A 57,671-nucleotide genomic window follows, 5' to 3' on the forward strand; every position below is an offset into this window, starting at 1 on the left:
ATGTAGGAGCGAGCCTGCTCGCGAAAAACCCGAGAACACCGCGGGGTGTCAGGCTGCCAGCGTTATCGTTGACGACCATCGCGAGCAGGCTCGCTCCTACAAGGAAATAGCACCATCCACCAGCGTTTGCGCCTCGGCCACCAGTTGCTTGAGGTGGTCGTCGCTGACAAAGCTTTCGGCGTAGATCTTGTAGATGTCTTCCGTGCCCGACGGACGCGCCGCGAACCAGCCGTTCTCGGTCATGACCTTGAGACCGCCAATGGCCTGGTCATTGCCCGGTGCGTGGCTGAGGATGCTCTGGATCGGCTCGCCGGCCAATTGGGTCGAGGTGACCTGTTGCGGCGACAGCTTGCTCAACAGCGCTTTCTGCTCCGGATTGGCCTTGGCATCGACCCGTACCGAGAACGGCTCACCCAGTTCGTCGGTCAAGGCACGATACGCCTGGCTCGGGTCGCGACCGGTCCGGGCCGTCATCTCGGCGGCCAGCAGGGCCGGAATCAAACCGTCCTTGTCGGTGCTCCAGACGCTGCCGTCCTTGCGCAGGAACGAGGCACCGGCGCTTTCTTCACCGCCGAAACCGAGGGATCCATCGAACAGGCCGTCGGCAAACCATTTGAAGCCAACCGGCACTTCGTACAGGCGGCGACCCAGGCGCTTGGCCACGCGGTCGATCAAGCCACTGCTGACCACGGTTTTACCCACGGCCGCATCGGCGCGCCATTGCGGACGGTTCTGGAACAGGTAGTCGATGGCAACGGCGAGGTAGTTGTTCGGCGCCAGCAAACCACCGGACGGCGTGACGATGCCATGGCGGTCGTGGTCCGGATCGCAGGCAAATGCCACGTCAAAGCGTTCTTTCAGGCCGATCAGGCCTTGCATGGCGTGGCTGGACGATGGGTCCATGCGGATCTGGCCGTCCCAGTCGACGGTCATGAAACGGAAGGTCGGGTCGACCTCTTTGTTCACCACTTCCAGGTCCAGACGGTAATGCTCGGCAATCGCCGACCAGTAGTGCACCCCCGCTCCACCCAGCGGATCGACGCCCAGGCGCAGCTTGGCATCGCGGATGGCGTCGAAGTCGATCACCTTGATCAGGTCGGCGACATAGGTGTTGAGGTAATCGTGACGATGGGTGGTGCTGGCCTTCAGTGCCTGCTCGTAGCTGATGCGCTTGACGCCAGCGAGCTTGTTGGCCAGCAGCTCGTTGGCCTTGGCTTCGATCCACTTGGTGATGTGGGTATCGGCCGGACCACCGTTGGTTGGGTTGTACTTGTAGCCACCGCTTTGTGGCGGGTTGTGGGACGGCGTGATGACAATGCCATCCGCCAGGCCGGTGGTGCGACCACGGTTGTAGCAGAGAATCGCATGGGAAATGGCCGGCGTCGGCGTGTACTCGTCACCTTCGGCGATCATCACGGTCACGCCGTTGGCCGCCAGCACTTCGAGGGCGCTGGCGCCGGCCGGTGTGGACAGCGCGTGGGTGTCGATGCCGACAAACAGCGGACCATCGATGCCTTGAGCTTCGCGATACAGGCAGATCGCCTGGCTGATCGCCAGCACGTGCCATTCGTTGAAACTCAAGTCGAACGAGCTGCCCCGATGCCCGGACGTGCCGAAGGCAACGCGCTGGGTCGAAATCGCGGCATCCGGCTGGCCGGTGTAATAGGCCGTTACCAGTCGCGGGATGTCGACCAACAATGCTGCCGGTGCCGGTTTACCCGCAAAAGGACTGAGTGTCATGCAAAACCTCTGGAATAGAGTGGTTCAGGAATTGGGGCGCAGTTTACTGGCAGTTGGACCGCAAGGCGATGGGATCGATCCAACACAGCGCAGGTTGTTATTTTTTGTCTCGCTCACTCGATTGATTCCAGGCGCAGCGCATCCCCCAGCAGTCCCAGTGCGGCCGCCAGGTTGTGATCGCCGCCGAACGTATGACTCAAGCGCAAATGCTGCCCGTGCAGACCGTGGAGGCTGAACAGTTCCCCCGGCGCGATGACCACTTGATGCACCAGCAGGCGCTGGAACACACGACGTACGTTGACCCGACGCAACGAGCGCACCCAGATCGTCGCACCGCCTTGCGGCTCGACGAAATGCAAGGCATCACCCAATCGCTCCTGCAACAACTGGGTCATTTGACTCTTGCGCTCCTTGAGTAGCCGTCGCAGCACCAGCAGATGCTGATCGATGCGACCGCTACTGTACAAACGGGCGATGGCTTTCTGGCGAATCGGCGAGAGACGGAACGAACGCAGCAGAAAGTGCCGTTGCAGCTCAACGCTCAAATGCCTTGAAAGCAGGTAACCATAGGGCGCTTCAGGCCCGATGACTTTCTCGAACGTGGAAAACACCATCAGCCGTTCAGGGTCCAGCAAGTCGCGAAAGCGCACGCCGCCAAGGTCGAATCCGAGTTCGCCATAACAGTCGTTTTCCAGCACCCAGCTGTCATGCGCGGACAAAAGCCGGGCAATGGCCTGCCTGTTTTCGTCAGGCGCCAGGCTGCCGCGGGGCATATTCAGGGCCGATGAAAGCATCACCAGCCTGACCGGTTCGGTATCCAGCAGCATGTTGAGCCGTTCCGGATCCAGGCAGCCATCGGCCTGCACGGGCAGTTCAATCACCCGCACGCAGGCGGCTTGAAACAAACGCAGGATCGTCCAGTCGCACGGCGATTCGACCACCACGGTGGCATCTTTCAAGCCCAGCACGGCGATCAGGATTTCCAGTACACCGCGAAGGTCTGCGCCGATGTAGACATCATCGGCGTGCCAGTAACGCATTGGAGACGTGGTGTAGCGCGCAGCCAGGGCGGTGCGCAATTCGAGCTCGCCGCAGGGTTGCGAAGGCGACTGCGGCTGGCGGGGATACTGGCGCAGCAACTCTCGCTCCAGCAGCAACAAAGGACTGTCCAGCGGCTGCAGCAACGCCGGTTCATCGGCGCTCAAGACCAGCATCCCCGGGCGCCTGGCATTGACGTAGACGGCTTCCAGCAGATCGCTGCCGCTGTCTTGCAGGTTGATCGAGGAAACTGGCAATGCGTAGTAACCGGACTTGGCCACCGAATAGACGCGCCCTTCTTTCTCCAGCAGCGAATAGGCGTACTGAATGGTCGAGATCGACACATTGAGACGCTCCGCCAGATGCCGCAGCGACGGCAGGCGGATGGGCGAATCCCCTTCAGATTCGTTGATCAGGCTGACCAGGTATCGATAAACCGCCTGATAGGCGAAATCCGTTTCTCGTGGACCTTTCATGGGCGAAGGCCAACCGCACTGGCTGAAAACCCGCCCACGTTCAGTGGCCCGCTGACCATTCATCCACCCACGTACTGTCGGCATCAGGATCGCCCAGCGTATTTTGCGACGCGGCCCTTTGAATGATTGCTTCTGCCACCCCGCCAGCGCCTGCGGGTGTCCACTCCATGCGGTAAAGCTGGCCAATCAGGCTGACGGGCAATCCGCTGACATCAATCATCCACTGCATGATCTGCTCGCCGACCGGGTGCCCCTGCATGGCCTTGTGCAGCTCGGGCATGGCCACCAGCATGCCCGGATGGCACTGACGCAGGAAATGCTCGAGCCCCGCACCTTTTTCGGTGAAAGGTGAAAAAAGCAGGCACACCAGCTGTGCTTCGCTCAGGCCCAGGTTCTTTTGCGCTTCGGCCGCTGCTCGGGCGCGCTGCTCGGTCAGTGTCGCCGGGTTACCGAAGACCTCGATGGCCTGCTCGCACAAACGCTCGGGCAAGCGCTTGCGGCGCATCATCACCAAGGCGCGTTGCAGGTATTGCGTAATGCCGAACTCGTAATTGCGGCCATGCACGTAGCACGCTTGCAACCCCCTGACGTGCGCCGAGATCGACGGGCTGACGAATTCGTTGTCGCTGATCTGCGCAGACAGTTCGTCAGGCTGGAACCGGAGAAACTCAGTCAGCAATGGCCAGCGTTCTTCCAGGTTGCTGACCAGCAGGTCGTGGATGTCGATGCAGGCCGTACGACGACAGGTCTCGAAGCGCTCTTGTGGACGCCACCGGGCCTGGCTGTAATCCGCGTAGAACGCGTGATAACAGTCGCTGCCCAGTTCATCGAGCAATGCGAACAGCCCCGCATAATCGACCTCACCCCTGGGCGAAGGCTTGAGCCCTGCCTTGGTGGCGGCACGCTTCAAACCGTCGATGAACTGCTTCTGTTGACGCGGCGTGTCACTGATGAGCAACGCGTCGACACCACCGTCCCAGCGGGCGATTTGCCCGTAGAACTCTCCCGTGGCCAGATAACCGTCATCCCACAGGTCCAACCCGCCACGCCACTCCCGACGATGGCCGATCAGCAGCAGGTTCAGGCGACTGGACTCGCGACCGGCGTCGGAGATCGGCGCCAGGTGGTTGAACGGCAAGACTTCCCGATCATCGACCATCAACACCTCGACCCGGGGATCGTCATAGACAAACAATGCGCTGTTGGTCCGGTGCATGTTTTCCACCGCCGCGCCGCTTGCCCCGTTCAACCGTAACGAGGCGATGCGCAACTGGAATGTCGCTGGCGACCGAGTGGCAATGGTCAACTGCGCAGCACGCAACAGCGCCAGGGTGTAGCAGTTGTCACGGCCCCCGGACTGGATCGCCAACACCTTGTAATCGCCAATGCGCTCCATGCCCCCCGCCGCTACCGTCAGACGCTGAATCAACAATTGCAAAGCAGTGCGTTCGGCACGGGAGAAAAAACCCAGCAATCGCTGCAGCACTTGTTGATAGACATGGTTCATCGCTTGGTCATGGATGCTGGTCATCTTTATTTACCTGATACTCGTAAGTTCAACATCGCGCAGACAGCAAATCCCGTTGCACTGTCTGCGCGAATGGAGTCATGGACTTTATTGCCAAATGCTAGCACTTGAATTTTCTGGTGATCATTTGAAACGTTCGTAGCGCCCCCTCGGTTTAACGACGCAGGCGAAGCTGTAGCGCCCGACTGGCAAGGGTTTGCTCGACTTGAATCGCAGTCCTAGGAAACTTCCGACAATGTCCCACAGACATTTAATACAAGAAATAAAGAAGGAAGTTGTCGCTGTCTTTTTGGCAACTACACAACAACACTCTAGTTTGGAGAGGTGCACCGACGGCGCACATTGAAAAGTTTCAGCCTGACACCCAGCCATGACTCATTCCTTGAGATGAAAGTAATCATTCAATTATCAGGGCTTAGTGGCTGATTAGAAGCTACAGATTACGAGCAAAAACCAGTTCAGTTGCTGGACCGGCCTGCGGATCGAAGGATTTCGGGGGGACTGAAACGAAAGAGTCCGCGTGGGCACGGACTCTTGGGTGGGCTATTGCGGCGGTTGTTATGCCGGATCGACCTGCAGCGCGACCCTTTCGCGACACGGGCATTCGTCCATGTAGCGGTGTGCTTCGACAAACTCGGCAAACGGGAAGACCCGAGTCTTGAGCGGCAGCAGAACGCGGTCGGCGGTCAGCTGATTGATGTCGCGCAAGGCACGTTGCAGTGCGACCTGGTCCTGGGTGATGCCCAGTTCCGGCTTGCCAGTGAAGTTGCCGATGCAGTGTACGAAGAACTGAATGTTCTTCTGGAACGCTGCGCAGGCCGGGAAAGGCGTCTGGTTGCCGCCTTGCAGGCCGTACAGCACCAGGCTGCCGCGAGGCGCCAACACATCGCCAAGCAACGACATCTGCGGACCGCCCAAACCATCGAATACCACATCCACGCCGCGGTTATCGGTGATCTTGTTGATTCGTATCAGCAGATCTTCTTCCTCGGTGACGATGACTTTCTCGGCACCCAGTGACAGCAGATACTCACGTTCCTCTGCTGACTTGGTCGCGGCGATCACTCGAACACCCAGGGCCTTGCCCAGTTGTACGAACGAAGGTCCGGCGCAATGACTGGCGTCGGTCACCAGGGCAAACTGCCCGGGTTTGACCCGTGCCAGATCCGCATAAGCGAAATAGGCAATCAACAACGGCGTGTAGTGCACGCTGGCTTCAATCGGGCTGAGCACATCCGGGTAGCGGGTCAGTGCCGAGCGCGGCAGAACGATCTGCTCGCCGTAGACCGGGTAATCGTTCGGGCTTTCGGCCGGGAAACTGGCAACCTTGTCACCGACGGCCAGGTCTTCCACGCCATCGCCGACGGCGGTGACGATACCGGCCATTTCATGACCAAGGCCTGAAGGCAGACGAGCGTGGGACGAGGCCAGGTTCTGGCGCCAAAGAATGTCATACCAGCTGATGCCGATCGCTTCGACGCGCACCTGCACTTCGCCCGGTGCAGGCAGAGCCGCCGCATGCTCTTCGCATTTGAGCACCTCGGCTGGACCAAACTTGTGAAAACGGATCGTGCGGGACATCGCAAACCTCGCCAATTGAACCTCTAATGCCTTGAACTCTAGCTGGGCTTTCAACCCAACACTATCTGTGGCTATTAATAGTCGACATGCCTGTCATTGATTCCGCGGCGGCGACAATATCGTGAAATGTCGTAGGAAACTGGAGCCGCCTTTGCAGGAAATCTGAATTACCCGGTGCAGAGTACCAGCCTTTCCCCGTAATATTCCTGCTGGCCATTGTTCTCATATGGCTGCCCACGTCAAGTTTGCTGACCCTGCCAGGACTCCAGATGAATCGTAATGACCTGCGTCGTGTCGACCTGAACCTGTTGATCGTTTTCGAAACATTGATGCACGAGCGAAGCGTGACCCGTGCTGCGGAAAAACTGTTCCTCGGCCAGCCAGCCATCAGTGCAGCGCTCTCGCGCCTGCGCGGCTTGTTCGATGACCCATTGTTTGTGCGTACCGGCCGCAGCATGGAGCCGTCCGCCAGGGCGGTAGAGATCTTCGCCCTGCTCTCGCCGGCACTGGATTCGATTTCCACCGCCGTCAGCCGTGCGGCCGAGTTCGATCCTGCCACAAGTACCGCCGTGTTCCGCATCGGCCTTTCGGACGACGTCGAGTTCGCCTTGCTGCCAATGCTGCTCAAGCGCCTGCGTGCCGAATCGCCGGGGATTGTGCTGGTGGTGCGCAGGGTCAACTACATCCTGATGCCGGGGTTGCTGGCATCCGGTGAGATATCCATCGGTGTCAGTTACACCACCGACCTGCCGGCCAACGCCAAGCGTAAAGTACTGCGCCGCAGCCAGCCGAAGCTGTTGCGCGCCGACACCGTGCCAGGGCCGTTGAGCCTGGATGATTACTGCGCTCGCCCCCATGCACTGGTGTCGTTCGCCGGCGACCTCAGCGGTTTTATAGATGAAGAACTGGAAAAGCTCGGGCGCAAACGTCATGTGGTGCTGGCCGTGCCGCAGTTCAACGGGTTGAGCACCCTGCTCTCGGGCACCGACATCGTGGCTACGGTGCCGGACTACACGGCCGATGCACTGACTGCCGCCGGCGGTGTGCGGGCCGAAGATCCGCCGTTGCCGGTGCGCAGTTTCGAGTTGCACATGGCCTGGCGCGGGTCGCAGGATAACGATCCGGGGGAGCGCTGGTTGCGGTCGCGGATTCAGATGTTCTTTGGAGACCCTGAGAGTCTTTGAAAGGGTTGCCAACGGCCAATTTTTGAATGACCTATGTATGTCGCTACCCTGCCCCTCGCAACACCGCAATATCTCGTTTGGGCGGTATTCCAAACAGACGGCTGTATTCGCGGCTGAACTGCGATGGACTTTCATGGCCGACCTTGAAAGCCGCGCTGGATACATCCTGATGCTCGTTGAGCATTAAACGCCTCGCCTCGTTTAGCCGTAGCCATTTCTGGTACTGCAACGGGCTCATCGCGGTGAGCTGGCGGAGATGGTGGTGGAAGGTCGGCGTGCTCATCTGCACCCGGGCGGCAAGGTCGTCAACGCGAAGGGCCGAGGTGTAATTCAACTCCAGCCAATCGATGGCTTTGACCCTCGTCGGCGCACCGGCATCGCGTTTGACTCGAGCGGCTATCGAGCGACCCTCGAGTTGAGCGCCGCGTTGCTGGGAGTGGCGGCTGTTCTTGCCTTCCTGGCTGCACGCGCAATCTCGCGGGAGCCTGTTACATCGGTAGACATCGCTTGAAAAAAACCACAAGACACGCCAAGGCGTTTCTTGTGGTTCCGGTGGGGCATTCGTTCGCAGGCTGGCGACTTTGACTTCCAATTAGCATCTGCGTAGCCAGAAGAACGATCATGCCTTCTCGATTTCTTTCAGGTGCGCATAGCTATCAACAAATCGCTTAAATTTGTGTTTGCCACACGTGTACGCTTCATACTTCGCAGGCAAAGTCTCACTCACGCAGGTTGACACCGGCTCAACAACCGCATCGAAATCCAAATCAATAAAGAACGGTATGGAATAACGTTCCAGGCCGCTAGTATTTATGACGCGATGCATTGTCGATGTGTAGCGATCATTGGTTAGGGTTTGAACTAAGTCACCAATATTGACGATGAACGTGCCTTCAACCGGTGGTGCGGTAACCCACTCCCCTGCACGATTCCTGACTTGCAAACCGCCAACTGCATCTTGGGACAGGACAGTCAAGAAACCGTAGTCCGTGTGAGCCCCAATACCAATCTCCTCTTGGGAAACCCTACCAATCTGGGGCGGGTAACGCAAAATTCGCTGAATAGTGATGGGCTTACGCTGAAGACGTTCAAAGTAATCTTGTGGCAAACCTAAACTCAGCGCGATCCCGCCGATGAGCGTTCTCGCGAGCGCCAATACAGCGCAATGATAAGCGTCGGCAACCGTCTCGAATTGTGGCAGTGCGGAAGGCATTTGATTAGGGCCAAAAAATGGAGAAACCTCATCGTAATGAGCTCCGTAATCAAAGCACTCTTTAAAGTCGCGGGTGTTAGCAGGGTCTACGTTTTCCGCATACATCGGTATATAGCCGCGTAGCGTCAGCCCGGAGTTTACGACATTAAGTTCGTTTTTCTCCTCATATGGAAGTTTAAAAAACTCCTTGGAAAGCGCGTACATATCATCTATCAACTGCTGCTCAACGCCATGATTTTTAATATAGAAAAAACCCACTTTTTCGCAGGCATCACCTATTTGGCTTGCCACCTGCAGTGGATTATTACCGCTGGTAAGTGGCGACACATCAATGATTGGAATTTCAGTAAAATCTGTTTGCTTGCTAGCCAAGCGAATATCAGATAACGCTGTCACGAAGGATCTCCTTCTAAAAATTAAATTTAGGCAGCGGATTCAGAAAGACGGCGAAGCCCTCTTCAACCTCACTGCGCAACACTATTCAGATTCAAAAGACAACAGGGCACGAGTTTCCCCATCCAACTTTATACCTAGCGTTGTCACCGACATATTTCACCCATTCGATGCAACCGCCCCCTTCACTCACTGTCAAGGACACCAAACCGCAAAATAGTTACAGGAAAGCGGAAGTCGTTACTGGCCCGCCGTTGTTGCAGCGGTTGTGCCGTCAAACATGGCTGCAAAGCGGGGCTTGTTGGCTGCGTAGTATTCTGCAACCACCTGGTCTGCCGAACTATCACGCGCAGTAGCCATCAATTTCTCAAGGTCAGCTTTAGGAATTTTGAAGTTGGCGAAGAATCGGGCAACATCGGGGTGCTCCGCGCTAAAGCCTTTGCGTGCAACCGCGTGGATTTGCTCAGCGCCACCGAAAATTTGCTTCGGATCATCCAGATAACGCAGTGACCACTTGGAGAACATCCAATGCGGGCTCCATGCGTTGATCAAAGACCACTTGTCACGCTTCAGATTACGGTCCAACTCGCTCAACATTCCGGATTCTGAAGAAGCGACCATCTTATAGCCATCGAGACGATATTCTTTGATGGCCTTTTCCGTAAGTTTGTACTGACCATTACCCACTTCGGAAGTCAGGATCTTGCCGCCGAGCTTTTCCCTTACCTCTGGTTTGTTAAGGTCTTCGACACTGGCGACTTCACTGGCAGGAATGGAAGTAGGCACCGCCATGCCAATCCGACCTTCATACAGCACACCCAAGTCTTCGAGCTTGTCGCGGTATTTGTCATAAAAGGACTTGTGAGTGCTCGGCAGCCAAACCATCGGAATCAGGTCGATATTACCGTTAGCCAGCGCCTGGAACTGAATACCGATATCGGCCAGCACCAATTTAACCGGTTGCTTCAGGTGGTCTCGCAGTGCCGTGTCTGCCAGCTTTACAGCGATTTCCGTATCCGACCAATTCACCCAACCGATACGGATAGGCGCGGGTTCCTCGGCTTGAGCAATCAGGCTGCAGGATGCCATAACCAAACCTGCAAGCCAGCCGATACAAGTTTTACTGGATAACGTAATCATGTGCATCTCCGCGTACTGTATTTCTCATATCGTTCTGTAATGGAATGATCAGCTCACTCACAATGCTTTTTCGAGCGCCGGCAATGCCTCAAACAAATCCGCAACCAGCATGTAATCTGCAACGTGTGCGATCGGCGCCTCAGCGTCCTGGTTGATCGCGACGATGACCTTTGAGCCACTCATACCCGCCAAGTGTTGAATGGCGCCGCTGATGCCAGCGGCGATATACAGATCCGGCGCCACGATCTTGCCCGTCTGCCCGACCTGCAGATCGTTGGGAGCAAAACCGGAATCCACTGCGGCGCGCGATGCACCTACGGCACCACCGAGCTTGTCTGCGACACGCTCGATCAACGCAAAATTTTCTTTGCTCTGCATTCCACGACCGCCGGAAACGACGACGCGAGCGCTCGACAGGTCTGGCCTTTCGCTAACGGTCAACTGGTCGCTTACAAAGCGAATGTTGCCTGCGCTTTGCCCTCCATTAACCGCCACGACATCGCAGGGATTCTGATGTGAGGAGGCTTGGGCAAAAGCCGAGGCACGGAGGGTGAGCAACTTGATCGGATCAAGTGACTGAACGGTGGCGATCGCATTGCCGGCATAAACAGGTCGTTGGAAAGTGTCTGCCGACTCAACCTTTGTGACATCCGAAAGCATGCCGACATCCAGGCTGGCCGCTACCCGCGGCAGCACATTACGGCCCATGCTGCTCGCATCGGCGAGTACGTGGGTATAACCGTTAGCTACCAGTGACGTAATCAGTGGTTGGATATGTTCAGCCAACGTCTTTTCGAACATCGCATCCTGCGCGAGCAGCACCCGATGCAGGCCCTTGGTAAGCGCGGCTTGTTCCGCAACGGCTGACGCCTCTGGCCCACCGATCACAAGCAAATCCGTTTCAGCACCCAGCTCCATGGCGGCGGTAATGGCACTCAAGGTACCGGCGGTAAGTTGACCGGCCGAATGCTCGGCGATAACCAACGTGCGCATCAAATCACCCCCGAAACGTTTCTCAGTTTTTCCACCAGTTCAGATACCGAACCGACTTTGATACCTGCTTTGCGCACCGGAGGTGGTGCCACCCCTAACAATCGAGCGTGCGCCTTCACGCTCGCGCCCAAGGTGTCAGCGGCAATCACCTCAAGCGGTTTCTTCTTGGCTTTCATGATGTTCGGCAACGAGGCATAACGTGGTTCGTTCAGGCGCAGATCGCAGGTGACAACCGCTGGCGCTGAAAGAGCCACAGTCTGACTACCGCCATCGACCTCGCGCTCGACGACCCATTGCTCATCGACATAGTTGATGGCTGACGCGTAGGTGGCCTGACCACTGCCTATCAACTGCGCAACCATTTGCCCAACCTGGTTGTTCTCCTGGTCGATCGCCTGTTTGCCAAAAAGGATCAGTTGCGGCTTCTCGTTATCGATCACTTTGCTCAGGTATTTGGCCACGTTGAGCGGCTCGAGCAGCGCGCCTGTTTCGACCAGGACTGCCCGATCCGCGCCGAGTGCCAACGCCGTGCGCAGTTGCTCCTGCGCAGCAGAGGTGCCTACGCAGACCACCAGCACCTCTGACGCCAAGCCCTTCTCCTTAAGGCGAATCGCCTCTTCCACTGCGATCTCGCAGAAAGGGTTCAAGGCCATCTTTACGCCATTGAGCTCAACGTCTGAACCATCAGCTTTCACCCGAACTTTTACATTCGGGTCGATGGCGCGCTTTACCGCAACGAGCACTTTCATAGTCCCCTCGCATTCATGGATCGGTGCCTGGGATGACCGGCCCGATCACCCCTGTTTCGAATGGATGTTAATCCTGGTTTTTCCACCGCGCAAGAAAAATGTACACCTGTGTCTCAATCATTGACACACATGAACATTCGACATACCGTTATGTCAAACCAAGCCCGATGTTCTGTTCCCGGAGCGCAACACCATGTCCAGCGATCCCCTGCTGCAGCCCTATAAGATCAAGCACCTGACTCTCAAAAACCGGATCATGACCACCTCCCATGAGCCCGCGTATCCTGTCGACGGCATGCCGAAGGATCTGTACCGGGCTTATCACGTTGAACGCGCGAAGGCCGGCGTGGCGCTGACCATGACCGCAGGCTCCGCCGCTGTTTCCCGCGATAGCCCGCCGGTGTTCAACAACGTGCTGGCGTATAAGGATGAGGTGGTCAAATGGATGAAGGATCTGACCGACGAATGCCACGAACACGGCGCGGCGGTGATGATTCAGTTGACCCACCTGGGAAGGCGCACGCGCTGGGACAAGGCTGACTGGCTGCCGGTCGTATCGCCTTCTCATCGCCGTGAAGCGTCTCACCGGGCCTTTCCGAAAAAGATGGAAGACTGGGACATCGATCGAATCATCAAGGACTACGTGGATGCCGCCGAACGCATGAAGGCAGCGGGCCTCGATGGTCTGGAGTTGCAGGCTTACGGTCACCTCATGGATCAGTTCTGGTCGCCATTGACCAACGACCTCGACGGCCCGTACGGCGGCTCGCTGGAAAACCGGCTGCGCTTCACCTTTGACGTCCTGCGCGGTATCCGCCAACGCTGCGGCGAAGACTTCCTGCTCGGGGTCCGCTACACCGGCGATGAAGACCTGCCCGGTGGCTTCGGTGCGAAGGACGGCATGCAGATTTCTCACATGCTCAAGGACAGCGGCCTGGTCGACTTCCTCAACGTCGTTCGCGGGCACATTGATACCGATGCCGGCCTGACCGATGTGATTCCGATCCAGGGCATGCGCAACTCTCCGCACCTGGATTTTGCCGGCGAGATCCGTGCGGCGACGGGTTTCCCGACGTTCCACGCAGCCAAGATTCCCGACGTCGCAACCGCCCGACACGCCATTGCCTCCGGCAAGGTAGACATGATCGGCATGACCCGCGCGCACATGACCGATCCGCACATCGTGCGCAAGATCATCGAAAAGCGCGAAGAAGAAATTCGCCCCTGCGTAGGGGCCAACTATTGCCTGGACCGTATTTATCAGGGCGGTGCCGCGTATTGCATCCACAACGCCGCAACCGGGCGTGAAACCACCATGCCCCACGAAATTCCCAAGGCGCCGACCAAGCGCAAGGTGGTGGTGATCGGGACCGGCCCCGCGGGTCTGGAGGCAGCGCGGGTCGCCGGTGAACGTGGCCACGACGTCACTGTGTTCGAAGTCGCCGACCAGCCCGGCGGGCAGATTCGATTGACTGCTCTGAGCGAGCGTCGCCGCGAGATGATCGGCATCATCGACTGGCGCATGGTGCAATGCGAACGCCTCGGAGTGAAGTTCCACTTCAACACCTGGGCCGAGGCCGAGACGGTGCTGGCTGAAGAGCCGGATGTGGTGATCGTTGCCACGGGTGGCTTGCCCCATACCGAGGTGCTCAAACAGGGCAACGATTTGGTGGTGTCGACCTGGGACATCATTTCCGGCGACGTCAAGCCCGGCCAGAACGTGCTGATCTTTGACGACGCGGGCGACCATGCGGCGCTACAAGCAGCGGAGGTCATCGCCAACAGCGGTGCAAAACTGGAGATCGTCACGCCTGACCGGTCGTTTTCGCCGGAGGTGATGGCGATGAACCTGGTGCCTTACATGCGTAGCCTCCAGGACCTGAACGTCACCTTTACCGTCACGTATCGGGTCGATTCCGTAGAGAAGCGCGACGGCCAACTGGTTGCCCATTTCGGCAGCGATTACGGTCAGGTGCACAAACAGCGCGTAGTCGATCAGGTGGTGATCAACCACGGCACCCTGCCCCTGGACGATCTGTACTTCGAGCTGCGCCCGCATTCGAGCAACAACGGCGCGGTCGAACAGCACAACCTGATCGCCGGGAAAACCCAGAACATCGTGACCAACCCTGACGGCCGTTTCCAGCTATTCAGGATCGGCGACGCGGTGTCGGCGCGCAATACCCACGCGGCCATCTACGATGCGCTGCGGCTGGTCAAGGACATCTGAAGTCATGCCCCTGATCCTGGATCAGGGGCAATTTTTCATATTCGACACGAGGCTCTTCCATGTCAGCACAGACCTTGAAATCAAGGGCTGCGGTCGCATTCGCGCCCAATGAACCGTTGCGGTTGGTCACCATCGATGTTGCGCCACCCAAGGCCGGTGAAGTCCGGGTTCGCATCATTGCGACCGGCGTTTGTCACACCGACGCCTTCACCCTTTCGGGCAGCGATCCCGAAGGTATTTTCCCCACGGTGCTGGGGCATGAAGGCGCAGGTGTGGTCGAGTCCATCGGCGAAGGCGTGACCTCGCTGCAAGTCGGCGACCACGTGATTCCGCTCTATACCGCGGAATGCCGGCAATGCAAATTCTGCCTCTCTGGGAAGACCAACCTCTGCCAGGCCGTCAGGGCGACCCAGGGCAAAGGCCTGATGCCCGACGGCACCTCTCGTTTTTCCTATGAAGGCAAGCCACTGTTCCACTACATGGGTTGCTCGACTTTTTCCGAATACACCGTGCTGCCTGAAATTTCCCTGGCGAAGATTCCAAAGGAGGCTCCGCTGGATCAGGTTTGCCTGCTCGGCTGCGGGGTGACTACAGGCATTGGCGCCGTACTCAACACCGCCAAGGTGGAGGCTGGCGCTAGCGTCGCGATTTTTGGGCTGGGCGGTATCGGTCTCGCCGCGATCATCGGCGCAAAAATGGCCAACGCCGGTCGCATCATCGCCATCGATATCAATCCAGCCAAGCGCGATGTTGCCTTGTCATTGGGCGCGACGGACTTCATCAACCCCAAGGACTATGACGAGCCTATCCAGGACGTCATCGTCGAACTCACCGACGGCGGCGTCGATTACTCGTTCGAGTGCGTCGGCAATGTGCAGTTGATGCGAGCGGCACTGGAGTGCTGTCACAAGGGTTGGGGCGAGTCGATCATCATCGGTGTTGCCGGCGCAGGCCAGGAAATCAGCACTCGCCCCTTCCAGCTCGTCACTGGTCGCGTATGGCGTGGCAGCGCTTTCGGCGGCGTAAAAGGCCGCACGGAGCTTCCCGGTTATGTGGAGAAGGCCGGCCGCGGGGAAATCCCGCTGGAAACCTTCATCACCCACAACATGCCCCTGGAAGCGATCAACGAGGCATTTGAGTTGATGCACACCGGGCAAAGCATTCGCACCGTCATTCATTTCTGATATCCGATGGGTCTCCGATCCGTCGACAGTCCAATCACCACCAACAGAAAGGAAACAAAGATGTCTGTTTTTACTCATGTAACCGTCGGCACCAAAGATCTGCAAAAAGCACGCGCATTCTATGATGTTGTTTTGAAGGAGATTGGCCTGAACCGCGTTGCCGATCTCGACGAGACCGGATCTATCTGGGGCATCGATAAGCCTTCGTTCTTCGTACTCAAACCGGCTAACGGAAATCCGGCCACCGTCGGCAACGGTGTCACCGTCAGTTTCGAAGCACCGAACCGCGCTGCAATCCATGCCTTCCATACAGCTGCATTGGCAAACGGTGGCGTTTGCGAAGGCCTGCCAGGCTCACGTGGCTGGGCTGAAAATGCTTATGCTGCCTACGCTCGGGATCTGGACGGTAACAAGCTGGCCGTTTACTGCTTCAAGGCAGAGTAAACGACACTTACCGGAGCCTCTGTGAAGGGGCTTCGGTTTATCAGGCTTCAAGCCCTCTGCGGGCAACGGCAGCACCGGCTTGCAACGCCCTGCCAATTTGTTCTTCGAAATGACCTTGCGTCATCGTTTGCAAAGCCGCAGCCGTCACTCCGCGGTAGGCAACCAAGGCATCGATCATCTGTTGAGCATCGTGGCTGGCCAATAGCTGGCTGCTATTTACCACGACATTTTTAGCGGCGAGCTGCGCAATATCAGTGGGTATGCCGGCAACCATCGCCTGATTGGCCAGCGCCGTCATCAATAACGCAGGAAAGGCCGGGCCGGTACCCGAGAGTGCCGAGAGGTAATCGATGAAATCCTCTTGCTGAACCTCAGCAGCGGTGCCCACACATTCGAAAAGATGCTGCACGAGATCCTTCGTCGCGGCCTCTACCTCTGCGAAGCAATACCAAGGTGTAAAAGACTGCCCGATTTCTACCGCCGCGTTGGGCATCGCCCGCACGACCGCCGAAGCCGAGGTCTGCGCAGCAATCGCCTGCGCTGTAATCCCGGCCATCAGTGAAATGACTGTTTTGCCCGTCGCGTTGATGTTCAGGCTGGCGAAATGCTCGGGGCGAACCGCGATGATGACTACGTCGCTGCGATCCACCAGGTCCTGGTTATCTGCCACCAGGCAAGCGCCTTGCTGTGCCAATGGATGGCTGCCCGAACGGTTGGAAATGATCAGATTGCCCGTCGGCACCAATGCCTTTGCCAGCACTGCCTTGGCGATCGCTGCGCCCAACCACCCCGTTCCTCCAATAATGCCTAGCTTCTCATTGAGCATCTGCAGACGTCTCCTCGAAGGTATCGGTCAAGGGCACGAAAACCCCGGGCTCTTTTTCGGCGTAGCCGAATTTCCCGTAAAAACGATCCAGCTCACGCTGCTTGGGTACTTTCCCGGTGAAGATGCTCACGTAATGAGGAATGCGTTGGAAGCGCACAGTGATCAACTCAGTCGTGTTCATGGTGATGTAGCCGATCTGGGTCAAATAAATCGTTCTGGCTCGCGCATCAGCGCCCTGGCTGTCATAGCCGAAGCGCTTGAACATGCTCGCCAGGGCATTCATGCGCTGCTCGTCTACGGTAGCGACCTCTTGAGCAACTTCAGCTGACTGAAGCGCCCAGCTGCGCACTGCGAACTCGAATTGCGAGTCGAACAGTTGCGGGTTGAGCCAGCACTCGAACACATTCAGGATCGCCTCGGAGATGCTTTCCGCATAGCTTTCGCTTTGCCGGATCAAGCCCCCCGTATTGGTCTCCCGCCAGCGTGAAAGCAAGGCGGCGAGCAACTGTTCACGATCCTCAAAAAACCAGTAGAAGCTGGTTCGTGACAAGCCCAGGCGCTTGGCCAGCGGCATGACCCGAACGGCATCGATGCCCGACTCCTTCAAGGCTTCATAGGCAGCTTCGAGCCAACCCTCCGGGGAGCCGCGCCAACCTGCATCCTGGGCCTTACCACGTGCCTTCCCTAACTGGGACATCGCGCTTACCTTCTACAAAAAATGCGTAACGCGAATGTACCCTGATGCCTCCCTGAATGTACACCTAAGTACATTTTATTGACTTCGCAATCTGAGGCATGCCTGCTTTTCCACACGTTTCACAGGAATGCGCGCTAGCCGCATTGGGATCATTGGAGATTCCCATCCAGAGACATGAAGCGCGGCGCACAAAGAAAACAAACTTCTGTTGGGCTGTCTTGGGCGCGATTCTATTCTCGAGTCAGTAATTTTTGATAACGCCTGGTTATCTTTGGCCCAGTAAAAAAGTTGCTGGACGCTGCGATCCATTGAAATTGAATAATGGCTGCGCCAAAAACTTACCAGGTAGGTTGCCCGATGAAATTCAATAATAAAGTGGTGGTCATTACCGGCGCTGCCGGCGGTGTCGGACAGGCGTTAGCGTTATTGTTCGCCCGAGAAGGTGCAAAGCTTGTTTTGTCTGATCTTGACGAAACCGGTTGCAAATCAATTTCCGCCAAAGTCCGTGACTTAGGCGCCGAAGTGCACTACGTGGCAGGCGACCTGCGCCGAAAAGAATATTGCGAAGCGATTGTCCAATCTGCCGTCGACACTTTTTCGGGGATCGATATCGTACTGAACAATGCGGGCATCATTCCCCGCGGCACGATTGAGGAAACCACTGACGACATGTGGTTCGACGCCATGGGCGTAAACCTGAATGCGGTGTTCTTCATCTGCCGTGCCGCGATACCGCACATGAAAAATCGCCCCGGCGCCGCGATCGTCAACACATCATCTGTCTGGGGCATTTATCCAGGCCCCGCCCACGTGGCGTATTGCACAAGCAAAGGGGCCGTCGCGGCTTTAACCAAGAATCTGGGCCGCGATTGCGCCCCTTTGGGCATTCGTGTCAACGCCGTGTGCCCGCACGAAATCAATACCCCGATGATACGCAGCGGCTTTGAGCGTCGCGGCCTGGATCCGGACAAGGCCGTGCAAGAGTTGAACAAGAGCGTGCCATTAGGCCGTATCGCCGAGCCTGAAGACATTGCGGATGTCATCGCATTTCTGGCGTCCGACGAGGCCAGGTACATCGCCGGTGAAACGGTCGAAGTCACAGGCGCCAAGCCGGTATCCGGCTAAGGAGAGGTAGCGATGCTTAAAGGTAAAAATGTAGTGGTGACCGGGGGCGGCAGAGGGATTGGCCGAGGCATCACCGAACAATTGCTTGAGGCGGGAGCTTCTGTGTTGATCGCTCAGCGCCAGGCACTGGATGCCGACTTGCAAAATCACCCTCAAGTCTATTTCGTCGAGGCTGATCTCGCTTCGATGGAGTCCCCCGGTTTGATCGCGCAAATAGCCCGGGAGCAGCTCGGCGGAGTCGATGTCCTGGTGAATAATGCAGGGTTCATGTTCGAGAAATCCATTGATGATATGACCGAACAGGACTGGGATCGCATGATGGCTGTCAATCTGCGGGCGCCAGCGTTCTTGTGCAAGGCGTTGGTGCCCCAGATGCGTCAGCGAGGCGGTGGCAGCATCATCAACATCGGGTCGATCGAAGGGATAGGCGCCAACCCTGAACATGCCGCGTACTGTGCCTCCAAGGCCGGTATCCATGGGCTGACCCGAGCCTTGGCAGTCGATCTCGGCCGGGACGGCATCCGCTGCAATGCCATTGCTCCAGGGTGGATCAATTCCGAGTTGAGTGATGCGTACCTCGCCGCTCAAGCTGATCCGCGTGCGGCGGGCCAGGCACTTCTGCGTCTTCACCCGGTCGGACGTACCGGGTTGCCGGCGGATGTCGGCGGGACGGTCGTTTTCCTCGCCTCGGAGTCATCGGCCTTCATTACCGGGCAGGTGCTCGTGGTGGATGGGGGGCGCACAGCGAAACTGCCACTGCCGTTTTGATCGAATCAGCCTGACTTGCGACGGAGGGAGTCACTTACTCTCCTCCGCTGCAAAATTTCGCGGCGGGCACGCATTGATTACTTGGGCGCTTTGTTCTCTATCAAGCAGTTGCCACCGTCGATCACCAGCAACTCGCCGGTAATGTAACTGGACTCAGGTGACGCCAGGAACGTAACGGCAGCAGCCACTTCCTCCGGGCGACCTGCCCTGCCAACCGGGACATACTTCGCTGCATTCTCTTCCTCTGGAGTGCTTGACCCTGTGGCGATCCAGCCCGGCGCAACCGAGTTCACAGTGATTCCATAGCGCGCGACCTCAAGGGCCAGGCTCATGTTCATACCTACCATCCCAGCTTTGGCCGCAGCATAAGCCGCCTCTCCTGGATGACCTGCCCGAGTGCCAGTCGTGGAGCTGACATTGACGATTCGGCCGTAGTGTCTGTTGCGCATCCCCGGCAAAATTCCACGGGTCAACAGAAAGGCGGTTGTCAGATTCCGAGCAATTGAAAGATTCCAGCTATCGACACTCATGTCCGCCAGATCGGCAAAAGGCTCGGGATGACCCTGCGCGGCCATGCCGGCATTGTTCACAAGAATATCGATTCGTCCCCATACCGACTCTGCCCAAGTGGTAAGTTCAAGGACTTGATCTTCTTCAATCAAGTCCGCCGCACGCCCTTGCGCTTCAAATCCTGCGGCACGTAACTCCTCAACCCGATCATGAATGCGAGCGCTGCTGCCTGTGATTATCAACTTAACGCCCAGGCTGCCCAGTCGCTTCGCAATCGCAATGCCAATGCCTCGTTCACTACCGGCTCCGCTGACAAGCGCTACCTGACCAGTCCAGTCCGCAATCATCGCGCTTGCTCCTATCGTCCGGGGTTAGCCCCTGAATCCATGGAAACTGAGGGGAAATAGATACTCAACATACAACTCACACCTGGCGCTGCAGGTGGATATCCGGGGATACAGGCGCTGATCCTGTTGGTAAGTACTGCATCCTCATGGAAGATCCAGGCTGAATCATAGACGCATTAGGCACGGAGGGACGCATACCTCCAGCAAGCATCGGAACCGACGATAGGCGATTGTTCGGAGCATGGCAGGAAACAGGCGGTGATTGGGTGCTAAATGCCCTCGCAGAGTGCTGATACCAGGCGTAGGATCGATACGATGACTGCTAATCACGCGTGGTTGGAAGGTAACTTCCAACCGATCTGCATTCACGCGCAAACGCAAGACATATACCGCCGCACTGTAAGGCCGCGCGCCCCTTCGCAGTACAAGGGCCGTGTTCTCACAACAACAAAAGCGAGGTGAAAGCATGTCTGGTAATCGTGGTGTCGTGTATCTCGGCGCAGGCAAGGTCGAGGTGCAGACCATCCCCTATCCGAAAATGGAAGACCCGCGCGGCAAGCGCATCGACCATGGCGTGATCCTGCGCGTGGTTTCGACCAATATCTGCGGCTCCGACCAGCATATGGTGCGTGGCCGGACCACGGCCCAGGTCGGGCTGGTACTTGGCCATGAGATCACCGGCGAGGTGATCGAGAGGGGCCGTGACGTGGAAAACGTGCAGATCGGTGACCTGGTCTCGGTGCCGTTCAATGTCGCCTGCGGCCGTTGTCGCAGTTGCAAGGAACAGCACACCGGCGTCTGCCTGACGGTCAACCCGGCGCGCCCCGGCGGTGCCTATGGCTATGTGGACATGGGCGACTGGGTTGGCGGCCAGGCCGAATACGTGCTGGTGCCGTATGCCGACTTCAACCTGCTGAAGCTGCCCGACCGCGACAAGGCCATGGAGAAAATCCGCGACCTGACCTGCCTCTCCGATATCCTGCCGACCGGCTACCACGGCGCGGTCACCGCCGGTGTCGGCCCTGGCAGCACGGTGTATATCGCCGGTGCCGGTCCGGTCGGACTGGCTGCTGCCGCCTCCGCCCGTCTGCTTGGTGCGGCGGTGGTGATCGTCGGCGACGTCAATCCGCTGCGTCTGGCGCATGCCAAGGCCCAGGGCTTCGAGATCGCCGACCTGACCCAGGACACTCCGCTGTACGAGCAAATCGCTAACCTGCTTGGTGAGCCGGAAGTCGATTGTGCGGTCGATGCGGTCGGCTTCGAAGCCCGTGGCCACGGCCATGACGGCGCGCAGCACGAGGCCCCGGCCGATGTGCTCAACGCGCTGATGGGCGTGGTGCGGGTCGCCGGCAATATCGGTATCCCCGGTCTGTATGTCACCGAAGACCCGGGCGCGGTCAACAAAGCCGCCAAGCATGGCAGCCTGAACATCCGTTTCGGCCTCGGCTGGGCCAAGTCCCACAGCTTCCACACCGGCCAGACCCCGACGATGAAGTACAACCGTCAGCTGATGCAGGCGATCATGTGGGACCGGATCAACATTGCCGAGGTCGTCGGCGTGCAGGTAATCAGCCTGGACGACGCGCCGCGCGGTTACCACGAGTTCGATGCCGGGGTGCCGAAAAAATTCGTCATGGATCCGCACAAGCTGTTTAGCGCCGCCTAAGGAGCAGGTTGGGAAAAGGGCAGCTTTGAGCTGCCCTTTTTATGGCCTTGCTCATCCAGGAAACCAACCACACATTGATTACTTCATACATTCAGGTACGTTCACACCTTTGCTTTAATCGCATACAGCCCCCCGATAATCACCAACGCTGCGCCGACAACCACCCAGGTATCAGGGCGCTCGGCAAAAACGATTACACCAACCAAAGTGGCGAACACCAGAAGCGCATAGTTGAAAGGCTGCAGGGTAGAAGCGGTCGCGTACTTCAGTGCTTGAATGAGGAGAATCTGAGCGACTACTCCCGTCAATGACAGGATCCCCATCAAGAAGCCCTGGACCGGAGTCGGAGAAACCCAGGCTGGCAGCCCCACAAATGTAATTGTCAGGGCACCCACACTTGCCATAAAAAGCATGTTCGTCGCAAAGGAATCGTGCTGGCTAATCCGGCGCGTCAGTACATTGAAGAATGCGAACCCTAAAGCAGACAGCAAGGGAATCACGGCCGCGAGTTCAAAGACGCCCGCGCCTGGTCGCAGGATGATCAGTGTGCCGGTGAACCCTATGGCAGCAGCGATCCAACGTCGTAGCCCGACAAACTCTCCTAGCAGGCCCCCCGCCAATGCCAAAGTCATCAGAGGGAATACCGCATAGAGAGCGTGCATTTCAGCCAAACCTAAATATCGTAACCCGACTGCAAACAGTACTATTTCACCAACGGCTAACAGGGCTCGAATGATTTGGAGCCAAGGGTGTTTACTGCATAAAGACTCCTTGACCCTACCTTGGTAGGCGGCATATCCGAAGGCAAAAACGACAAACACCCAGTAACGCACCATGACCAGTTGGGCAACCGGGAAGTCTTTGACAAGCACCTTGGTTATTCCGTCCTGGCTCGCAAAGATAAGCATTGAAAGCAGGCATAGGAAAATCCCGAGTTGAGGCCTTGCGACCCCAGGACTAACGGCAACGGTGGGCGCAGCATTTTCTGTTCGGTCGCACTTCAATCGCAACTCGGTCATGCCCTCCTCCTTAAAATTTTTGCGACAGCCCTTTTTTACTTCACCAACCGCGTTTCTCTCGAAGGCCGGTAACCAAAATACGAGCTGTAGCATTTGCTGAAATGGCTCGGTGAAACAAAGCCGCATGCGACCAGCACATCAACCTGAGACAGCTCTGTGTGCTGAAGCAAGCGCCGTGCTTCGGTAATGCGCAATTCCAGGTAATACCGTTGCGGCGTGGTACCCAGTTGCTCTTTGAACAAGCGCTCTATTTGTCGACGGGAACGTCCGGCATATACCGCCAGTTGGTCCATTTGCAACGGTTCTTCCAGGTTGGCGTCCATCAGTTTGACCACCTCTTTGAGGGGGGCGCTCAACGAGATGTTCTGTGTCGGTTTGATACGCCGATACCGCGACTCTTCGAAAGACAGAATGTCTTCGATGCCCTCGACAAGCGCCTTGCCATGCAGCCCTTTGATCCATTCGAGAGCCATATGATAAGCACCCGCCGGACTCGAAGCCGTGAGCCGGTCTCGATCCATGACAAATGCTTCACTGGTGACATGCGTGACTTTGGAAATTTCTGCGAGCGCAGGTCGGTGCTCGGGATGAATCGCACAACGATACCCTTCAAGTAAACCTGACACGCCCAAAAACCACGCCCCATTCCACAGCCCGGCCAGGGTGATACCCAGTTCCGATGCCGTTTTAAGGATGCTGATCAGCTCGTGATTGACTTTGAGTTCGGTGCGATAGCCGCCGCAGATGACCAGCAAATTAAGGTCTTTGAGTGCTGCGACGTCCAAACGCGCATCCGGTCGAATGACCAGGCCAAGGTCGCTGGTGACCTCTCCGTCCTGCACCCCGAAGGTTCGTGAAGAGAACAACGTAGGCCGCAAAAGGTTGGCAGTGACAATCGTATCGAGCGCTTGCGTAAATGCAGGCAACGAGAAGTGTTCGAGCAGTAAAAATCCTGCCCGGGCATGAGCCGTCGGCTCGCTCCGAGTCTCTTCCAGATAGCGCAGGTTTTTACCTTTCATACACCCGCTGAAATCTCGTCGTTCGATCACTTTGCGCCTCGCTTTTTTTACACTGACAAATGCAGCCTTTGTGCAAACCAAGGTTGAATCTGCGTCTGCGAAGAATCAACCGCTGACGCCGTGACCAAACTGTTTTATGCGAGCTGGAACCCGTGAGCCAGAGGGTCTTTATCATCGACGAAAATGGTGTTGTGACCTATCACCTCAGCCCAGCCGCTGACACTTGGCTTCATTGCGTCGAAGGTTCCGACTTTTACCGACGCCTCAACCTTTCCTTCGTAGATCGTACCAATCAGACTTTCAAGTCGGTAAATGTCGCCGACATTCAGCCGCCCCTTTGCGAAGAGCTGAGCCATCCGGGCCGAGGTACCGGTACCACCGGGAGAACGATCAATAGCTTTATCACCGTAGAATACTGCACAGCGGCCATGCACGGTTCTACTGTGTGGTTTGTCACACCAGATAATGTGGTGAACACCACTGATTCTGCTGTTCTCAGGATGCACAGGGTCACATATGACCGAGAGCGCTGCACGCAGCTTCTGGCTCAACCCCACGATGTCAGCCGTCGTCTGCCCTTCGAATCCAGTCCAGCACTCCTGTGGTTCGACCACCGCATAGAAATTCCCGCCGTAGGCGATGTCCACCGTAAACGTACCAATACCCGGTACTTCCACCACCACATCGGCGCTGTGCAGGTAGCTGGCTACGTTGAACAAGCGAATCGACTCAACAAATTCGCCGCCCATGGTGTATTCGACATCGACCCGTCCTGCCGGTGTTTCAATGGCGAGTTTTCCCGGCTCACGAGGTGTCACCAAGCCCTCTTCAATGACCACGGTCGATAATCCGATGGTGCCCGCTCCACACATCGGCAGGCAGCCGCTGACTTCGATAAACAACGCACCGAAGTCGCAGTCGTCACGTACCGATGGATAGATGATGACGCCGGACATGATGTCGTGCCCCCGGGGCTCGAACATCAATGCGGTGCGTACCCAGTCGTGGTCACGCACGAAAATATCGCGACGCTCCGCCATCGATACGGAGGGCAGCAGCGGTGCTCCGCCCGCTACAACCCGAACCGGGTTGCCGCACGCGTGCGAATCAATGCAAAAAAAGCTGCGTCTCATACTGATGCCCTTTCAAAGGAGTTTGCTGGGGGAGTGACGCTGCAACGCGCCCCGTGACAGTCGATCCAACAGCAGCGCAATAGCGACAATGGCCAGGCCCGCTCGAAGGCCCAAGCCCATCTCCATCCTGGAGAGGCCACGGGTAACTTCAGCCCCCAGACCGCCCGCCCCCACCAAACCAGCCAGCACCACCATCGCCAAGGACATGAGGATGCATTGGTTCAGGCCTACCAACAGCGTGGGTCCGGCTGTCGGCAGTTCAATTTTGAACAGAATGTCTTTAGGTGAAGCACCGGACGCCTGGCCCAACTCAAGGAGATCCTTGGGCAGCTGCTTGAAGGCCAGAGTCGTCAATCTGAGCATCGGCGGGATGCCGTAAACAATCGTTGCGATGATCGCGGGCACCCGTCCCAAGCTGAACAGCATCACTGCGGGGATCAGGTATACCCAGGGCGGCACCGTTTGCATGATGTTCAGAATCGGCAGCAACGCTTCATCTACACGCTTCACCCGGGCGGCCAGAACCCCCAGCGGGAAAGCAATGGCAACAGAGATCAGGACCGACACGCTGACGAGCGCGATCGTCTGGATGGACGCGACCCAAAGGCCAGCGAACAAACAGAAAGCCAACATCAGCGCAGCGAAAACAGCGACTCGCTTATTGGCAAAAAAGAAGGCCGCGACAACGACAATACCGATGAATAAATACGGATGGGGAGCAAGCAGCGTTCCCTCCACTGCACCGAGTACCCCCTCAACGACCTGACTGATCCCTTTGAACAAGCCATGTAAATTCGTGTTCAGCCAGTCAACGGCAGGAGCCAGGTAATCGCCTGGAGAAAATTGAATGTGCGTTGTCATTGGGAAGCCCTCACCCGCGCCTGTGCAGCACTCTGCGCCAGACGATCCAGGATCATGGTCAGGATAACGATAGCGATGGCCGCATTGATCGACTTGGCGATATCCAACGTACGGATGGAACCGTAAATCGCCTCGCCCAAACCGCCCGAACCCACAATGCCGGCGATGACGACCATACCAAACGCCATCATCAGACTTTGGTTGACACCGGCCATGATGCTGGGCATGGCGAACGGTAAGCGGATCTTGAAAAACATCTGCATTCCAGTCACGCCGCTGGCATCTCCCAACTCGATGAACTCCTTGGGTGTCATGCGAATACCCAGGGAGGTCAGTCGTAGCGCAGGGGGAAGCGCAACGATAAAAGTCGCCAACAGCGCCGTGGCAGGGCCGTAGCCGAGCAGTGCAATGGCCGGTAGCAGGTAGATGTAGGGCGGCATCGTTTGGATCAAATCCAGACAAGGATCAACCACACGATCAAAGGCCGGCGCCAGACCGGCAATGACCCCCAGTGGAATGGCGACGACCAGTGCCAGGACAGTCGCTGTGAGCACCAGGGCAAGCGTGCTGACTGTCTCTGGCCACAAGCCGATGACGTCGCAAAACAACAAGGCCAAACCTGTGAGAGTCGCAAAGCGAACGCCAGCCAGACGCCAGCCAATCAACGCCATGACAATCGCTACGGCGTAGTGCGGTGGATAGGCGATACACCACAGCACGCCTTCGTAGATGCCCTTCAGCACCGCATTGACGGCATCGAACACGAACTCGCCATTATCCGAAAGCCATTCCAGTCCTGCATCAATGGAGGTATCAAACTGACTGGAAAAATCCGGCGTGCTCATGCGGACGCCTCCATCGCATTGGCAGTTGCTACGGACGCAGACTCGTTGGGAATACCTTGAACGCCACGCAGCAGATCACGAGGCGTAATGATCCCCACCACTGTTCCGTTATCGACGACGGCAAGCGCGTCGCGCACGGACTTCATCGTCAAACCGATGAGTTCATCGATATCGGCGTCAAGCGAGGTTTTGGTGAGCCTGGAAATGTCGCAAGTCGGATGTGCTGCCTTGTAGGCCTGGACAGACGTCATGACCGAGTGAGCCTTGACCAGATGCAATCGGGAAATGCCGGCGACGAATTCCGCCACGTAGTCGTCAGCCGGGTTGAGCACGATTTCCTCGGCGGTGCCAACCTGAATGATGGCGCCATCTTTCATGATCGCAATGCGGTCACCGATGCGGATGGCCTCGTCCAGGTCGTGTGTAATAAACACCGCGGACTTGCCCAGCTCCTTGGTCAGCTGGCGGAACTCATCCTGCAACTGTCGGCGAATCAGCGGATCAAGCGCGCTGAACGGCTCATCCATCAAAATCACTTCTGGGTCAGCTGTGAGTGCACGCGCCAGTCCGACCCGTTGCTGCATACCCCCGGACAGCTCGCTTGGATAGCGTGAAGTCCACTCGCTCAATCCAACCTTCGCCAGCGCCAGCTCGGCCACTTTGTAACGCTCGGCCTTGCCAACACCCTGCACTTCCAGGCCAAACGCGGTGTTCTCAAGAACCGTACGGTTAGGCAGCAAGGCAACGCTCTGAAAGACCATACCGATATGCCGCGCCCTCACCTCTCGCAACTGTGCGGGTGACAAGGATGAAACGTCCTTGCCTTTGACCAGCACCTTCCCCGAGCTCGGGGTGATCAGCTTGTTCAGCAACCTTATAAGGGTGGATTTGCCACTGCCGGACAAACCCATGATGCAAAAGATTTCCCCCCGGCGAACCTGGAGACTGACATCGGAAACCCCGACCACACAGCCATGGTTTTGCAGGATCTGGGTCTTTGAAAGACCCTGCTGGACAACAGCATCCATGGCTGCCGGTGCATTTTTACCGAAGATTTTCCAAACCGATTGGCAATCTACCAGCACTTCGTCAGTATTAATTGTGGCCATCGTCATTTCGCAATCCATCGAACCAGTTGTTTGCTGGCTTCTCTAATTAATCAAAGGGCGGCAGTGGCAAACAAACAAAACTCAATAGTTCTTGATATTTCCCCAACGATTTACAAGATCTGTATGGCTATCTATCCAGCCCTTGATAGCCTCGTCCATGGTCTTGCCATCCTTGACTTCAGCATTCATTGCGGTGATGTCCGTGATGGGCACATAAACACTGGCCATCAGTTCGCGCGCACGCGGATTGGCTTCAGCGAAGCCTTTGTGCCCGATCCAGTAATAACCCTGCAATGGCGGGAAGACCCCTTTTGGATCTTTCAAGAATTTGAGATCAAATTTCTTGGTCATCCAGGAAGGATCCCAGACGGTTACCGCCACCCATTCTTTTCGATCGACTGCCGACTTTAAAGCCGCGGTCATTGCCGAAGTACTGCCTTCGACCAGCTTGAGCTTGATGTCGTACGCTTTGACCACGTTGTTCGCGTCACTCATCAAACCCGAACCAGGCTCGATGCCAATGATTCTGTTCCCCAGTTTGTCCGCGTTTGCGTTCAGCTGTTCAATGGAGTCGATGTCTACGTAACTGGGTACTGCCATGCCCTGATAAAGACCAAAGGAGACCGGTGACAGCTTCTCGATTTTGTTCTTGTTCTTTTTCCAATAATCGGCGGCGGCGTAATCAATCTGGGATGCCAACACCTGAATATCCCCTTTGCTGAGTGCAGCGTAGGCGATACCCCACTCGGAAAACTCCACGACTTTTACGGTATACCCAGCGTTCTCAAGTACCTTCTTGGTAATGCCGGTAATGGGCACCAAATCCTCCCAGGACATGGTCCCCATTACTATGTTTTTTTCTTCAGCGTGTGCCTGCAAACTCATCATGCCCACCAACGCGAGCGCGCAGAATGCCTTCCAGATATTTCTCATGGATTATTCCGTTCTTATTAGTGACTTGTTAAACGGCCTTTATAGGAAAAGCCGACAACTTAACTTATTAACCTTCTCGCCCGGCCCAAAACTCATGCCAACGAATAACCGAACTGACGCCCAGCTTCGTTATTATCTTGGGGGGTAACCTGCTGGGTCCTGGTGCGTGACTGAAACTGTCCAGAAAGTCAGAACGTGTACCCGAAGCCAACTCCGCCGCCATTACACCTGCCAGGGTGCTCTTGACCGTTCCCAACCCATTTTCGCAGCAAGCCGAATACAGGTTTTCTTCGATCTCGCCAAATGCAGCGGCGCTGTTACGGCTCAAACACAGACGGCCGGCCCAGCTGAACTCCAACGCAGTGGATTTCAATTCGGGAAAGCGTGCATCCAGGGAATGTCGCTGTTCTTTGGCAACCGCAGCTACACGCTCTGGGGTGACCTGGATACTCGGGTCATAGGTGAATTTTGTCCGGATGACGATACGTGAGAGACCGTCTGCAGAGATTTTACGAACAGTCGCTCCCATTGGATCAGCCGGCAACAAGGCCCACCTGGCTTTTCCTGGTACATCTTTCCTGAATTCATCATCACTGTACGCTGCCGTCATGGAGGCGTAAGTGAAGACGTGCAGCAGGCGTCCTTGAAAATGGCCAAAGTCTTCAATGTGGCCGTTGACCGCCAGAATGACCTTGGGTGCGCGCACCACCCCGTTATGAGACCGAGCAGTCCAGCTGGTACCTTGCCTGGACAACTCAATGATTGGAGAGCGCTCATAAAGAGTGATTTCCCCTTCGAGCCCCGCTGCCAGTTCTCTGATGTATTGCGCAGGCTGAATCAACACTGCGCCGGGGGTATAGATCCCACCTTGGTAATAGGTTGACCCAGTGATTTCACGCATTTGCGCTGCATCAAACATCTCGAACTTTTCGCCAATGCGCTCAAGGGATTTGGCGTAATTGACGTTCAGCTTCAAGCCCCGCTCAGTGGCGGCCGCGTTGATCTTCCCTGAAGGATCGAAGGTGTCTGCAGACATGCCGTACTCGCGTGCGGCTTGCGCAGCAAAATCAATCGCGAAACGATTTTGCGTGATTTCCAGAGCCGTTGCAGACTCACTGGCAACGGAGTACTCCCCGGACGACAGACTGTGCGGCACATCGATCATGAAGCCAGAGTTTCTGCCTGCTGGCCCCTTGGCGACTTCATGAGCATCGACCACAACAATGCTGTCACCCGGGTGTAACTGTGAAAGTCTGCGAGCAGCGGACAGGCCGGCAAAACCGGCGCCGATAATCAGCCAATCCGCCGTCACGTTTCCATCAAGCATGCGGACAGGCGCAGTGCGTGCGGAAATCGCCTCCCAACCTGAAACCCCGGTGTCTACCGGCAGGCGCTTGATGGTATGGGTGCTCATTTTTCGGTCTCTTCATCCGACCGATCAGACACATCGATCCAGATGGTTTTGATTTCGGTGTACTGGTCGTGGGCAAAAATGGATTTGTCCCGGCCACCGAACCCTGATTCCTTGTAGCCGCCGAAAGGCGTCGACGCATCGCCCTCACCAAAGCAGTTCACAGTGACAATGCCGGCGCGGATTTCTCGCGACAACTTGATCGCCCGACGCAGACTGCCGGTATAAACCGAGGCCGCCAGGCCGTATACCGTGTCATTGGCCAGGGCAATGGCTTCAGAGATCGTATTGAAGGTGGTCACCGAAAGAATCGGGCCGAAGATCTCTTCCTGGAACAGCCGGTTGTCTCGACCGACACCGTCAATCACGGTTGGCTCTACGAAGGCACCGTCTTTGGTCGCACCACCGTAAACAACTTCAAGCTTTGCGGCGGTGGCGTGCTCAAGGTACGACTTCACTTTTGCGAAATGCTCTGGGCTGACCAGCGACCCTACGCGGTTTTGCGGATCAAGTGGGTCACCCATCTTCCATTCGCGGATGTAGGCGCCCATGCGCTCCAGCAGCTCGTCTTTAACAGACGCGTGGACGATCAGGCGCGAGGTCGCGGAGCAGTTTTCGCCCATGTTCCAGAACGCGCCGTTGACGACATGCTCGGCCACACGATCCAAGTCTTCGGCATCATCCATCACTACCGCCGGATTTTTCCCGCCGCATTCGAGCACGATGCGTTTCAGGTTCGAATCGGCTGCGTAATGCAGGAAACGGCGGCCGGTCGCAGTGGAGCCGGTGAAGCTCACCATGTCGACGTCGTTATGCAAGCCAATCGGCTCGCCGACCTCTTTGCCCGTGCCGGTCACAATGTTGAGGACACCGGCGGGTATACCGGCTTCAAACGCCAGCTGAGCGACACGTAACGTGGTCAGCGACGTTTGTTCGGCAGGTTTGACGATGACCGAGCATCCTGCGGCGAGCGCCGGGCCGATTTTCCAGGCCAGCATCAGCAGCGGGAAGTTCCAGGGCAACACGCAGCCCACCACGCCGATCGGCTCCCGAACGACCATGGTCAGCGCGTCGCTGCCCACCGGGGCGGTGTTGTCATAAATCTTGTCGATCAGTTCCGCGTGCCAACGCAGGGTGTGGATGGTGTCCGGCACATCGACCAGCTGACACTCACTAACAGGCTTGCCGCTATCGAGGCTTTCGAGGACGGCCAGTTCGTGTTGATGGCTTTCAAGCAGGCTCGCAAACTTCAGCAGAACAGCTTTGCGCTCCCTGGGAGAAATCGATCTCCAGCGTCCATCCTCGAAGGCCTCTTTGGCGTTACTCACCGCAAAGTCGACATCCTCGGACGAACAGGCAGCGACGTCTGTCAAAAACTCACCCGTTGCCGGGTTGTTCGTGGCGAAGGTTTTGCCAGAGATCGCGGGCTTGAACGCGCCATTGATGAACGCGTTGGATGGCAGCGAAATGTCTTTAGCCAGAGCGGCATATTCGGCCTTGCTCAGAAGATCACCCATGGCTGGCTCCCGAAGTAATGTTGGCTACGTTGCGTTTAAGTTCAGTAATGACCGACGCGAAACCCTGCTTTTCGTCCGCTTCAAGTGGCTGCAATGGCAGGCGCACGTTACCGACTTTCAATCCGGCAACTTCGCAGCCGTACTTGATCGACTGCACGAACTTGCCACCGTCCAGGGCATTCATCAGCGGCATCATTGCCGACATGATTTGACGGCCTTTGTCGAAGTTCTTTTCGATCACGCAGGCTTCATAAAGCGCAACGTGTTCCTTGGGCAGGAAGTTGGAACCTGCGCACACCCAACTGCGGGCGCCCCAGGCAAAAAACTCGAGGGCCTGGTCGTCCCATCCACAGGACAAGGCGATGTTGGGAAACTGCCGGGCCAGCATATGCACCTGGCCCATGTCGCCGGAACTTTCCTTGATGGCGACGACGTTTTTCGATTGACTGACACGCGTGAAATATTCTTCATCCATCGAAACGCACATGCGCCCCGGATAGTTGTAAAGCATGATCGGCAAGTCCGCTGCGCGATCGATCGTGAGCGCGTGAATCGCGTTTTCCTGTGAGGTTGGCAGCGCGTAAGGCGGGGACGTAACGAGAATGGCGTCCGCTTTGATCGATTTGGCATCCTTGGCGTACTGAACCGCATCTTCGGTACGAATCGCCCCGGTACTGACGATCAGTTGCACCCGAGTGCCGATCACATCTTTGGCGTAGGCCGCCAACTCGGTGCGTTCTTCCGAAGTCTGCGCATAATACTCGCCGGTCGACCCGCCGATAATAATGCCGTGCACCTTCGCCTCAATCAGCGATTCCAAAACTTCCGAGTACACATTCCAGTCAATCTCCCCATCAGAGTTATAAGGAGTTACTGCTGGCGTATAAATACCTTCAAATTTCAAGATAAATGCTCCGAATGCGAGTTACGTGGAAGGTCAACGAGCGCGTCAGCCTTGATGCCTTGAGGCGCGATAAAAATCTCCATGTTTTCACGGGACAGTTCCCAGTGTTCAAACACGAGATAAACGACGGCGCTTTGGTTAACTGTTGAATCCAGACTGGCATGGGCCAAGAAGGCGGTCAATAGAGTGTATTTCCGGCGTATACATTTCTAGAGGGATGCTTCACTCGTCATTAAAAATACTTTTTTCTTTGTTTTCAATGACTTGAAATTCCCTCATCAGAGCCGCGACGTCAATCGATAACATTTGTTTATGCATTGATAAGAGTAAATGTTTCTTGTTGATGCATCATTGCCGTCGTAGTCTTACAACAGCGATATTCTACCGACGAATTGGCGGCGAAGCTCACTTGTACACTCGTCCCATTAGTTAGGATCCGTTTGCCCGGGCTCGACTAAGGTACTGTAGAAATATTGCTATCGATGCAAACATCGGCATTTAAGAATTGTCTGCATTAGTAAGGACTCAGAAACGAAATGAGTGCACGGATGGCACCACCATCCAAGAAGGCACATTTTTCGTAAGACGCTTCCTGGACGTGGCAAACCGTTCCGGTTCGCGGATAGAAGCAGCACGGTTTGATGGTCTTGCATCCACAGACGGTACTGCGAACTCAAGACCGTTTAGCCTCATCTCGCTGAGCTGGCTGAATGTGTCGCCCCTTTGGTATTTTGGAGTGTGTTGACCGTGAGCACTAAATCGGCAGTTTCAAATCTTGTTGCGCAGCGCAAGCCTGACCATGCGCTGCCAGGTGCCCTCTATAGCGACCCGGATGTTTACAGGCAGGATCTGGAACAGATCTGGCACAAAAGCTGGATCTTCGCAGGGCACACATTTGAGCTGGAGAAGTCGGGTCAGTACCTGTCGCTGCAAATCGGCGATTACCCTGTCGCTATCGTGCGCGGCGCAGACAAGCAGATTCGTGCATTCCACAACGCCTGCCGCCATCGCGGCTCCAAGGTGTGCCCGGAAGCAAGCGGCAAGGTCGCCAAGCTGGTGTGCCCTTACCACAAATGGACATTCGAGCTGGATGGCAGACTGCTTTTCGCCGGGAACATGGGGGACGATTTCGACAAGTCTCAGCATGGTTTGAAACCCGTGCATTGTGAGGTCGTCGAAACCTACATCTATGTGTGCGTCGCTGACGTCGCCCCTGACTTTTCTTCATTCAGAAAGTCCGTCACCCCTTTCGTTGCGCCTCATAACCTGGACGACTGCAAAGTCGCGTTTGAGTCGAACATCATCGAGAAAGGCAACTGGAAACTGGTTTTCGAGAACAACCGCGAGTGTTACCACTGCGATTTTACTCACCCGGAATTGATGCACTCATTCGTCGACAACCCATCAGTGGGCGGCGCTGGCGGTGATGAGGATCTCGAACTCAAAGAGCATTGGGACCGCTGCGAAGCGGCAGGCCTGCCAAGCCGATTGGTCATGGACGAAGACGGTCGCTTCCGCATGACGCGCATCCCCCTGTTTTCCGGGGCCGTCAGCTACACAATGGATGGCAAGCCTGCGGTTGGCGGTCGCTTGGACACAACCGGTGAAGCCAACATCGGTGCGCTGCTTTATTTCAACTACCCATCGACCTGGAACCACTTTCTGGGCGATCACGCGCTGAGCTTCCGCGTTCTGCCCATCGGTCCGGGCGAGACGTTGGTCACTACAAAATGGATCGTCAAGAAGGACGCGCAGGAAGGTGTCGACTACGACATCGATCGCCTGACCAAGGTTTGGCTTGCAACCAATGACCAGGATCGCACCCTGGTGGAAGGCGCACAGGTAGGGGTCAGCTCCCCTGCTTACGAGCCGGGCCCGTTATCGGTGGCTAGCGAAATTGGTGTGTGTCAGTTTGATGACTGGTACTGCAAAACGATGCTTGAGCAACTCAATGACACGATCCCGTTAAGGTCTGTCGGCTAAGTGCAAAACTGCCGGTGGTGAGCACCACGAATGATCACCACCGGCACACCCAAACCTCTCCCCTCTGCGCAAACCGAGTCACTGCCCAGCCAGCACTCCTATCTTCTAAACGGCTCAGGAAAACTGGGCGAGAATCCAGTCTCGTAGTCGGCAACACGCTTCGTCGCTCACCCGGTCTTCACGGAAAGTCAGATAATGCTGGCTTTCATGGAGAACCACTTCCTGATCGACTGGACGAACCAGTGATCCGTTTTCGATTAGATTCGCAACCAGATGATTCCATCCAAGGGCTACACCCTGGTGGGTCAAAACCATACTTATCACCAGGTTGTAGTCGTTTGCATTGAAAACGTGAGGGCTATCGTGAGGCCGCTTTTCAATATCGACATCGTGATAGGCCAGCCAAACGCCCCAGTCGACGTGCTCCGCTACCTGGGATCGGCCATAGGGGCTGAGATTTAGCAAAACCCCATCGCGCAACCCTTCCAGGCTGGACAGCTCAGGATGCTCCTCTTTATATCGAGGTGTGCACACCGGGTAGATGACGTCATGAAACAACGGATAACTACGATAACCATCCTGAACCTTGGCCATCTTGGTGATGAAGATGTCGGGGGTTACACCGGGTTCCATCGACAAAAAGTTTTGAGTGGTCACCAGATTCAGATCGATATCAGCGTTCTGAGTGAAAAAACCCGGCAGTTTGGCTGCTAACCAAAGAGCCGAAAACGCTGGGGAACAGCAAAGCGTCAGCGTTCGCTTACCTGCATTGTTGGTGCGAATGCGTTCCGCTGCCTGGGAGATGTTTACGAAGGAAAGCTGCGCAGCATCGAAAAAAATGGAGCCGGCCTCAGTCAGCTCGACCGCTCGACCGACCCTCTTGAACAGATCAACCCCAAGGTACGTCTCAAGCTCTCGAATCTGACGACTGATTGCCGCTTGAGTAACGCACAGTGCCTCTGCCGCTCGCGTGAAACTCTGGTATTTGGCGGCCGCTACGAATGACTTGACTGCTTTCAGAGACGGCATTTTCAGCAACGTCATATCTGGATCGATGTGCTTAACCATAACCTAAAGTATTTAATGTCCGGTTCGGGGCCCCTTGGGAGGGCCTTAAAGGAGGAGATCGGCGGGAGGGTTCCACCTGGGAGTGCATGCTTGAGAGTAGCTGAAAGAGAAGGTCTACAACAGGGAAAACGGCGCTTCGCTGAACAACAAACACTGGCGGCATCGAAAACGGATATCAACGCAGGATCGATAACATAGCGTTATTGATTGGTCAGAAGAAATGTTGTTAGACGCTGACTCTATTAGGTAATAACTTGTCACTCAAGGCACTGCCAAATTCAGCGTCGATAAAACAAAAATAATAAACATCACATAATAAAGAGGATGGTCACAATGACTAATTCCCAACTCTTCTCCCAGCTTGACTGCCCCCAAAAGCACCGTCTTAACTGATCAAGACACGTATACCTAAATTCTTGATCTTACGCCGTAATTGCAACAGGAGGGGTTATGAGTCTTGGTGACGAGATACTCTCGGTAAAAAACATTTACAAAGTCTTTGGCCCTCAGCCGAAGCTCGCGATGGAGATGCTGGCTCGCGGTGCTGACAAGAATGAAATTTTCAGCAAAACCGGTCAAGTCGTTGGCGTTTTTAATGCCAGTTTCTCCGTAAAACGTGGAGAGATTTTCGTCATCATGGGTCTTTCCGGTTCTGGAAAGTCGACGATGGTGCGGTTATTCAATCGACTGATCGAGCCAACCTCTGGAACAATCCATCTTAACGGACAAGAAATCACCGGTCTTTCGGACGCCGACCTTCTTAGCGTTCGTCGCAAAGACATGAGTATGGTGTTTCAGTCGTTTGCGCTGATGCCACACATGAGTGTGATCGACAACGTTGCTTTCGGTCTGGAAATCTCTGGTGTCGAGGAGAGCGAGCGGCATAAGCGTGCACTTGAGGCACTCAAACAGGTAGGTCTCGAGGGACACGCCTACAGCTATCCGCACCAGCTGTCTGGCGGTATGCAGCAGCGCGTGGGTTTAGCCCGAGCGCTGGCCAATGACCCTGCCATCCTGCTGATGGATGAAGCCTTCTCTGCTCTCGACCCGTTGATTCGCAGCGAAATGCAGGGCGAATTGATCCGCCTGCAAGCAGAACAACAGCGCACCATCATCTTCATCTCGCATGACATTGAAGAGGCAATTCGCATCGGCCATCGCATTGCGATCATGGAAGGTGGCCGCGTGATACAGATCGGTACTCCACAAGAGCTGCTTTGCAACCCGGTGAATGATTACGTCAAAGCGTTCTTCAAAGGTTTCGATGCCTCGAAGATTCTGAAGGCTGGCGATGTTGCCAAGATCTGTGCTGAGCACCCTTACGCCAAGGACCAGTCCACACCTACGCTGCAGGCTGACGCTCCACTTCATGACGTCTTTCACATCGTCGCCAATGCCGTTAACCCGGTTGCCGTGCTGGATCGCCAGGGTGTTTTCAAAGGCACGATTTCCAAGAGCCTACTGCTCCAGACAATGAGCCGTCACTAATAGTCTCTATTTGTTGGCTTGCCAGGCTCAGACATTCAGGTGATTAGCATGAACGAATTCAGTCTTCTAGACCCGTTTCAATCCATCAACGTCCCCTTGGGCCAATGGGTAGAGGTCGCCCTAAATTTTCTGGTACAAAATTTCCGCGAGATATTTCGTTCGATAAGATGGCCAATCGATCAAGTTCTGAACGGCATTCAATATGGATTGCTGTCTATTCCTCCGTCGATTTTCATCATTGCTGCAACGCTATTCGGCTGGCAGGTGGGAGGAAAAAAAATAGGCATCCTCTGCTTCGTTACCCTCTCCCTTTTAGGGGTGATCGGCGTGTGGAATGACGCGATGATAACCCTCGCGCTGGTGCTCACTTCACTGTTCTTCTGCGCGATTATTGGCATACCGTTGGGAGTCCTGTGCGCCCGCAGTGACCGATTGGAAATGCTTCTTCGCCCGGTATTGGACGCGATGCAAACGCTGCCAGCGTTCGTCTATCTGGTACCCGTCGTCATGCTGTTTGGCATCGGAAACGTACCGGGGGTGTTGGTCACGATCATCTTCTCGGTGGCGCCGCTCGTCAGGCTTACTAACCTGGGAATCAGGCAAGTGCCAGAGGATAAGGTCGAGGCAGCCAGAGCCTTCGGATGTACCCCACGTCAAATGCTGATGCGAGTCCAGTTTCCGTTGGCCGCCCCTACGATCATGGCCGGGTTGAATCAGGCATTGATGTTGTCACTTTCGATGGTTGTGATCGCATCGATGATCTCGGTGGGTGGACTGGGTCTGATGGTACTTCGCGGTATTGGGCGCCTCGATATGGGCCTGGCGACCGTGGGTGGCCTGGGCTTGGTTTTACTGGCGATCTTTCTTGACCGCCTGACCCAGGCAATGGGCGAGCGCAGCAATAGAGCAACCAGAGGCGAACATTGGTACCAGACAGGCCCTGTAGGGGTGTTGTATCGCCTGAAAAGACAAAGTGTCGTTAAAGAAGAAATAGATATCAGGCCAAAGAAAAGTTAACCCGCGTAGCAGCGCGCCCCTGAACCTAATAAAAAGCTGGCTCCTTAAACCACGCAAGGTAGACGATAATGAATTTCACACAATGCACAATGAAACAAAAACTTATTCGTTCTATGGCGCTTCTAGCATTAACGGTATCACCTGTTTTCGCATCCGCTGCGACAGCGCAACAACCCGGCCAAGGGATATCAATCACCCCCATCTTCCCGTCTATCGCCGAAGAGCGATTTCGCGGAGAGATTGCAATGGCGGGCCTTAAAGAGCTGGGGTACAAAGTTCAGACTCCCAAGGAGACCGAGTATTCCACCATGTTTGTGGCGATCTCTGGTGGCGATGCTGACTTCACGGTACATATGTGGGAGACGCTGCATGAGGCTTTTTACAAAAAAGCCGGTGGCGATGACACGATGGTGAAGTCCGGCGACATTATGCCGGGTGTTTTGCAGGGCTACATGATTGATAAAAAAACGGCTGATGAGCACCACATTACGTCTATCGCAGATTTGCAGAAACCGGAGATTGCCAAGCTGTTCGATGGCGATGGTGACGGTAAAGCGGACCTGACGGGTTGCAACCCCGGTTGGGGCTGTGAACTGATCATTGCACACCATATGAAAGCCTATGACCTGAACAAGACCGTTTCAAATAACCAGGGCTCCTATTTTGCCCTGATGGCCGACACCATTGCTCGTTATAAACAAGGCAAGCCGATTCTCTATTACACCTGGGTACCTCAGTGGATTTCCGGTGTACTGGTCGAAGGCAAAGATGTTGTGTGGCTGACCGTGCCGCGTACCGATCTTCCGAGTGGCAAGAACGATACCAATACTACATTCAATGGCAAAAACCTGGGTTTCCCGGTAGACGTCGTCAAAGCCGTTGTTAACAAAGAGTTCGCCGAGAAGAATCCGGCGGCGGAAAAGTTTTTGTCTGAAATGCAGATCACCACCGACGACGAAAGCGCGCAGAATCTCAAAATGCACAATGGTGAGAAAAGTGCAGCTGACATTACGCGCCATGCCTCGGAATGGATCGCCGCTCATCGCGCAAAGTACGATAGCTGGATAGCAGACGCCCGCGCCGCTGCAAATACCGCCACCGCAAAGAAGTAGTCTCGTCATCTAAAGCTGCGTAAAGGTTGCCCCTCGCCGGGCAACTTTTTTATCCGTTTCGGCGTTCATCATTCAGGAATCATGAAATGCAGTTGTATTCATTCGTCCAGAATTTCAGTTACAAGGACGCGCCCCTGCATACACGCGAGCTGGTTAAAACTTGCCTGCTCGACATCATTGGTGTGGCCGCCGGAGCCCGCGACAATCAAACCAGCGTTATGCTCAAAACTTACGCTGACACCCACTACTCAGCCAATAAGCTGTCCAGCCGCCTTTGGTTCGACGGCAGAGCCGTACATCCATTGGGGGCCGCTTATGCAGGCGGCTTCAGCGTAGATAGCCTGGATGCACATGAAGGTCACTTCACATCCAAGGGGCACGCGGGTGCAACTGTTGTCCCGGCCATTGTTGCATTGGTAGACGCGTATCGCAGTCAAGGCAAAGACATCAGCGGCGAGGAGTTCCTCAGCGCACTGTGCATTGGTTACGAGACGGCCTTGCGTGCGGGCCAGGCCTTAATGGCCACTGCCCCGGAATATCATGCCTCAGGCGCGTTTTCCGGAATCGGGGTCGTTTGTGCGGGAGCCCGCCTGCTGAAACTGGATGAAACGACGTTTCGTCACGCGCTGGGTATCGCGGAATATTTTGGCCCGAGGTGCCCGATGATGCGCCTGGTGAGCTTTCCGACGATGTTGCGTGATGCCCACGGCGCCGGGGCGTATGCCGGACTGAACGCATTACTGATGGCACAGCTCGGTGTCACTGGCGCTCCAGCCGCTACCGTTGAACCTTTGGAGATTTCCACTTTCTGGCAGGACATCGGAACCCGCTGGGAGATTGATGAACAATATTTCAAACCGTGGCCGGTATGTCGCTGGGCGCAGCCGGCACTCACGGCCATGACCGATTTGATGCGAGCGTATCCAGTCATCACTGCGGAGTTGATCGAGACCATAAATGTCGAGACATTCCATGAGTCTGTGTGCTTGCAGGGGCATTTTCCGAAGAATGCGGACGAGGCCCAGTATGCGCTAGCGTTCCCACTTGCCGCCTTGATCGTTCGCGGAAAGCTGGGCCCTGACGAAGTCACTGGGGATTCCATTCATGCGCCGGACATCTTGAACATCAGCGAGAAGATAATCCTTCATGAGGCGCCCGACCTGTCCGCCAGGTTCCCGGAGGAAATTCTCTCCCGCGTCACGGTTACCCTGAAAGACGGCACGCGTCTTACGAGCCCAACCGCGACGGCCAAGGGCGACCCCGGCAACCCTATGTCGAGTGCCGAACTCACGGCTAAATATCATTTGCTGGCTGATGACAGCTTGGGATCCACGCTCAGCAATGCGATCAAGAACAGTGTTGAAGCACTGCCTGAGAGTGATGACTGCCAGTCATTCTTTGATTTGTTGCTGTCTGCTCCAAAAACCGCTGTCTAGATTGCGCAACGGTTTCGTAGCTATTGGTAAAGGGGTCAAAGAGGATTTATGCCATTCGTATTCGAGAGCGTGCTTAAAGACAAGAACATGGGGTACTCCTATACGGCGGAGAAACCATCAATGCCGCAGGCGGTGACTCGTGTAGCTTTCGTGCTTTTGAACAATTTCTCGATGATGTCGTTCACCGGCGCTATCGATGCGCTGGTGACCGCAAACTTGATTAGCGAGACACCGGCATTCGAAGTGTTGACCGTTGGTATCAAAAGTCGTCTGGTCATGAGCGATCTGGGAATTGCAATTTCAGCAGACCTGGAGTTATCCCAATTGCCAGATCGTATCGACGTTCTCATCGTCGCAGGTGGTTTACGGGTGAAGTTGATCAGCGATCCGATATTACGGCGCAAGCTACGTAACGCCGCCTCTCTTGGTGCGACCATGGGCGGTTTGTGGAACGGCGCCTTTTTCCTGGCGGAAGCTCAGTTAATGGACGGTGTCGAGTGTGCCTTCCATCCAGACGGGCGAGCGATGATGGAGGATGTCTTCCCCAAAGTCCTGGTTTCCTGCCGAACTCACGTAATAGATAGAAACCGTATCACGTGCGCCGGTGCCAGTAGTTCCTTACGAATGATGCTGGAACTCATCACCGCTAAACAAGGCGTGTCGCTGACCCATGCTGTCGAGGAAATACTTAGCTGCGATCAAACCCCTGAAGTCTCTGGGATATCGACGGTCATCGTTGACTCTGACCCCACCTTGCCACAAACCCTGAAGCTCGCTTTAGAACTGATGCAAAAGAACATCGAAGAGCCGCTTTCCATCGACGAACTGGCCGAATGCGTGAACATTTCCCGACGACAATTGGAGCGCCGTTTCTGCCGCTTCGTCGGCGCCACCCCCACACGTTACTACCTGGAACTGCGCTTGACTCGAGCGCGTCAGCTTATTCTGCAGAGCAATCGGCCGATCACCGATATCGCGATCGCGACCGGCTTTTGCAGTTTCGCCAACTTCCATATGCGCTTTCGTGACTTCTTTGGCGTAGCGCCAAGTAGCTATAGAGCGACGTATGAGCGCAGGCGTTAGTTTTCCGAAACGCAAGCACGCAAAAAACCAAAGAAATCCGCAAAGTCTAAGCCGAGCAAATGATGGTTAACATCATCGATAAGGATTACCGAGAATTATGAATGCTCCATCGTCAGTGTTGATACCGACGGCTAACTACAGCGAGCGGATGTCTACACGCATTGCCTTCCTCATCGCGGGCTTACTCATGTCCGCTTGGGCGCCTCTGGTTCCATTGGTAAAGGCACGCGTTGGTTTGGACGATGGTGGCTTGGGGTTGCTGCTTCTCGGCCTTGGCGGCGGATCTATTGTAGCCATGCCGTTTGCTGGATATCTCACTGCGCACTATGGGTGCCGACCGGTCGTCATCTGGGCAACTATTGCACTGTGTGCCGTTCTTGCGCTTTTGAGCACCGTGGTGTGGCTACCTGGCCTGGTGATAGCTGTCATTATCTTCGGCGCCAGCATGGGCATGCTTGATTGCGCCATGAACATACAGTCCGTCATCGTCGAGAAAAACAGCGGGCAGGCACTTCAGTCTGGCTTCCATGGCCTTTACAGCGTCGGAGGTATATTGGGCGCCGGGGCGATGACCGCTTTACTGACCTTCGGCCTGGATCCACTGATGGCTGCGCTCTGTATCGTTGCCACAGTTTTGGGAGCACTTTACAAGGCTGCACCTGCTTTGCTGACTTATGGCACTGAACGGGGCGGGCCATTGTTCGCGGTGCCCAGGGGTATCGTGCTGTTTTTAGGGACGCTCTGTTTCATCGTATTCCTCACTGAAGGTGCAATGCTTGACTGGAGCGCGGTCTTCCTTGTCTCGAATCGAGGGTTAGAGCCGAGCATCGCCGGTTTGGGCTACGCATCCTTCGCCGCTGCAATGACGGTGGGCCGCCTGACGGGAGACGCCATCGTCAGCAAACTAGGCGGCGTGCGCGTAGTTGCGCTAGGCGGGCTCTGCGCAGCCGCAGGCATGCTCGTGTCGCTTGGAATCGATGGCTGGCCCGCGTCCCTGGTCGGCTATGCCCTGGTCGGGGCTGGCTGCTCGAACATTGTCCCAGTGATCTTTACCGCTGTAGGCCGGCAACAACGCATGCCACAGGCGGTTGCCATCCCCGCTGTCATCTCGATGGGCTACGCGGGCATTCTGATAGGTCCCGTATTTATTGGGGCAGTCGCCCATCTAAGCACCTTGTCATTCGCTTTGGGCTGCCTGATTGTTCTGCTGGTTTTTGTCAGTACAACAGCTCGAATACTTCGTAATTAACCGAATCTTTTCAGGCGCGATATCTCTCCACTTCATCCTGGAGAGACCCAATAAGAATTGCTTCAGCGTTATCCCCCCACGGAGAGGTTCAGAAGATGAGTGATTTTGCTTTCCCAGGCGTCAACCTTGCGGTGACTACCCCGTTCGACACCGACGGGAAGATCGACTTCGCACGCTTTGAAACCCTTCTTGAGCGCTACATCAGTGCGGGAGTAAATGGATTCGTCCTGAGTTCAGGCACCGGCATGCATGTCTATCTTTCCAAGGAGGAATCCAGGGAGTTGGTGGCCTTTGGATCGAAGGTAATACGCGGCCGCACCAAGATTATCGTCCAGACCTCGGCCCTGCTGGTAGACGATGTCGTAGAGCGGACGTTACACGCCGCTGAATGTGGTGCTGATGGGGTCATGGTATTGCCGCCTTTTTTTGAAGGCCCTACCGACGACGAGGGTGTGATCCATTTTTACTCAGCCGTAGCGAAGGCCGGCTTGCCGATCATCGGCTACAACGTACCTCAAGCGGTCGGCGTCGAAGTCACTCCGGATCTTCACCGCAAACTGTGCCTGATCCCTGGTTTTTCAGGCGTCAAGGACAGCAGCGGCGATCTCGGCAAACAAGCCTCACTGATCCGCACCGGGTTGCCTGTCATGAATGGCGCTGACCCTTTGGTTCCCTATGCGCTCTTTGCTGGCTGTGCAGGGCTCATCTGGGGCGGTGCGAACATGGCTCCCAAGACCTGCGTCGCGCTGGTAAAAGCCGCCACCCAACATCGTTGGGATGAGGCTCGGGAAATCTGGATGCTGCTTGAACCCGTGATGTCGCTGATTTGGGAGGGCGACTACGTTCAATCCGTTTATGCCGGCGCCAACATCACCGGATACGGCGCCGGCCAACCCCGGCGTCCCCTGACTCCCCTGTCTGCCGAGCGGACCAGAGTGTTACGCGACGCGCTAGGGCAACTGGTAGAACTCGAAGCCGCAGCGTCCTGAGCAAGGGGAACACCATGTTCGTCGCTTCAAAATTACCGAAACTGACCACAGCCTCCGGTTGGGTTGAGCTGCTGGACCGGCGAACGCCGACGTTTCCCCTTCAAAAGGCAATTACAGTCGATATTGCAATCATTGGCGCAGGCTTTGCGGGCCTTTCCGCTGCCCGCAGAATTTCGCAAATCGACCCCACGACCACTGTCGCCCTGCTTGAGGCCACGATCATTGGGGAAGGTGCCGCAGGACGCAACTCTGGCTTCATCATCGACCTGCCACACGAAGTGTCTTCAGATGACTACGGCGGAAATTCCCTGGCTCGTTCCAGGCAGGATATTTTCCTGTATCGAAGCGCGATCGATCTCGCTGCCGGTGTTGCTGAAGATCAGCAATGGGGACCTGAGATCTTCAATCCATGCGGGCGATACAGCGTGGCCATGGGATCGCGCGGCGAAGAACATATCAAGGCCTATGCGAAGCAACTGACAGCTTTAGGCGAGCGTCATCAAATACTCAGTGCTACGGAAATTTCGCAGATCACAGGTACACCTGCCTATACGGCTGGCCTGTTCATGCCTGGCACGGTCATTGTGCAACCGGCTGCATACATCCGAGGCGTCGCGGATAGCCTGCGTGCAACGGTACAGGTATTCGAGCAGACACCGGCTTTATCCTTTGAAGTTAAAAACGGCAGCTGGCTGATCAAGACACCTGACGGCTCCGTGACAGCCCAAAAAATAATCTTGGCCAACAATGGATACGCGCGTGACTTTGGCTTCTTTCAGAAGACGCTCATGCCTATCTTCACCTATGCATCCATGACGGAGGCGTTTGATCCCGACCTGCTTTCTGGACAAAGACAGTGGGCCGCCACCCCTGCCCTGCCCATGGGCACGACCGTGCGGCGAATCGCTGGCAGGGACGGTGATCGAATACTGATTCGTTCACGCTACACCTTTAGCACCAAGGTGCAGGTCAGCGAAAACGCGGTGAACAGCGCTGGCAAGGCTCATGATAAAAAATTCGCCAGTCGTTTTCCGATGCTACCAAAGGTTCGTATGCAGTACCGGTGGGGTGGGGAAATGGCGGTGACACTGAACGGAGTACCCGCCTTTGGAGAAGTTGCGCCTGGTGTGATCAGCGCTTGCGGCTGCAACGGCCTTGGGGCGTCTAAATCCACCGCTGCCGGGATCGCCGCAGCAGATTTCGCGATGGAAAAAAGCACGCCGATTCTCGACATCTTCAACGACTACGCGCCGCCCAAGAAGTTGCCAGCAGAACCTTTCCTCAGTATCGGGGCGAGCGCCAATCTTTATATGAAAGAGCTGCTCGCTGGCCGTGAGTAAGGTGACCTCGCCTTGGTAAATCAAAGGCGTTTCCCACGGCGACCCGCGTTGTCTATTCGAGAGGTAAAGGGCTATGCAATTCAACTGCAATATGTCGGAGCAAGAACTCCTGATGCATGGAGTGATTATGCGGGAGGCACTCCTGCGAATCCTTGCCCGTCATTCCCCACTTTGCGGGATCGACGGCGGGGATACTGAAACCTGTGTTCGCTCCTTGGCTGATGCCCACTTGAACATCGGCCTGCCTCCCTTCAAGGGCAACCCCCTGCCCTCGTCCTTGCACTCCACGGTCTCACAGGCGTTATCTGACGCTCCCAGAATTCAGAGTGACTTCAAAACTCTGCTAACAGCGCTTGAGCCCCTATTACGCAATAGCCGGTGGATAAAGCGACTCGCTACTGAAAGGGATGATGCCGGCCTCGAAGAAAAACATCGGCATGCATTGATTCTCGGAGAAGGCGCGCTGTTCGAATGTTCAACGATGACAGTGGGACTGGCTGTGATGGCGCCCAACCTTTGCTACCCCTTCCATGCGCATCCCCCTGCAGAATTCTACGTCGTTTTATCAGAAGGTGATTGGTACCGGGAAGATGTCGGATGGTGGAATCCGGGGCCTGGCGGTGTGGTGTTCAACCCCCCGTCAGCTGTCCATTCAATGAGGTCTACCCACAAGCCGCTGCTAGCACTATGGGGCCTGATACACGAATCGTCACAGCCCATTCGTGAACGCAAAACTTCAGCGGATCTGGTGTTCCCTGGCGGACGATCAGAGCAGCCGTAATCCAGCATTCGCTTAGTTACATCGGCAGCCACCCGTCAACTCGGATCTAAGTCACACATATTGAATGCCGAGCCGCCTTGGTCGCGGCATAGACCGAATGCAGCGGGGAGCCCTTTTTGTGCGCCACCGAGGCGTTGAGGACTACCGACGCCCCCTCGCTGAGCAGCGGCAGCGCCTTTTGCACGGTGAAGAACAGACCGCGGACATTGGCGTTGAACTGCCTGTCGAAGTCCTCCGGCGTCACCGCCTCGAACGACGAGAGACTGCTGACGCCCACGTTGGCGAACAACACATCGATCCTGCCCAAGCGCGTGCCGACTTCAGCATAGAGGGCGTCCAGTGCTTCCAGATCGGAAACATCCGCGACGATGGCCACGGCGCTTTCGCCAATTTCGGTGGCGGCTTTATCGAAGGCGGATTTGGTGCGGCCGACGATGACGACATTTGCGCCTTCCTGGGCGAACAGCTTCGCTGAGGCGAGGCCGATGCCACTGCCGCCGCCTGTGATTACAGCGACTTTTCCAAGTAGTTTTCCCATTTCATGTACTCCTTGCATCGATAGGGTGTGATAAAGCGCGTCGCACCGGCGCGGTTACGTCTGGAACAGCGCGAAGGTGAGGAACATGTCGAGGTAGCCAGGCATCACGCCCTCCGCCAGCACGCCAACCATCGACACTTGGCCACTGCTTGCCGGGATGTCGCGCTCCACCTTCGCGGCGCTGTTCAAGTCGGTCGTCGGAGTGCCGCCGCTGACCTACGTCGCGACGTGGCGTATTTATCGTGCCAAGCTCATCCTCGCTGCCGGCCACTCGATCGCAGCTGCGGCGCAGCAGACGGGATACGGCAGCGACATCACACTCAGCCGCGCGTTTAAAGCCGCGACCGGCGTGTCACCTGGACAATGGCGGCGCGAGCGGCGGACCTCCGGCCGCAATGATCCGCAGCCTGATAGATTGGTGACGCTAACTTAACTCGGGTTTGAAGTTGACCTGCCGATGGTCGTGGCGCTATCCGGGGTAAGGCTGAACCCCGTGAGCAATTGCCCATCGTAGGGAGCGACAGGGGCAAAACCAGGGGCATGTTCATGACTCTTCGGCCTGTAAAGTCGAGGTAGAGCCCTGGTGAAATGTTCTTCGGGGATCCGGACAGTCTTTAAGTTGCCTTGGCGAGAGATCATCAGGGTTAAATCTCCATTCTCGAACAATGGATGCTTTCAACCCTGAATGCAGAGATGAAGGGCCGATTCCTGCCCTCCAAATGGTGTTAGCGCAGCTGGTCGATGTTCTCGTCGATTCGGCCTTGAATGGTATCCAGGGTGTCTTGGGTGATCACGCGTGGGTACAGGTTCTCGGCGATGGTCGCAAACTGGCTCGCGACGTTGCAAATTTTGTCAATGATGCCGCCAGCAGTCTCCACTGAGACCTCTGCTTCGTCTGCAAGTCTGAGCATCGCGTCTCGATCAATCTCCAAGGCCTCGCCCATCACGTCCATCTGGTGATAACCGCCCGGTCCCTCGCAGAAAGTCACATCGTAGGCCGGCGCCAGCTGCCATGCACCGGACGGAGACATGACGTAGGCGAAGTTTTTTGGGTGGTCGTCTCGGTTGTTGAATGCAACATTGAAGACGGCGCGCTCGAAGGCGATAGCTTTCTCTCGCACATCGTTGGTGCACATCTGCGTCGCACGCAAGAAGTTGACATAGTCCAAGGACCCCGGTGACTTGTAGTCGGCCCCGGTAAAGACTGCAAGGCTTTGCATGGGCACGCGCTTGCCGTCCATACGATCAAAGCGCTTACTCGCGAAGGCTGCCAGCCCGTTGGGCAGACTGAAATGCCGGGTGTCCGGGGTCTGGATGCCGCACATGCGCAAGCACTCGGCATAGACCATTTCGATAGCACACACCTCGGGATGTTCTTCTTTTGCCGGGAACTTGATGAGCCAGGCTTCAAAGCCCGGCTTGGCGGCGGTGGTGAAGGCTCCACTTTGAGGATCGCGATAGACCAACGCCTTTGGCCTGGCGCCTTGAGGGGAGCCCCCTACCAACAGTAACGTCTGCAGGAATTCCCCACCTTCCCCATTGAGAACTTCCTGAATCTCAGCCGCAAGCAGTTCAAGGGGGATATGCGCTTGCGGCTCCTGCCCTTCGGGAGCCACGGGCTCGAACGACATTGCCCCCATGGCATTATTACCAACATAGGCCAGCCGCTCCAGAGGTCCTATGCGTGCTGTGTTGAGGCCGCGGCGCCTGAACAACCGGTCCATCAGCAGCAGGCCCCAACCGTCAGGCAACGAGTCATAGATAGGCCCTGGCAGGCCCAACTGATGTGACGGAAAACCTCGACGTAGTTGGGGGCCGTCCAATGGAAGTGTGTAGGACGACAGCTCCAGGCCTCTGCTCTTCGCTTCATTGCTGTACTCAAACACAATCTGTGGGCGACCGGTGATAGCGGTCGTAGACACAAGCGTGCCCCACAGCCAACGTTCACCCCACCCCTCGTAGTAGACGTCAACCTGCTCAAGCATTATCGGACTTCCTCTTGGTGCGATGACGATTGACAGTGTTTTCGTATCGGCGAATGTCTTCAAGGCTATCGAGCTTTGGCAAGAACAGCCCTTCGAGCTCCTTGGTTCGTCCAAGGACCATGGCCACGCGGACCACATTCTCGAACCCGACATTGCGCCCAGCTTCAAGGTTGGAAACGGTATTGGTCCCGATACCGGCGCGACCGGCCACTTCGGCTTGCGTCATCTGCAAAGCCAGCCGTTCCGTGCGCAGACGATTGCAGAGCCGCTTGACGATTTCACTCGGCTTGCTGAAGCTTAAATCCAACATAACGTGTCGTCCGTCGCTGCACACCATTTAATACCCAAAATTATAGAATTAACCGCAATCCAGTTCAAGATGCGTAATTCCCTTGTTTTGTGTTTTATATTGGCTTTTCCTGTATTAATCACGGCCTATTGGAATTAATTCTGTTCTTTTGAAGATTCGTCCTGCAGGTATCATTTTCCCTGCCTCAGCGATGAACGTAAGCGCGCCATAAACCTCACATACAAGACTCGCAGCCGATCCCCGATGCTGTGCTCCCGATTCCCTCTGGAGTCAGCCCCGCCATGATGCGACCCGATGCTAAAGTCGAAAAAGTCTATCTCTACCCAAAGCCCGTCGGCTTTCTAAAATCCATTAATGGCCTGGCCGCACTGGTCGAGTTGGATAAAGCAGGTCGTCACGAGCACAGCCTGCCGGCGTTGGCTCAGTTGAAAAACTGGATGGAAAAGACACAGCCTCAGGTCACAGCTCAGAACGCCCTGGGCAAAGCCATCAGTTATCTGGCCAACAACTGGAACAAACTTGCGTGGTATGTCGAGGAAGGCTACTTGCCGATTGACAACAACCCTGCCGAACGCGCCATCAGGCCCTTCGTGATCGGAAGGAAGAACTGGTTGTTCACCGACACGTCCAAAGGCGCGATGGCCAGTGCTCAACTTTACAGCCTGGTCGAGACAGCCAAAGCCAACGGCCAGGAGCCCTATGCGTGGCTGCGCCACGCACTTGAGCGCCTGCCGACGGCTTCTTCGGTTGAGGATTACGAAGCTTTACTGCCCTGGAACTGCTCGCCGGTATCGCATAATCCATCTTGAGGCTGGTGGAGGTTTACGGAGCTTAATGAATACGAGCGGAGCAACGATCATGGAATACGACGATAAACTGATTGAAGAAGCCGTGCTTGCCCTGTTGGCAGCTTTCAGTTTCGATAACGGCGATACGTAGAACGTCAGTGCGCTGCAGTGTTGCCGGCCGTATGGAGTTTCTACTGAACGCACAAGCGCACTCCTGCCCTACGTCAGGTTCACTACCCCTGCCAGTTTCGGTTGAGGCGTTACATTAAGACCAACAGGTGCGCCTGATGGTCCATGAAAATGAGTGCGACTGCGGGCTTCTTCGAGTGTTCAACATTTATTTGACCACCCGAAGAATATCCCGAATCAAGAGCGTTTATGAGACAGGGAGTATTTCACGATACTCTGGTCTGCCCGCACTTCCATCTCAACCTCCGCCCCCATAATCAACGGGTAATGATCAGGTATATGCCCTGCGGGAAAAGCAAATATTTTAGGCACTTTATATTTTTCTGTAATTTGATGAATCAAGCTATAAGCAGCCTCGTCAAAATCCGACTTCACGCCGCCTATATCCCGCATGGAGCCTATAATGATGCCTTTTATTTTAGCCAACACACCTGCCGTTTCCAGCGTTTGCATTTGCCGATCGATTCTATAATAAGCATTTTCTCCGACCTCCTCCAAGAACAATATTGCTCCCTTGTAATCGAAGTCGTAGCGGGTTCCAGAAACGGCTCCAACAATAGTCTGGTTTCCACCCACCAGTCGCCCCTTGGCCTTGCCCGTTTTATTCAGTGCATGTGAAACAATCTTATACTCTGGCGCGTGGTCTTTCAAAATATCAAAAATCTTGCCGTAGGCAGACGGCGGAGGAGGAACGCCATTACTCAGGGTTCGTACGACGTTGTGCCCATGGATCGTAGCGATACCGTGGCGATTGAAAGCGCTGTGCAGGTAAGTGATATCGGAATAACCAATCAGCCATTTGGGATTTTTACAAATGGCACTAAAATTTAGTCCATCCAGCAACTGTACACTTCCATAACCCCCACGAGTCACCCAGATAGCGTCGATATTCGGGTCATCGCACGCCCATTGTAAATCTGCCAACCTTTGCTGCGGGGTGCCTGCATAGGCATAATGATTGTCATACTTCTCAAAGCAGTTTTTTGAATATACAAAATCATACCCCTGCTCTTTAATCATCGTAGTAACGTGATCCAAAAAGGCCGGATTGGTCAAATAACCCGCTGGCGAAACTATAGCGATCCTGCTTCCACTTTTCAGGGACTTCGGCAATCTCATGTTACTCATGTTTTTCTCCTCTAATTGGCTGAACACAAACTCAGCATACCAGAGCCATTCAATAGTCCCACTTACGCTTTCCTGATGAATCATTACAGGAAACTTCGCAATTTCTTTCCACTTCAGCAAACAATTAACTACCTTTAATACAGCAGCTTCATTATACGAATTACATTTCGTATGCTTTGGCTGTATCGAAAAACGACTGATACCTCATTGAATGCACCTCACCATAGGGCGTCCAAAACCGGCACATCGACCTCCCTCATACCTTTGCAAACCTGGAAACACAGAATTTCCATCAACCGGGTTGATCGCTCCCTGACACAAGGCGCAGGCTAGAGGGCTGGCTTGGGTCTCATATCATTCCGAATGATAGTTACCTTCGCCCCATTCGATTCGTCCGATACAAACCCGCCGCGCATCATTCGCCAATCTCAACACATTGGCGGATGCATCCATGGAACAGTCACTCAAACATTTGCGCTTCCCCTTGGCTTTGTTGGCCGTAGTGGTGATCAGCGCTTGCGGCAAGGCCCCGGAAACCGCCGCCAGCATGCCAGCAGCCAAGGTCAGCGTGGCCAAGGTGCTGGAACAACCGGTMAACGAGTGGGACGAATTCACCGGCCGCCTCGAAGCGCCGGAAACCGTCGAGATTCGTCCACGGGTCTCCGGTCAGATCGATGAAGTGGCCTTCACAGAGGGTGCCCTGGTCAAGAAAGGYGACCTGCTGTTCCAGATCGACCCGCGTCCGTTCCAGGCTGAGGTCCGCCGCCTCGAAGCACTGGTTGCACAATCGCGCGCCAATGCTACCCGTAGCGAAAACGAAGCCCAGCGCGGTGAACGCCTGCGCACCAGCAACGCCATTTCCGCTGAACTGGCCGATTCGCGTACCAGCGCCGCCCAGGAAGCCCGCGCCGCCGTCGGCGCTCTTCAGGCACAGCTGGACCTGGCCAAGCTGAACCTGAGCTTCACCCGCGTCACCGCACCGATCAGCGGCCGCGTCAGCCGTGCGGAAATCACCGCCGGCAACCTGGTGACCGCCGACACCACCCCGCTGACCAGCGTGGTCTCCACCGACAAGGTGTATGCCTACTTCGACGCGGACGAGCGTGTGTTCCTCAAGTACACGGAGCTCGCTCGCCAGGGCAAGCGCGGCGCCACCACCCCGGTTTATATGGGCCTGTCCAACGAGGACGGCAACCCGCATCAGGGCGTGATGAACTTCGTCGACAACCAGGTCAACCCGAAAACCGGCACCATCCGTGGCCGCGCCGTGTTCGACAACAGCGATGGCAGCTACACCCCGGGCCTGTATGCACGCCTGAAACTGGTGGGCAGCGGTACGTACAGCGCCATGCTGATCAACGATGAGGCGGTCGGCACCGACCTGGGCAAGAAGTTCGTGCTGGTGATGGATGCCGACAACAAGACCGCCTACCGCGCGGTGGAACTGGGTCCGAAGATCGAAGGTCTGCGCATCGTGCGCAACGGTCTGAACAAGGACGACACCATCATCGTCAAGGGCCTGCAACGGGTGCGCCCTGGCTCACCGGTCACCCCTGAGGTGATTCCGATGGCCAGCGAACAAACCCTCGCGGCTCTCGCACAACAACGCCAAGCGCTGGAAGCCAGCAACCTGCCTCAAGTCGCACCTGCCAAGGTTGCGCCGGGTACGGTTGTGAAACTGGCTGCCACGACCCCACGCGGTTAAGGGATTCCAAGATGAATTTTTCCCAATTCTTCATTTCGCGGCCGATCTTCGCAGCGGTGCTGTCGCTGCTGATCCTGATCGCCGGTGCGATCTCGCTGTTCCAGTTGCCGATCAGCGAATACCCGGAAGTGGTGCCGCCGACCGTGGTGGTCCGCGCCAACTTCCCGGGTGCCAACCCGAAAGTCATCGGCGAAACCGTGGCCGCGCCGCTGGAACAAGCCATCACCGGCGTCGAGAACATGCTGTACATGTCCTCGCAATCCACCGCTGACGGCAAGATCACCCTGACCATCACCTTTGCCCTGGGTACCGACCTGGACAACGCCCAGGTGCAGGTGCAGAACCGCGTGACCCGCACCGAGCCGAAACTCCCCGAGGAAGTGACGCGCATCGGTATCACCGTGGACAAGGCGTCGCCCGACCTGACGATGGTGGTGCACTTGACCTCGCCGGACAAACGCTACGACATGCTGTACCTGTCCAACTACGCTCTGCTCAACATCAAGGATGAGCTGGCGCGCCTGGGCGGTGTCGGTGATGTGCAGTTGTTCGGCATGGGCGATTACTCGCTGCGTGTATGGCTGGACCCGAACAAGACCGCTTCGCGCAACCTGACCGCGACCGATGTGGTCACGGCAATTCGCGAACAGAACCGTCAAGTGGCGGCCGGTGCGCTGGGTGCGCCGCCAGCACCGAATGCCACGGCATTCCAGCTGTCGGTCAACACACAGGGCCGTCTGGTCAGTGAGGAAGAGTTCGAGAACATCATCATTCGCTCTGGCGACAACGGTGAAATCACTCGTCTGAAGGACATCGCTCGCGTCGAACTGGGTTCGAGCCAATACGCCTTGCGTTCGCTGCTGAACAACCAGCCGGCAGTGGCGATCCCGATCTTCCAGCGTCCTGGTTCCAACGCTATCGAAATCTCCAATGAAGTCCGGGCCAAAATGGCCGAACTGAAGAAGAGCTTCCCCGAAGGCATGGACTTCAGCATCGTCTATGACCCGACGATCTTCGTGCGCGGCTCCATCGAGGCGGTGGTTCACACCCTCTTCGAAGCGCTGATCCTCGTGGTGCTGGTGGTGATCCTGTTCCTGCAGACCTGGCGTGCTTCGATCATTCCATTGGTCGCTGTGCCGGTATCGCTGATCGGTACCTTTGCCGTGATGCACCTGTTCGGCTTCTCGCTCAACGCCTTGTCGCTGTTCGGCCTGGTATTGGCCATCGGCATCGTGGTGGACGACGCCATCGTGGTGGTGGAGAACGTCGAACGGAACATCGAACTCGGATTGACTCCGGTCGAAGCCACCAAACGCGCCATGCGTGAAGTGACCGGCCCGATCATTGCGACGGCGCTGGTGCTGTGTGCGGTGTTTGTTCCGGCGGCGTTCATCTCCGGTTTGACCGGCCAGTTCTACAAGCAGTTCGCCCTGACCATTGCGATTTCCACGGTGATTTCGGCCTTCAACTCCCTGACCCTGTCGCCTGCTCTGGCCGCGGTACTGCTCAAGGGTCACGACGCGCCGAAAGACCGTTTCTCCAAGGTGCTGGACAAGATTTTCGGTGGCTGGTTGTTCCGTCCGTTCAACCGCTTCTTTGAAAAGGCCAGCCATGGTTATGTCGGCACCGTTGCCCGCGTGATCCGCTCAAGCGGTATCGCCCTGCTGCTGTACGCCGGCCTGATGGTCCTGACCTTCTTCGGTTTCTCCAGCACCCCGACCGGTTTCGTCCCCGGCCAGGACAAGCAATACCTGGTGGCCTTCGCGCAATTGCCGGATGCCTCGAGCCTGGACCGTACCGAAGACGTGATCAAGCGCATGTCCGACCTGGCCTTGAAACAGCCGGGCGTGGAAAGCGCGGTGGCCTTCCCGGGCCTGTCGATCAACGGCTTCACCAACAGCCCGAACGCCGGCATCGTGTTCGTGACCCTGAAACCGTTCGACGAACGTAAAGACCCGAGCATGTCTGCCGGTGCGATTGCCGGTGCCTTGAACGGCCAGTACGCGAACATCCAGGAAGCCTACATGGCGATCTTCCCGCCGCCGCCGGTACAAGGCCTGGGCACCATCGGTGGTTTCCGCCTGCAGATCGAAGACCGGGGCAACCTGGGCTACGAAGAGCTGTACAAGGAAACCATGAACATCATCACCAAGAGCCACAGCGTGCCGGAACTGGCCGGCCTGTTCACCAGCTACACGGTGAACGTGCCACAGGTCGATGCTGCCATCGACCGGGAAAAAGCCAAGACCCACGGCGTGGCCGTCAGCGACATCTTCGACACCCTGCAGATTTACCTGGGTTCGCTGTATGCCAACGACTTCAACCGCTTCGGGCGCACCTATCAGGTCAACGTTCAGGCCGAACAACAGTTCCGCCTCGAATCCGACCAGATCGGCCAGCTGAAAGTGCGCAACAACAAGGGTGAGATGATCCCGCTGGCGACCTTCATCAAGGTCAGCGACACCTCGGGTCCCGACCGCGTGATGCACTACAACGGCTTCATCACCGCTGAAATCAACGGTGCGGCAGCCCCCGGCTACAGCTCCGGCCAGGCCGAAAAAGCCATCGAGAAACTGCTCAAGGAAGAACTGCCGAACGGCATGACCTACGAATGGACCGACCTGACCTACCAGCAGATCCTGTCCGGCAACACCGCGCTGTTCGTGTTCCCGCTCTGTGTGCTGCTGGCGTTCCTGGTACTGGCGGCTCAGTACGAAAGCTGGAGCCTGCCACTGGCGGTGATCCTGATCGTACCGATGACCCTGCTGTCGGCCATCACCGGTGTGATCGCCTCCGGCGGTGACAACAACATCTTTACCCAGATCGGTTTGATCGTATTGGTAGGGCTTGCCTGCAAGAACGCGATCCTGATCGTCGAGTTCGCCAAGGACAAACAGCTCGAAGGCCTAAACCCGCTGGCGGCGGTTCTGGAAGCTTGCCGTCTGCGTCTGCGGCCGATCCTGATGACCTCCTTCGCGTTCATCATGGGCGTCGTGCCGCTGGTGTTCTCCAGCGGTGCCGGTGCCGAAATGCGCCACGCCATGGGTGTAGCGGTGTTCTCCGGGATGCTCGGGGTGACCTTCTTCGGTCTGTTGCTGACGCCAGTGTTCTACGTATTGATTCGTAACTTTGTCGAGCGCGGCCAGGCACGTAAAGCCGCCAAGGCCGCCCTGAAGCTGGAGTCGCATTGATGAGTTTGAAAGCCTTCCTGCCGAGCCTGCTGGTACTGGCCCTGAGTGCCTGTGCCGTGGGTCCGGACTACAAGACGCCAACCACCGAGGCGGCCCACATCACGGCCGCCACCGATGGCGCCGCCGGCCAGAAGAATTTTGACCGTTCGCGTTTCGAAGGCATCTGGTGGCAGCAGTTCGAAGACCCGACCCTCAACCAGCTGGTGACGCAATCCCTGCAAGGCAACCGCGATCTGCGCGTCGCCTTCGCCCGCTGGAAAGCCGCACGGGCGATCCGCGATGACGTCAGCAACGATGCCATGCCGACCATCACCAGCCGCGTCAGCAGTGATTTGGGCAAAGGCCAGATTCCCGGCCAGACCACCGACCGGGTCAACAGCGAACGCTACGACCTGGGCCTGGATATGGCGTGGGAGATCGATCTGTTCGGCCGCATCCAGCGCAACCTGGAGTCGGCCAACGCCGAGCAACAGGCGTTCGAGGCCGATCTGTACCAACTGCAAGTCACCATGATTGCCGAACTGGTGGATTCCTACGGCCAACTGCGCGGCGCGCAACTGCGGGAGAAAATCGCCCTGGCCAACCTGCAGAACCAGCAGGAGTCGCGCAAGATCACCGTCAGCCTGCGTGATGCCGGCGTCGGTGATCAGCTCGACGTGGAGCGTGCCGATGCGCGACTCGCGTCAGTCGAGGCCAGCGTGCCGCAATTGCAGGCCGAACAGGTTCGGCAGAAAAACCGCATCGCCACCCTGCTGGGTGAACGTCCGGACAAGCTGACCGTGGACCTGAGCCCGAAAGACCTGCCGGCGATCGCCAAGGCATTGCCGATCGGTGATCCGGGTGAGCTGCTGCAACGCCGTCCGGACATTCGCAGTGCCGAACGCCAATTGGCGTCGGCCACGGCACGTATCGGCGTGGCCAAGGCTGACCTGTTCCCGCGGGTCAGCCTCAGCGGCTTCCTCGGTTTTACCGCCGGGCGCGGTTCACAGATCGGCTCCTCGGCAGCCAACGCTTGGGCGCTCGGCCCGAGCATCACCTGGGCGGCGTTTGACCTGGGCAGTGTGAAGGCCCGGTTGCGCGGCGCCGACGCCGATGCCGAAGGCGCCCTGGCGACCTATGAGCAACACGTGTTGCTGGCCCTGGAAGAATCGGAAAACGCCTTCAGCGACTACGGCAAACGCCAGCAACGCCTGATCTCGCTGATTCGCCAGAGCGAGTCCAGCCGCTCGGCCGCCGACCTGGCGGAGATCCGCTACCGCGAAGGCTCGGCCGATTTCCTTGTGCTGCTCGACGCCCAACGGGAACGCCTGGCCGCCGAAGACACCCAGGCCCAGGCTGAAGTCGACCTGTATCGCGGCATCGTCGCGATCTACAAGGCCCTTGGCGGTGGCTGGCAGCCGGAGACGGTCGCCAGCAACTGACCCGATGTTTTAATGCGCTCCTTTGGTTGGCCGCAGCCAACCAATTTCCTTGCCCTGCGTCTCATTCGGTCGCGGGGCTTTTTTATCCTCTCAAAAACACCGCCTGCACCATGTAGGAGCGAGCCTGCTCGCGATGGACGTCAACGATGACGCGACAAACCTGATTCGCCTCGTCGTCATCGGTTTTTTCGCGAGCAAGCTCGCTCCTACAGGGGTTAGCGGTGTTCTTCGACGGTCACAGTGGCCGTGGTCCCCGCCCTCAGGTTGTTTTTACCGGCATAGTCGGC

Annotated in this window: 48 protein-coding genes and 4 pseudogenes (1 of these 52 running past the window's edge); 23 read left to right on the plus strand and 29 right to left on the minus strand. The window is 56.4% G+C overall.

Features of this window, described 5'->3' with window-relative positions:
- Positions 1 to 96: 96 nt before the first annotated feature.
- From pgm to AC1DXW_RS16215, 4 genes are all read right to left on the minus strand, one after another.
- Positions 97 to 1,740, minus strand: coding sequence for a phosphoglucomutase (alpha-D-glucose-1,6-bisphosphate-dependent) (gene pgm, locus AC1DXW_RS16200; protein WP_477760200.1), 1,644 nt, complete (start codon positions 1,738 to 1,740; stop codon positions 97 to 99).
- A gap of 113 nt (positions 1,741 to 1,853) precedes the next feature.
- The gene (locus tag AC1DXW_RS16205) at positions 1,854 to 3,254 is read right to left on the minus strand and encodes an aminotransferase-like domain-containing protein (RefSeq protein ID WP_477755871.1); all 1,401 of its coding nucleotides are present in this window, start codon (positions 3,252 to 3,254) and stop codon (positions 1,854 to 1,856) included.
- A gap of 40 nt (positions 3,255 to 3,294) precedes the next feature.
- Positions 3,295 to 4,785 (minus strand): hypothetical protein, encoded by a 1,491-nt coding sequence (locus AC1DXW_RS16210; protein ID WP_477760201.1) that lies wholly within the window; start codon positions 4,783 to 4,785, stop codon positions 3,295 to 3,297.
- 555 nt (positions 4,786 to 5,340) lie between these two features.
- Positions 5,341 to 6,363, minus strand: coding sequence for a zinc-dependent alcohol dehydrogenase family protein (locus AC1DXW_RS16215; RefSeq protein ID WP_477755869.1), 1,023 nt, complete (start codon positions 6,361 to 6,363; stop codon positions 5,341 to 5,343).
- A 269-nt stretch (positions 6,364 to 6,632) separates the two neighbouring features.
- On the opposite strand from AC1DXW_RS16215, the gene AC1DXW_RS16220 reads away from it, so the two are divergent.
- Entirely contained in the window at positions 6,633 to 7,547 is a 915-nt protein-coding gene (locus AC1DXW_RS16220; RefSeq protein WP_477755868.1) for a LysR family transcriptional regulator, read from the plus strand.
- Between the two features lie 43 nt (positions 7,548 to 7,590).
- Here the strand turns inward: AC1DXW_RS16220 and AC1DXW_RS16225 are convergent.
- Positions 7,591 to 7,902: pseudogene (locus tag AC1DXW_RS16225) on the minus strand (helix-turn-helix domain-containing protein); the annotation flags it as partial.
- Between the two features lie 18 nt (positions 7,903 to 7,920).
- Between AC1DXW_RS16225 and AC1DXW_RS16230 the strand changes: the two are divergent.
- Positions 7,921 to 8,058, plus strand: a pseudogene (locus tag AC1DXW_RS16230) (MFS transporter); the annotation flags it as partial.
- Between the two features lie 108 nt (positions 8,059 to 8,166).
- On the opposite strand, the gene AC1DXW_RS16235 reads toward AC1DXW_RS16230, so the two are convergent.
- The 4 genes from AC1DXW_RS16235 to AC1DXW_RS16250 all read right to left on the minus strand — a co-directional run bounded on the left by AC1DXW_RS16235 (position 8,167) and on the right by AC1DXW_RS16250 (position 12,035).
- On the minus strand, positions 8,167 to 9,156 hold the full coding sequence (locus AC1DXW_RS16235) for an isopenicillin N synthase family dioxygenase (RefSeq protein WP_477755227.1): 990 nt from the start codon (positions 9,154 to 9,156) through the stop codon (positions 8,167 to 8,169).
- Positions 9,157 to 9,393: 237 nt separating this feature from the next.
- Complete coding sequence (locus AC1DXW_RS16240; protein WP_477755226.1) at positions 9,394 to 10,293, minus strand: glycine betaine ABC transporter substrate-binding protein; 900 nt, start codon at positions 10,291 to 10,293, stop codon at positions 9,394 to 9,396.
- A 57-nt stretch (positions 10,294 to 10,350) separates the two neighbouring features.
- Complete coding sequence (locus tag AC1DXW_RS16245; protein ID WP_477755225.1) at positions 10,351 to 11,286, minus strand: electron transfer flavoprotein subunit alpha/FixB family protein; 936 nt, start codon at positions 11,284 to 11,286, stop codon at positions 10,351 to 10,353.
- The gene (locus AC1DXW_RS16250) at positions 11,286 to 12,035 is read right to left on the minus strand and encodes an electron transfer flavoprotein subunit beta/FixA family protein (RefSeq protein WP_477755224.1); all 750 of its coding nucleotides are present in this window, start codon (positions 12,033 to 12,035) and stop codon (positions 11,286 to 11,288) included. Before AC1DXW_RS16250 ends, AC1DXW_RS16245 begins: the two co-directional genes overlap by 1 nt.
- 193 nt (positions 12,036 to 12,228) lie before the next feature.
- On the opposite strand from AC1DXW_RS16250, the gene AC1DXW_RS16255 reads away from it, so the two are divergent.
- Genes AC1DXW_RS16255 through AC1DXW_RS16265 form a run of 3 tightly spaced genes read left to right on the plus strand, consistent with a single transcriptional unit; the run spans position 12,229 to position 15,893 of the window.
- Positions 12,229 to 14,265, plus strand: coding sequence for an oxidoreductase (locus AC1DXW_RS16255; protein WP_477755223.1), 2,037 nt, complete (start codon positions 12,229 to 12,231; stop codon positions 14,263 to 14,265).
- 59 nt (positions 14,266 to 14,324) lie between these two features.
- Positions 14,325 to 15,449, plus strand: a complete 1,125-nt coding sequence (locus AC1DXW_RS16260) for an S-(hydroxymethyl)glutathione dehydrogenase/class III alcohol dehydrogenase (RefSeq protein ID WP_477755222.1) — start codon at positions 14,325 to 14,327, stop codon at positions 15,447 to 15,449.
- 60 nt (positions 15,450 to 15,509) lie between these two features.
- Positions 15,510 to 15,893: a VOC family protein gene (locus AC1DXW_RS16265; protein WP_477755221.1), complete on the plus strand. Its 384-nt coding sequence runs from the start codon at positions 15,510 to 15,512 to the stop codon at positions 15,891 to 15,893.
- 40 nt (positions 15,894 to 15,933) lie between these two features.
- On the opposite strand, the gene AC1DXW_RS16270 is transcribed toward AC1DXW_RS16265, so the two are convergent.
- Together AC1DXW_RS16270 and AC1DXW_RS16275 are read right to left on the minus strand one after the other, a co-directional pair.
- Positions 15,934 to 16,719, minus strand: a complete 786-nt coding sequence (locus AC1DXW_RS16270; protein WP_477755220.1) for a pyrroline-5-carboxylate reductase family protein — start codon at positions 16,717 to 16,719, stop codon at positions 15,934 to 15,936.
- Positions 16,709 to 17,416 carry a TetR/AcrR family transcriptional regulator gene (locus AC1DXW_RS16275; protein ID WP_108217575.1) on the minus strand — a complete coding sequence of 236 codons (708 nt, stop codon included), beginning with the start codon at positions 17,414 to 17,416 and terminating at the stop codon, positions 16,709 to 16,711. The genes AC1DXW_RS16270 and AC1DXW_RS16275 overlap by 11 nt, the downstream gene beginning before the upstream one ends.
- Before the next feature lie 357 nt (positions 17,417 to 17,773).
- On the opposite strand from AC1DXW_RS16275, the gene AC1DXW_RS16280 reads away from it, so the two are divergent.
- Together AC1DXW_RS16280 and AC1DXW_RS16285 are read left to right on the plus strand one after the other, a co-directional pair.
- Positions 17,774 to 18,541 (plus strand): SDR family NAD(P)-dependent oxidoreductase, encoded by a 768-nt coding sequence (locus AC1DXW_RS16280; protein WP_477755219.1) that lies wholly within the window; start codon positions 17,774 to 17,776, stop codon positions 18,539 to 18,541.
- A gap of 12 nt (positions 18,542 to 18,553) precedes the next feature.
- Positions 18,554 to 19,309: an SDR family NAD(P)-dependent oxidoreductase gene (locus AC1DXW_RS16285; RefSeq protein WP_477760202.1), complete on the plus strand. Its 756-nt coding sequence runs from the start codon at positions 18,554 to 18,556 to the stop codon at positions 19,307 to 19,309.
- 77 nt (positions 19,310 to 19,386) lie between these two features.
- On the opposite strand, the gene AC1DXW_RS16290 is transcribed toward AC1DXW_RS16285, so the two are convergent.
- The gene (locus tag AC1DXW_RS16290; RefSeq protein ID WP_477760203.1) at positions 19,387 to 20,166 is read right to left on the minus strand and encodes an SDR family NAD(P)-dependent oxidoreductase; all 780 of its coding nucleotides are present in this window, start codon (positions 20,164 to 20,166) and stop codon (positions 19,387 to 19,389) included.
- A gap of 466 nt (positions 20,167 to 20,632) precedes the next feature.
- Between AC1DXW_RS16290 and fdhA the strand changes: the two genes are divergently transcribed.
- Positions 20,633 to 21,832 carry a formaldehyde dehydrogenase, glutathione-independent gene (gene fdhA, locus AC1DXW_RS16295; RefSeq protein WP_477755859.1) on the plus strand — a complete coding sequence of 400 codons (1,200 nt, stop codon included), beginning with the start codon at positions 20,633 to 20,635 and terminating at the stop codon, positions 21,830 to 21,832.
- A gap of 101 nt (positions 21,833 to 21,933) precedes the next feature.
- Here the strand turns inward: fdhA and AC1DXW_RS16300 are convergent, their stop codons facing one another.
- The 11 genes and pseudogenes from AC1DXW_RS16300 to AC1DXW_RS16350 all read right to left on the minus strand — a co-directional run.
- Positions 21,934 to 22,851 carry a DMT family transporter gene (locus tag AC1DXW_RS16300; protein ID WP_477760204.1) on the minus strand — a complete coding sequence of 306 codons (918 nt, stop codon included), beginning with the start codon at positions 22,849 to 22,851 and terminating at the stop codon, positions 21,934 to 21,936.
- Positions 22,852 to 22,886: 35 nt separating this feature from the next.
- Complete coding sequence (locus tag AC1DXW_RS16305; RefSeq protein ID WP_477755857.1) at positions 22,887 to 23,900, minus strand: GlxA family transcriptional regulator; 1,014 nt, start codon at positions 23,898 to 23,900, stop codon at positions 22,887 to 22,889.
- 104 nt (positions 23,901 to 24,004) lie between these two features.
- Positions 24,005 to 25,003 (minus strand): 4-hydroxyproline epimerase, encoded by a 999-nt coding sequence (locus AC1DXW_RS16310; RefSeq protein WP_477755856.1) that lies wholly within the window; start codon positions 25,001 to 25,003, stop codon positions 24,005 to 24,007.
- A gap of 12 nt (positions 25,004 to 25,015) precedes the next feature.
- On the minus strand, positions 25,016 to 25,864 hold the full coding sequence (locus AC1DXW_RS16315; protein WP_477760205.1) for an ABC transporter permease: 849 nt from the start codon (positions 25,862 to 25,864) through the stop codon (positions 25,016 to 25,018).
- The gene (locus tag AC1DXW_RS16320; RefSeq protein ID WP_477755854.1) at positions 25,861 to 26,709 is read right to left on the minus strand and encodes an ABC transporter permease; all 849 of its coding nucleotides are present in this window, start codon (positions 26,707 to 26,709) and stop codon (positions 25,861 to 25,863) included. Before AC1DXW_RS16320 ends, AC1DXW_RS16315 begins: the two co-directional genes overlap by 4 nt.
- Positions 26,706 to 27,824 (minus strand): quaternary amine ABC transporter ATP-binding protein, encoded by a 1,119-nt coding sequence (locus AC1DXW_RS16325; protein ID WP_477760206.1) that lies wholly within the window; start codon positions 27,822 to 27,824, stop codon positions 26,706 to 26,708. The genes AC1DXW_RS16320 and AC1DXW_RS16325 overlap by 4 nt, the downstream gene beginning before the upstream one ends.
- 75 nt (positions 27,825 to 27,899) lie before the next feature.
- Complete coding sequence (locus AC1DXW_RS16330; RefSeq protein ID WP_477756990.1) at positions 27,900 to 28,751, minus strand: glycine betaine ABC transporter substrate-binding protein; 852 nt, start codon at positions 28,749 to 28,751, stop codon at positions 27,900 to 27,902.
- A gap of 67 nt (positions 28,752 to 28,818) precedes the next feature.
- Complete coding sequence (locus tag AC1DXW_RS16335; protein WP_477760207.1) at positions 28,819 to 30,165, minus strand: NAD(P)/FAD-dependent oxidoreductase; 1,347 nt, start codon at positions 30,163 to 30,165, stop codon at positions 28,819 to 28,821.
- Positions 30,162 to 31,679: an aldehyde dehydrogenase gene (locus tag AC1DXW_RS16340; protein WP_477756082.1), complete on the minus strand. Its 1,518-nt coding sequence runs from the start codon at positions 31,677 to 31,679 to the stop codon at positions 30,162 to 30,164. Before AC1DXW_RS16340 ends, AC1DXW_RS16335 begins: the two co-directional genes overlap by 4 nt.
- Positions 31,672 to 32,583, minus strand: a complete 912-nt coding sequence (locus AC1DXW_RS16345) for a dihydrodipicolinate synthase family protein (RefSeq protein WP_477760208.1) — start codon at positions 32,581 to 32,583, stop codon at positions 31,672 to 31,674. Before AC1DXW_RS16345 ends, AC1DXW_RS16340 begins: the two co-directional genes overlap by 8 nt.
- Positions 32,580 to 32,723, minus strand: a pseudogene (locus AC1DXW_RS16350) (GntR family transcriptional regulator); the annotation flags it as partial. The gene AC1DXW_RS16345 and the pseudogene AC1DXW_RS16350, both read right to left, overlap by 4 nt.
- Positions 32,724 to 33,330: 607 nt before the next feature.
- Here AC1DXW_RS16350 and AC1DXW_RS16355 point away from each other — a divergent pair.
- On the plus strand, positions 33,331 to 34,566 hold the full coding sequence (locus tag AC1DXW_RS16355) for an aromatic ring-hydroxylating oxygenase subunit alpha (protein WP_477756084.1): 1,236 nt from the start codon (positions 33,331 to 33,333) through the stop codon (positions 34,564 to 34,566).
- Positions 34,567 to 34,680: 114 nt separating this feature from the next.
- Here AC1DXW_RS16355 and AC1DXW_RS16360 read toward each other — a convergent pair whose 3' ends face one another.
- Positions 34,681 to 35,634 (minus strand): LysR family transcriptional regulator, encoded by a 954-nt coding sequence (locus AC1DXW_RS16360; protein WP_477760209.1) that lies wholly within the window; start codon positions 35,632 to 35,634, stop codon positions 34,681 to 34,683.
- A gap of 450 nt (positions 35,635 to 36,084) precedes the next feature.
- On the opposite strand from AC1DXW_RS16360, the gene AC1DXW_RS16365 reads away from it, so the two are divergent.
- From AC1DXW_RS16365 to AC1DXW_RS16405, 9 genes are all read left to right on the plus strand, one after another.
- Entirely contained in the window at positions 36,085 to 37,122 is a 1,038-nt protein-coding gene (locus AC1DXW_RS16365; RefSeq protein ID WP_477760210.1) for a quaternary amine ABC transporter ATP-binding protein, read from the plus strand.
- A 48-nt stretch (positions 37,123 to 37,170) separates the two neighbouring features.
- Positions 37,171 to 38,139, plus strand: coding sequence for a glycine betaine/L-proline ABC transporter permease ProW (gene proW, locus AC1DXW_RS16370; RefSeq protein WP_477760211.1), 969 nt, complete (start codon positions 37,171 to 37,173; stop codon positions 38,137 to 38,139).
- Between the two features lie 113 nt (positions 38,140 to 38,252).
- Positions 38,253 to 39,251, plus strand: coding sequence for a glycine betaine/L-proline ABC transporter substrate-binding protein ProX (gene proX, locus AC1DXW_RS16375; RefSeq protein WP_477756892.1), 999 nt, complete (start codon positions 38,253 to 38,255; stop codon positions 39,249 to 39,251).
- Positions 39,252 to 39,337: 86 nt separating this feature from the next.
- Entirely contained in the window at positions 39,338 to 40,687 is a 1,350-nt protein-coding gene (locus tag AC1DXW_RS16380) for an MmgE/PrpD family protein (RefSeq protein ID WP_477760212.1), read from the plus strand.
- A 48-nt stretch (positions 40,688 to 40,735) separates the two neighbouring features.
- Complete coding sequence (locus tag AC1DXW_RS16385; RefSeq protein WP_477756743.1) at positions 40,736 to 41,770, plus strand: GlxA family transcriptional regulator; 1,035 nt, start codon at positions 40,736 to 40,738, stop codon at positions 41,768 to 41,770.
- 97 nt (positions 41,771 to 41,867) lie between these two features.
- A complete protein-coding gene (locus tag AC1DXW_RS16390; RefSeq protein WP_477760213.1) occupies positions 41,868 to 43,019 on the plus strand; it encodes an MFS transporter in 1,152 nt (383 codons plus the stop codon).
- A gap of 95 nt (positions 43,020 to 43,114) precedes the next feature.
- A complete protein-coding gene (locus AC1DXW_RS16395) occupies positions 43,115 to 44,008 on the plus strand; it encodes a dihydrodipicolinate synthase family protein (RefSeq protein WP_477756924.1) in 894 nt (297 codons plus the stop codon).
- Between the two features lie 14 nt (positions 44,009 to 44,022).
- On the plus strand, positions 44,023 to 45,348 hold the full coding sequence (locus AC1DXW_RS16400; RefSeq protein ID WP_477760214.1) for an NAD(P)/FAD-dependent oxidoreductase: 1,326 nt from the start codon (positions 44,023 to 44,025) through the stop codon (positions 45,346 to 45,348).
- Between the two features lie 73 nt (positions 45,349 to 45,421).
- Positions 45,422 to 46,129: a dimethylsulfonioproprionate lyase family protein gene (locus tag AC1DXW_RS16405; protein ID WP_477755944.1), complete on the plus strand. Its 708-nt coding sequence runs from the start codon at positions 45,422 to 45,424 to the stop codon at positions 46,127 to 46,129.
- A 46-nt stretch (positions 46,130 to 46,175) separates the two neighbouring features.
- Here the strand turns inward: AC1DXW_RS16405 and AC1DXW_RS16410 are convergent, their stop codons facing one another.
- Positions 46,176 to 46,667, minus strand: coding sequence for an SDR family NAD(P)-dependent oxidoreductase (locus AC1DXW_RS16410; RefSeq protein ID WP_477755943.1), 492 nt, complete (start codon positions 46,665 to 46,667; stop codon positions 46,176 to 46,178).
- Between the two features lie 157 nt (positions 46,668 to 46,824).
- Between AC1DXW_RS16410 and AC1DXW_RS16415 the strand changes: the two genes are divergently transcribed.
- Entirely contained in the window at positions 46,825 to 47,100 is a 276-nt protein-coding gene (locus AC1DXW_RS16415) for a helix-turn-helix domain-containing protein (RefSeq protein ID WP_477755942.1), read from the plus strand.
- 292 nt (positions 47,101 to 47,392) lie between these two features.
- On the opposite strand, the gene AC1DXW_RS16420 is transcribed toward AC1DXW_RS16415, so the two are convergent.
- Entirely contained in the window at positions 47,393 to 48,652 is a 1,260-nt protein-coding gene (locus tag AC1DXW_RS16420) for a type II toxin-antitoxin system HipA family toxin (protein WP_477755941.1), read from the minus strand.
- Complete coding sequence (locus tag AC1DXW_RS16425) at positions 48,645 to 48,962, minus strand: helix-turn-helix domain-containing protein (RefSeq protein ID WP_477755940.1); 318 nt, start codon at positions 48,960 to 48,962, stop codon at positions 48,645 to 48,647. Before AC1DXW_RS16425 ends, AC1DXW_RS16420 begins: the two co-directional genes overlap by 8 nt.
- Positions 48,963 to 49,351: 389 nt before the next feature.
- On the opposite strand from AC1DXW_RS16425, the pseudogene AC1DXW_RS16430 reads away from it, so the two are divergent.
- Positions 49,352 to 49,771 (plus strand): annotated as a pseudogene (locus AC1DXW_RS16430) (IS66 family transposase); the annotation flags it as partial.
- Between the two features lie 345 nt (positions 49,772 to 50,116).
- On the opposite strand, the gene AC1DXW_RS16435 reads toward AC1DXW_RS16430, so the two are convergent.
- Positions 50,117 to 51,187 carry a S66 peptidase family protein gene (locus AC1DXW_RS16435; RefSeq protein WP_477755939.1) on the minus strand — a complete coding sequence of 357 codons (1,071 nt, stop codon included), beginning with the start codon at positions 51,185 to 51,187 and terminating at the stop codon, positions 50,117 to 50,119.
- A 331-nt stretch (positions 51,188 to 51,518) separates the two neighbouring features.
- Between AC1DXW_RS16435 and mexE the strand changes: the two genes are divergently transcribed.
- The 3 genes from mexE to AC1DXW_RS16450 are packed head-to-tail and all read left to right on the plus strand — an operon-like array spanning position 51,519 to position 57,384.
- On the plus strand, positions 51,519 to 52,772 hold the full coding sequence (gene mexE / locus AC1DXW_RS16440) for a multidrug efflux RND transporter periplasmic adaptor subunit MexE (protein WP_477760215.1): 1,254 nt from the start codon (positions 51,519 to 51,521) through the stop codon (positions 52,770 to 52,772).
- An 11-nt stretch (positions 52,773 to 52,783) separates the two neighbouring features.
- Entirely contained in the window at positions 52,784 to 55,963 is a 3,180-nt protein-coding gene (locus AC1DXW_RS16445) for an efflux RND transporter permease subunit (RefSeq protein ID WP_477760216.1), read from the plus strand.
- Complete coding sequence (locus AC1DXW_RS16450; RefSeq protein WP_477756213.1) at positions 55,963 to 57,384, plus strand: efflux transporter outer membrane subunit; 1,422 nt, start codon at positions 55,963 to 55,965, stop codon at positions 57,382 to 57,384. The genes AC1DXW_RS16445 and AC1DXW_RS16450 overlap by 1 nt, the downstream gene beginning before the upstream one ends.
- A gap of 215 nt (positions 57,385 to 57,599) precedes the next feature.
- Here AC1DXW_RS16450 and AC1DXW_RS16455 read toward each other — a convergent pair whose 3' ends face one another.
- On the minus strand, positions 57,600 to 57,671 hold the end of the coding sequence (locus AC1DXW_RS16455) for an HlyD family secretion protein (RefSeq protein WP_477756972.1). 876 nt of this gene lie beyond the right edge of the window; the window shows 72 of its 948 coding nt (coding positions 877-948); its start codon lies beyond the right edge, outside the window; its stop codon occupies positions 57,600 to 57,602.

This window comes from Pseudomonas sp. P4_C4 (genome assembly GCF_056402055.1).

Excerpts from the sequence above, each read along its gene's own strand:
- AC1DXW_RS16330 (WP_477756990.1), bottom strand. The coding sequence starts at position 28,751 with ATGAGAAATATCTGGAAGGCATTCTGCGCGCTCGCGTTGGTGGGCATG.
- AC1DXW_RS16365 (WP_477760210.1), top strand. The coding sequence starts at position 36,085 with ATGAGTCTTGGTGACGAGATACTCTCGGTAAAAAACATTTACAAAGTC.
- AC1DXW_RS16285 (WP_477760202.1), top strand. The coding sequence starts at position 18,554 with ATGCTTAAAGGTAAAAATGTAGTGGTGACCGGGGGCGGCAGAGGGATT.
- AC1DXW_RS16445 (WP_477760216.1), top strand. The coding sequence starts at position 52,784 with ATGAATTTTTCCCAATTCTTCATTTCGCGGCCGATCTTCGCAGCGGTG.
- AC1DXW_RS16380 (WP_477760212.1), top strand. The coding sequence starts at position 39,338 with ATGCAGTTGTATTCATTCGTCCAGAATTTCAGTTACAAGGACGCGCCC.
- AC1DXW_RS16400 (WP_477760214.1), top strand. The coding sequence starts at position 44,023 with ATGTTCGTCGCTTCAAAATTACCGAAACTGACCACAGCCTCCGGTTGG.
- AC1DXW_RS16385 (WP_477756743.1), top strand. The coding sequence starts at position 40,736 with ATGCCATTCGTATTCGAGAGCGTGCTTAAAGACAAGAACATGGGGTAC.
- AC1DXW_RS16335 (WP_477760207.1), bottom strand. The coding sequence starts at position 30,165 with ATGAGCACCCATACCATCAAGCGCCTGCCGGTAGACACCGGGGTTTCA.
- AC1DXW_RS16415 (WP_477755942.1), top strand. The coding sequence starts at position 46,825 with ATGTCGCGCTCCACCTTCGCGGCGCTGTTCAAGTCGGTCGTCGGAGTG.
- AC1DXW_RS16250 (WP_477755224.1), bottom strand. The coding sequence starts at position 12,035 with ATGAAAGTGCTCGTTGCGGTAAAGCGCGCCATCGACCCGAATGTAAAA.
- AC1DXW_RS16240 (WP_477755226.1), bottom strand. The coding sequence starts at position 10,293 with ATGATTACGTTATCCAGTAAAACTTGTATCGGCTGGCTTGCAGGTTTG.
- AC1DXW_RS16270 (WP_477755220.1), bottom strand. The coding sequence starts at position 16,719 with ATGCTCAATGAGAAGCTAGGCATTATTGGAGGAACGGGGTGGTTGGGC.
- AC1DXW_RS16220 (WP_477755868.1), top strand. The coding sequence starts at position 6,633 with ATGAATCGTAATGACCTGCGTCGTGTCGACCTGAACCTGTTGATCGTT.
- AC1DXW_RS16390 (WP_477760213.1), top strand. The coding sequence starts at position 41,868 with ATGAATGCTCCATCGTCAGTGTTGATACCGACGGCTAACTACAGCGAG.
- proW (WP_477760211.1), top strand. The coding sequence starts at position 37,171 with ATGAACGAATTCAGTCTTCTAGACCCGTTTCAATCCATCAACGTCCCC.
- pgm (WP_477760200.1), bottom strand. The coding sequence starts at position 1,740 with ATGACACTCAGTCCTTTTGCGGGTAAACCGGCACCGGCAGCATTGTTG.
- AC1DXW_RS16210 (WP_477760201.1), bottom strand. The coding sequence starts at position 4,785 with ATGACCAGCATCCATGACCAAGCGATGAACCATGTCTATCAACAAGTG.
- AC1DXW_RS16280 (WP_477755219.1), top strand. The coding sequence starts at position 17,774 with ATGAAATTCAATAATAAAGTGGTGGTCATTACCGGCGCTGCCGGCGGT.
- AC1DXW_RS16360 (WP_477760209.1), bottom strand. The coding sequence starts at position 35,634 with ATGGTTAAGCACATCGATCCAGATATGACGTTGCTGAAAATGCCGTCT.
- AC1DXW_RS16315 (WP_477760205.1), bottom strand. The coding sequence starts at position 25,864 with ATGACAACGCACATTCAATTTTCTCCAGGCGATTACCTGGCTCCTGCC.
- AC1DXW_RS16300 (WP_477760204.1), bottom strand. The coding sequence starts at position 22,851 with ATGACCGAGTTGCGATTGAAGTGCGACCGAACAGAAAATGCTGCGCCC.
- AC1DXW_RS16420 (WP_477755941.1), bottom strand. The coding sequence starts at position 48,652 with ATGCTTGAGCAGGTTGACGTCTACTACGAGGGGTGGGGTGAACGTTGG.
- AC1DXW_RS16215 (WP_477755869.1), bottom strand. The coding sequence starts at position 6,363 with ATGTCCCGCACGATCCGTTTTCACAAGTTTGGTCCAGCCGAGGTGCTC.
- AC1DXW_RS16310 (WP_477755856.1), bottom strand. The coding sequence starts at position 25,003 with ATGAGACGCAGCTTTTTTTGCATTGATTCGCACGCGTGCGGCAACCCG.
- AC1DXW_RS16320 (WP_477755854.1), bottom strand. The coding sequence starts at position 26,709 with ATGAGCACGCCGGATTTTTCCAGTCAGTTTGATACCTCCATTGATGCA.
- AC1DXW_RS16425 (WP_477755940.1), bottom strand. The coding sequence starts at position 48,962 with ATGTTGGATTTAAGCTTCAGCAAGCCGAGTGAAATCGTCAAGCGGCTC.
- AC1DXW_RS16265 (WP_477755221.1), top strand. The coding sequence starts at position 15,510 with ATGTCTGTTTTTACTCATGTAACCGTCGGCACCAAAGATCTGCAAAAA.
- proX (WP_477756892.1), top strand. The coding sequence starts at position 38,253 with ATGGCGCTTCTAGCATTAACGGTATCACCTGTTTTCGCATCCGCTGCG.
- fdhA (WP_477755859.1), top strand. The coding sequence starts at position 20,633 with ATGTCTGGTAATCGTGGTGTCGTGTATCTCGGCGCAGGCAAGGTCGAG.
- AC1DXW_RS16325 (WP_477760206.1), bottom strand. The coding sequence starts at position 27,824 with ATGACGATGGCCACAATTAATACTGACGAAGTGCTGGTAGATTGCCAA.
- AC1DXW_RS16405 (WP_477755944.1), top strand. The coding sequence starts at position 45,422 with ATGCAATTCAACTGCAATATGTCGGAGCAAGAACTCCTGATGCATGGA.
- AC1DXW_RS16255 (WP_477755223.1), top strand. The coding sequence starts at position 12,229 with ATGTCCAGCGATCCCCTGCTGCAGCCCTATAAGATCAAGCACCTGACT.
- AC1DXW_RS16260 (WP_477755222.1), top strand. The coding sequence starts at position 14,325 with ATGTCAGCACAGACCTTGAAATCAAGGGCTGCGGTCGCATTCGCGCCC.
- AC1DXW_RS16275 (WP_108217575.1), bottom strand. The coding sequence starts at position 17,416 with ATGTCCCAGTTAGGGAAGGCACGTGGTAAGGCCCAGGATGCAGGTTGG.
- AC1DXW_RS16290 (WP_477760203.1), bottom strand. The coding sequence starts at position 20,166 with ATGATTGCGGACTGGACTGGTCAGGTAGCGCTTGTCAGCGGAGCCGGT.
- AC1DXW_RS16410 (WP_477755943.1), bottom strand. The coding sequence starts at position 46,667 with ATGGGAAAACTACTTGGAAAAGTCGCTGTAATCACAGGCGGCGGCAGT.
- AC1DXW_RS16450 (WP_477756213.1), top strand. The coding sequence starts at position 55,963 with ATGAGTTTGAAAGCCTTCCTGCCGAGCCTGCTGGTACTGGCCCTGAGT.
- AC1DXW_RS16395 (WP_477756924.1), top strand. The coding sequence starts at position 43,115 with ATGAGTGATTTTGCTTTCCCAGGCGTCAACCTTGCGGTGACTACCCCG.
- AC1DXW_RS16205 (WP_477755871.1), bottom strand. The coding sequence starts at position 3,254 with ATGAAAGGTCCACGAGAAACGGATTTCGCCTATCAGGCGGTTTATCGA.
- AC1DXW_RS16340 (WP_477756082.1), bottom strand. The coding sequence starts at position 31,679 with ATGGGTGATCTTCTGAGCAAGGCCGAATATGCCGCTCTGGCTAAAGAC.
- AC1DXW_RS16245 (WP_477755225.1), bottom strand. The coding sequence starts at position 11,286 with ATGCGCACGTTGGTTATCGCCGAGCATTCGGCCGGTCAACTTACCGCC.